The sequence below is a fragment of the Portibacter lacus genome (genome assembly GCF_021533215.1).
In the GTDB taxonomy this organism is placed as follows: domain Bacteria; phylum Bacteroidota; class Bacteroidia; order Chitinophagales; family Saprospiraceae; genus Portibacter; species Portibacter lacus.
In genome coordinates, this window is sequence record NZ_JAJNKA010000011.1 from 115,343 (window position 1) to 173,013 (window position 57,671).

Genomic DNA, 57,671 nt, shown 5'->3' on the forward strand with positions numbered 1-57,671 from the left:
TCCAGTAGGAAATGCGACAAGTAAACTTGAAACTAAGCCTATAACCACTCCTGTTTTCAAGAACAATTTTCCGTATTCTACATCTCTATTATTTAGAATATAAAAAGCACCGATACTGGCGACTACAAAAGATGACGTCACTACGGATGCCGCTTGATTATGCAAGAAGGCAGGGAAGAGCCAAGGATTGCTGAATAAGGCCGAAAAGTTCTCAAGAACAAAAGTCCCATTTTCTAAAATCTCATATCCGACAGGATGCTGCATCCAAGCATTAGTCGCAAGGATTAAATATCCACTCGCCCAAGAACCTAGAAAGACCAGAAATCCTGTTAGAAAGTGGAGCTTCTGGCCCATGAGCTTTTCTCCAAAAATGAATAGTGCGAGAAAGGATGATTCTAGAAAAAAGGAGAAAGTTCCTTCCATTGCCAGTGTCTGTCCTATTATTCCACCAGTTAATTCAGAAAACTTTGCCCAGTTGGTACCGAACTGGAACTCCATCGGTATTCCTGTCACAACACCCATAGTGAAATTGATGGCAAATATTTTCATGAAAAACTTAGCTGCGTCATTGAATTTCTCCACTTTTTTTCTGAGATATTGCCATTTAAAATAGACAATAATCAAGGACAGGCCCATGGTGAGTTGGGGGAATAGATAATGGAAAGTGATAGTGAAAGCGAATTGCAGCCTATCATAAAAAATCATGTCTTCCATGCTCTTGCGTTTGAATTAAGAATGAATTCAAGAAGTTTGCAAAATACGGATTTATGATGTTTTTTTATGTAACCTAGGTTTACTATAAAGATATGTGGAATGAGTATAAATTAGAATATTTTTCAAGTATTACACCTGAGCATTTAACTCTTAACAATCTTATAGAATTCATCTGCATATGTTGCACTAACTGGAATGTATTCATCACCAATTACAACTCTGCTTTTTTCTACATATTCAATCTTAGGAATGGATACGATATAAGATTTGTGAACCCGAATAAATTGGTCTGATGGGAGATCAGCCTCAAAATGTTTCATTTTCTGAAGGGTAAGTATTTTGCCATTGGTAGTTTGGATCGCAACATAATCTCCATACCCTTTCAAAAACAATATATCTTCGTAGTTGATTTTTTGATGTCGATTTTCTGTTTTAACAAAGATATAATTTTGTGTTTTAGCAGGTGGCGCAGATTCTTCTGCCATCACTCGATTGACTGCTTTAATAAATCGTTCTAATGTGATTGGTTTCATTAGATAGTCTACCGCATTCAGTTCAAATCCTTCTATCGCATAGTTAGGATATGCGGTAGTGAATATGATTCTTGTCTTATCACCGATGATTTTAGCGAACTGGATTCCGGAAAGTTCAGGCATCTGAATATCTAAGAAAATGAGATCTACGGAATTGCTTTGAAGAAAACCTAAAGCCTCTAGCGGGTTTGTGAAAATCTGAACCAATTCTAATTGATCAATCTTTTCAGTGTATGCTTCTAAAAGTTTAGTCGCTAATGGTTCATCGTCTATAATTATACATCTAGTCATTTCTTCTAATTCTAATAATGGCTGAAAAATGTTCATTTTGATCTTTAATATCCAATTTTTGATCTGAACCGTAAATGAGCTCTAATCTTTTTTGGACGTTCTGCAACCCTATTCCACCGACTTCATCTTTTTCTTGTTTCTTAATTTTGTTTCTAACTTTGAAAACGGCCCATCCCTTTTCTTGATAACATGTAATAGTAACTGGCTCGTCCACATCTTGTAATTCACCGTGCTTGAATGCATTTTCAATTAATGGAAGCAACAAGAATTGCGGGATTTTCATTTCGAGTAAATTAGGGTCAATTTCTTGTGTTACATTCAGATCTTTGGCAAACCTCATTTTCTGAAGGGAAAGGTAGTTTTCCAGGTGTTCAAGTTCTTGTTTCAACGTCACCTTTTCCTTGTTTTCGTAAAGCGTATATTTTAAGATTTCTGACAGCTTATCTACTGCTTGCAAGGCTTGGTCACTCTTGAGAAATACAAGGGAATATATGGTGTTCATGGCGTTTAATAGGAAGTGTGGATTAATCTGACTTCGGAGTAAACTTAATTCCATCTGCTGATTAGCCTTTATTAATTCTAATTCTCGATGTTCACTGAAGCGTGAGTAAGTTACGAAGTAGAAGACTGCACCAAGAATTCCATACATGATGAAGAAGTAAAAATTATCAAGGTAGTAATATTGTAAGGTTACGCCTGATCCATAATTGACAAATCCGAAAAGGATCCGAGCAACATGCTGATCTAGTAAGTATCTTAATGTTACCGGAATAAAGAAGGCAACAGCACAACCTAGAACCAAGTAAAGCCATTTTCTCGAAGGGGAAAATCGATAAAAGCTTAAGTAAACGATTAAAGCAATTAAGAAAAATGAACCTCCACCTGACAGTGCAAAGAATGTTTGCTTTAGATTGAAACTTAAAAATCCACCATTTATTTGCCCATTGAGGAACAATTCTCTTAAAGGATCTACAAGTAAATAGAAACATAGATGGACGATAAATAAACCTTTTATATTACTCTTCATATGTTGCAAATCTGCGAATATTCAAGGTAAGAAAAGGTATCAATCTGTGAAATGGTATTAATCATCGGTATAATTTAAATCTATGCACTTACAGAGTAATTCTTCAGCTTCACCGATTCCTTTTTAATCAAACAAGGAATCGCTTTAATATTGACCTAAATAAAAAATTAAACTTATGAAAGTCTTATTAAAAATTCTAGCGTTAATCTTAATTGTAAATATTTCTACTGCATCTGCTCAATCAAAAGAAGTGGTCATAGTGGGTACAATGCACCAAGTTCCTGATATAATTAAGAATGCCTACAAACCGATGTTTAAGAAGGTTAAAAAATATGAACCCCAAGCAATCTATGTAGAATATGTACCTGGAAGTGATCTAGAAAGTGTAGCATTTGACACGCCAGAATTCTTGCAGCTTTCTGATTCGATCGCTGAAAATTACAAACTCGATCAATGCGTAATCGATGAATTAAATAAGAAACCTCTGGATCAATTTTCAACAGCAGACTTCACAGCGATGAAGACTTACTACACTGCAAAAAGAGATTACGCCAATACTAGATACTTTACCTTTCTGGAAAAATATGGCATCGATGGCCCGAAAAAACCTAAAGGCAATGAAAATGGGGATATTAGCTTTAAACTAGCGAGTCACCAAGGAATGAAATATCTTCATTCGATGGATTATCAGGCAAGCAATCAATATTATTATAAATATTGGAGAGCATGTGATTCAACTTATATCGTAAGCGGGAAGATGCAGGACATTGCAAAGCAGAACAAAAAGCGATATAGAATGGAAGTTGTGGGCACGTTGCTTCGAGGAAATGCAAGAAATACGAACCGATTAAAGACTTTAGAGCAATATCACAAGAGTAATACGCTACATTATGTTGAATCTCCGGAGGAAGTATGTGTAGAAGGAGGCAAATGGTGGGATTTCAGAAATGAGAAAATGGCTAAGAATATTGGTGATCAAGTTCTAAGATCAGACAACGAAAGGAATTTGGTTGTTGTGGGAGCTGGGCATGTGGTGGGCATTAAAGCGGAGTTAGAGAAAAACTATCCTAATCTCATAGTTAGAACATTGTATAAATAAGATCAACATTTATTTCTTATCAATTCGGAGTGCTAGTAAGAATGAATGATTTTGAATTCCCATTTGATAAGATCTGGTTTAATTGACGCCTACTGAACAGTTCTAATGATGTGGCACAGCTTTTGGTTTAAATCATTCTTATGAGAAAGATAATTTTTATTGCTCTTTTGGGTTTTGTTACGAGCGCATCAGGTCAATACAGTTTTGACAAGAATGATTTTTTTGAAATCGGCTTTGCTTTTAAGACGATGTCCAATAGTGATTATTTAGCGAAGTCGACTTATTCTACATCATTGTTTGAATGGGCTGATTCAGATATAAAGAGTAAAGAACTTGGCGGGATTGCTGTGGGGATGAAGTATGGAAAAGCATTTGCATCATTTGCACATATTGTTTTTGATATTGAATATGCTCAGTATAAAATAGAGGCACAAAGTCCAGTAGAATATAGAGAAACCGCATTAGAAACTGGTGATGTGTTATCACTTAAAGCACTAAACATAGGTTTTGGGCCTCGATTTAAATTAATAGGAACGGAAGGTTTTGAACTATCCGTAGAAGGAGGTGGAAAGGCTTTTCACACCTTAAATGCTGGCGATGATTTAGTGGGTGGGTATTATGGACGCGTCATTGCTGGCGTTAACTTAAATAGAAGAGTTCAGGTCAATGCCAAGTATGGTTATGAAAGCACGGTGGGAAAATATGCTGCGACAGATCTTCCCGCTGAACTTGCACTGCATTTTAAAATATACTAAGAGCGAATTATATTTCGGTGAAATTGAATAGATATAATGTCCAATCATAATCATCGAATGCTAATTCAACATCAGTGCTTGGCGTAATTTCGAATTTTTTCAAAATTTCTTTTGTACCACTTTTCCCTCCGAAATCACCACGGAACCAACTCATTAATGGAGTGGTAATCACCTTATTTTCTGATTCCAAATACTTACTCTTATTATCAAGGTATTGTTTTGATATTTTTTCTAAGTCTTCATTAATGGTTTTGTCATCATAGATAGCTACTGGAGGACAGCTTTTAGCGCCGCAATTCAGTGCAAAGTGAATTCTATAATCCTTTTGGTCTGTATTCAACTTTCGTTCCCACATCGAAGCGAAAAGATTAGGAATGTAGCCCCACGATAGTTTCACAGTTGAACTTCTAATAATTCCATGCTCCAGATCATCGAAACTTACCGCCTTACCAGCAATCATTAATTGTTTTGATTTGAAAAATTCTCCACGATCGCCATATTTTTCAGGGGCATCTTTTAAGACATCCATGATGTAGGCATTGTATATATTGATCCAGAAAGCAAATCTCTTAGGATCAGTGTCTAGTTGTTCAGCAAGATCATTAACGTCTATTTCTGCTAATACCTTTTTATATTCATCTGTAGGTTTTTTATCTTGGAGTGCTTTTAAAAAATCCTGTGATAATTTTATCATATTGTTATTATATTGGGCATTAAGCGGGCTGAATCCGAACAAAACTATAAGAAAGGCACTTATTATTAATTTACTCATGGAAATCTATTTTTTATTACATATACGTAATTGAATTGTATGTTGGATTGTTTGAAACGAAATATTTATAAATGCTAAGTGTCATTGTCCCTACATTTAACGAGGAACAAAATATATGTGAGTTAATTTCTCACATTAAATCTTGTGATCATGGTGAAGATATAGAAATAATAATTTGCGATGCTCCAGTTTCGCGAGATAATGGATATAAGAAGGCTCTCAAGTATGGTGTGAAGGCAATTCGATCACCGAAAGCTTATCGGGCTTTCCAAATGAACTATGGAGCAGATCAGGCGACGAACGAAATTTTGTACTTCCTGCATGCAGATGCTAGACCGCCGAAGAACTTTATTTCTGAGATTATAGAAGCGACCAAAGAAAGTGATTTTGGAATTTTCGCTTATAAATTCAATTCAGATAATTTGATGCTTAGGATGAATTCATTTTTCACTAGATATGATGGTTTATTTGCTGGTGGAGGAGATCAGTCTCTATTCATTAAAAAACATGTGTTTCAGGAATTAGGTAAGTTTAATTCGAACCTCCGAATTATGGAAGATTTTGAATTTTACAAACGGGCTAAACGATCTAAGTTGAAATCGACTATCATCAAGGAACCTTTAGTCGTCTCTGCTAGAAAATATGAGCATAACTCTTGGTTGAAAGTGAACGCTATTAATTTTTCTATCTTCTTTCTTTATTGGGTCAATGGGTCTCAAGAACGAATGATTGCATTGAATAGGAAGCTGAATTAATCTAAACTACATTTGTAACTATTCAAGTTCAATTGCGATTAGACCTATTTTATTAGAGATTTAAAGTATTCGAGGCTTTAGCCTCGTTGTAAAAAAAACGCTACTAAAGTAGCGAAAACTGAACTAGACTATTTATAAATTTCTGTTTTCATTAATCCCAACTTATTGAAAAAGTGAACGAAAGAAACTCTTAACACTCCAAGACCGTATTTTATGCTTCTAGGAATATTAATCGAAGATGCTTCCTCGAAATACTTAGTTGGACAGGTTACTTCCCCAATATCAAAACCCTTGTAAATGATCTGAGATAGCATTTCATTGTCGAAAACGAAATCGTCATCATTGGCATTAAAATTTATCCCTCTTAATACGACGTCACTAAATGCTCTATATCCAGTATGATATTCAGAAAGTTTATAATTAACCAGAATGTTTTGGGTAAAAGTAAGTCCACGATTAGCAACATACTTATACCAAGGCATACCACCTTTTAAAGCGCCTTTTCCAAGAATTCTAGATCCAAGAACAACTGGGTATAAGTCTTCTCCGATGATATTCACCATCGATGGAATTAACTTAGGTGTATATTGATAATCTGGATGAAGCATGATGATAATATTGCCTCCTAATTCCAATGCTTTATTATAGAGCGACTTCTGATTTCCTCCGTATCCCTTGTTCTTCTCATGAGAGATGATATGCTGAATTCCCAGCTCTCTAGCTTTCTCAACTGTATTATCTGTACTGGCATCATCACAAAGAATTACTTCGTCGACGAGGTCCATTGGAATCTCACTGACTGTTTTTTCTAAGGTAGCAGCAGCATTATAAGCAGGAAGAACAACAACAACTTTCTTGTTTTTATACATCTACAGCAAGTTTTTAAAATATTCCACAAAAGCATCAAATTGCATAGATCCTTTGTCTCCTTCTCCTTGAACCCTAACTCCTATACTATTATCTGCAACTTCATTTTCACCGATAATCAATAAAAATGGAATTTTTTGCATTTCGTTATCTCGGATTTTTCTTCCAATAGTTTCATTTCTTTCGTCTATGAATCCACGGATATCATGTACTGCAAGTTTTTCTTTTAACTCCTTACAGTATGGTAGAAATACATCAGAAACTGGAATGATAACGAATTGCTCTGGTGTTAACCAAAGTGGAAATTTTCCTGCGGTATGCTCGATTAATATAGACATAAATCTCTCCATAGAACCGAAAGGAGCTCTATGAATCATTACCGGTCTATGTGGTTTATTATCTGCACCTATGTATTCTAATTCGAATCTCTCAGGTAAGTTATAATCCACTTGTATGGTTCCTAGTTGCCATGATCTGCCTAAGGCATCACGAACCATGAAATCTAGTTTAGGTCCGTAGAATGCAGCCTCTCCCAGAGCGGTAGTTGTTTCCATATCTACTTCTGCAACAGCTTCGATTATCGCCTGTTCTGCAGAATCCCAATTTTCATCAGAACCAATATATTTTTCTGGCTTTTCTGGATCTCTAAGGGAAATCTGAGCGGTGTAACTTTCGAAACCCATCTTCTCTAATACTTGTTTTGTTAATTCAAGTACAGATAGAAATTCACCTTTAACTTGCTCTTTCGTACAAAACAAGTGAGCGTCATCTTGAGTAAATCCTCTTACTCTTGAAAGCCCGTGCAATTCACCACTTTGCTCGTAACGATATACGGTCCCAAATTCGCCAATTCTTAATGGCAATTCTTTGTAAGACCTCGGTCTGTGTGCGAAAATTTCACAGTGGTGAGGGCAGTTCATTGGCTTTAACAAAAACTCTTCACCTTCTTTAGGTGTTTTTATTGGCTGAAAACTATCTTCTCCATATTTATCATAATGACCAGAAGTAACATATAATTCTTTTTGGCCAATGTGGGGAGTGACCACCATTTGATAGCCCGCTTTTTCTTGCTGTTCTCTTAAGTAAGATTGCAATCTTTCTCTAATTTGAGTTCCTTTCGGAAGCCACATGGGAAGTCCTGATCCCACTTTCTGAGAAAACATAAATAATTCTAGTTCTTGGCCTAACTTTCTATGGTCTCGTTTTTTAGCTTCTTCTACTAATTCCAGATATTCCTTCAGTTCCTTTTGCTTAGGAAAAGTCACACCGTAGATTCTAGTCAGTTGTTTTCTATTTTCGTCTCCTCTCCAGTAAGCACCAGCTAGACTAGTTAATTTAACTGCTTTTATCGGTGAGGTAGTCGGGATGTGTGGTCCACGACATAGATCAGTAAATCCTCCTTGAGAGTAAAAAGTGATGGCACCGTCTTCCAGGCCATCTATTAATTCTAGTTTATATTCATCATCCTTTTCTTTAAAATAAGAAATGGCATCAGCTTTAGATATTGATTTTCTGGTAAATTCATTTTTCTCTCTGGCGAGTTCAAGCATTTTCTGCTCTATAGCTGGCAAGTCTTCAGGAGTCAAAGTTCGATCTCCTAAATCTACATCATAGTAGAACCCTGTTTCGATAGCTGGTCCGATTCCAAATTTGGTTCCAGGATACAGAGATTCCAATGCTTCCGCAAATAAATGCGCACTTGAATGCCAGAATGTCGATTTTCCAGCTGGATCATTCCAGGTAAATAACTTAATATTTGCATCATTATCAATAGGTCGCGTCGCATCCCATACTTCTCCATTTACTTCTGCAGATAGTACGTTTCGTGCTAAACCTTCGCTAATAGACTTGGCAATATCCATTGCACTTGTCCCTGCTTCATATTCCCGAATGTTGCCGTCCGGAAAAGTAATATTGATCATCATAAATGTTTATTCTAGAATGAATGTGCAAAATTAGGATTTTTATGGGATAAAAAAAGCCAGACGATCATGAATGTGACCGTCTGGCTATTGAATAAGATTATTATTTATTCGTTAAAATTGCATTGGCATTGCCACTGAGCTATTTGATAACGACAAATTTCTTAATAATTTGATCCACTCCATTGTTTAAATGGATGTAGTAAATTCCTGCATTTAACTCTCCAACTTGAAGTTTTTCAGAATTGGATCCTTTAACAGCTTTTGTATTCTGTGTCATTACTTTTCTTCCTGACATGTCTAATACATTAATCTGAACTTGTGAATCACTATTCGATCTATAATTAACATTTAGTAAATTATAAGTTGGATTAGGGAATATTTTCACTTTCGAAATCTTATCAGACGCTAACTCATTAAGAGTAGTTTCTTCAGTAATTTCTCTTGCAGTATTAACACATCCTGAAATATTGATATCATCTAAATAGATGAAATCACTGTTAGAGGAAGCATCACATCTGAATCTGAATTTAGTAGTACTAGTGAATGTGCCAGTAATCGTTACTGTTTCATATTCTCTAGAATTATTACTGAAATCACTACCTCTAGACCAAGATACTAATGTAGCATAAGAACTACCACCATCTGTACTTGCTTGTAACCAGAAGTCTTCACCGTTCTCCATGCTTCTAGCATAGTAGCTGAAATCAATAACAACCTCAGTATATCCAGCTAAATTTAGATTATCTGTTGTCGTTGTAGAAGAATTAGTATTGTCTCTTAATCTTATAGATCTAGATCCACTACTAGCGAATGTGCTTCCATTATTTAATGAACAATCACTTCCGCCATCATTCCAGATTCCGAATCCACCTTCAAAATCATTGAAGTCAATATTAACCGTTGTGCAACCTGTAGGATTACAAGGTGCACAATCAGGGCCACCGCAATCTACACCAGTTTCTTGGCCGTTTTGGATACCATCAGTACAAGTAGGTTCTACTGGGCAATCAGGGCAATCAGGGCCACCACAATCTACGCCAGTTTCTTGACCATTTTGGATGCCATCATCACAAGTTGGCTCTACTGGACAATCAGGGCAATCAGGACCACCGCAATCTACACCAGTTTCTTGACCGTTTTGGATGCCATCAGTACAAGTAGGTTCTACTGGACAATCAGGGCAATCAGGACCACCACAATCTACACCAGTTTCTTGACCATTCTGGATGCCATCATCACAAGTTGGACCATTTCCTCCTCCTAAGCAGAAGTTTGTGGTTTCTGAGCTGCCGAAGCTACCTCCACTTGCTACAGAATTTCCTCCAGCAGTAACACTATAAGATCCGTTTCCATATGTGCAACAGATTCCATCGCCATAAGCATCATTTATAATAAAGTCATAACAGCCATCTTCTAAGCACAAGTCAATAGACACCGTCGATCCATCTGCTTGATTTCCATAAGTTCCTCCTTGAGCAACTGTTACACCATTGCCATCAGTAATGCTCCAACTAGTTTCTTCAGGATAGTTATCTAAAGTTATGGAAACATTTACATCAGTTCCTGCACATGGGCAAGTTGGACATTCAGAACCACCACAATCTACGCCTGTTTCGTCACCATTTTGGATGCCATCATCACAAGTTGGATCTGGTGGACAATCAGGACAATCAGGACCACCGCAATCGACACCTGTTTCTTGACCGTTTTGGATACCATCGGTACATGTTGGGTCTGCAGGAGTTCCACAAGCAGTTGAAGACAAGAGACTTTCACGGAAACCTCCCGTATCAAAAATAGCTCTCATTCTAACTTTCTGTCCATTTGTAAATAGATTCATACAGGCATCGTCAGAGTAGTCCATGTAATTTTGTACCATATCAACAGTACCACAAGAAACATGTCCTTCATTACATCCTCCATTAGATGCATCTGATAAAGGCGTATCAGCTACAAAGTCATCAACTCCGCAGCCACCATCTCCCCAGATATGTCTAAGGTTAAGGTAGTGTCCTACTTCATGAGTTAGAGTTCTTCCTAAGTCAAAAGGAGCTGTAGCTTGTCCTGGGCCACCTGTATATAGGTAATCATTAACAACACCATCAGTTGCAGCAGGGCCTCCTGGAAATTGTGCATACCCAAGGATTCCTCCTGTAATGTCACACACCCAGATATTAAGATAGTCTGCAGCTGGCCATGCGTCTTTACCTCCAGAAGAAGAGAATTTTACTTGATCATTTGTACCAAATGAAGTTTGTGATGTCGAAGTTCTAGTTATACCAGAAGTAGCTGCTCCTTGAGGATCAACTGAGGCTAGACAAAATTCAATTTCAGCGTCATCAGCTTGCGACCAAGTATTATCAGCATCAGCATTAAGTCTACGGAAATCTTCGTTCAAAATGGCTAGTTGTGTCATTATTTGTGCATCAGGGATGTTTTCAGCAGCGTTGTTGTATACAACGTGAAACACAACTGGAATAGTAATTATTCCATCAACCCTTGCGCCTTCATTTTTTTGCATGTAAGCTCTGGTGGCTTTTTCGATTCTTTCCATTTTATGCTCTAGCTTAGGATCATTTTCCATTTGCATTTGCAAAACATCCATAGACCCACAATTTCTTTGGGCTTGAATGTTAGTAAGAAGATAAAGTGAAAACAGTGAGAGTAAAAGAATTCTTTTCATATCAAAGTTTGGTTTAAATTGTTAGTTAATTGCTTTCTCCAGAAGCTAAAATTCGTTATAAAAGATAAGGGCAAGAGTGTAGTTTGCCCAAGTTAAAAAAATAATTTCTTTTTTATTTTACTTTTGGGCAAATAATTAATCGAATAAATTAACTTTTCGCATTTTAATTGCACCATGTGCTAATGAAGACAAACGAAATTAGATGTGATTCATTAAGTTATTTTATGCATTAATTAATATTATACTATTTTAGATTTATTTTGGGTTGTTAAAAAAATAACTGTAGTCATATGTTAAACATTGGGTTTCTAAAAGGGAAGGTTGATCTGAAATGCCCTATTTCACCGGATTTGATTAAAAAATATCAATCCATATCATTAAATATTCTAGCAGAAAAAGGAATTAATGAAGCTGCTTTTTTTGCAACTGGAAGATATGAAGGGGTGGAAATGGTAGATAGAATGGAGGTTGTTAAGAAATCAGATATTTTATTCTGCTCCGAGAACATAAGTAACGAGGAATTGTCGAATATTAAAGAAACGGCACATTTTATTTCGTTGCTCGAGCCTTATAATAATAAGGAGGTAGAAGGGCAAATGCAAGCTTATCCATTTAAGACCTTTAGTATGGATATGATTCCTAGAACCTCTCTGGCTCAATCGATGGACGTCTTATCATCGATGGCTTCTGTTGCTGGATACAAGGCAGTACTAAAAGCTGCTGATTTACTTCCGAGGTACTTACCGATGATGATAACTGCTGCAGGAAGTATAAAACCATCTAAAGTTTTGGTAATAGGAGCAGGAGTTGCAGGACTTCAAGCCATCGCTACAGCCAGAAGGCTTGGTGCAATGGTGGAGGCTTTCGATGTTAGAAGTGCTTCTAAAGAAGAGGTAGAAAGTTTGGGCGCAAAATTCGTAGAAGTCGAAGGAGCAGCCGATGACAAAGGAGCTGGCGGTTATGCTGTGCAGCAATCAGAAGATTTTCTTAAAAGACAACAGGCAGAAGTTCAGAAAAGAGCTTCTAATGCTGATATCATCATCACAACCGCACAATTGAGAGGAAGACCTGCACCGAAGTTGATTCTTAAGGAAACGGTTAATAATATGAAGCCAGGTTCAGTTATCATTGACTTAGCGTCCTCTACTGGAGGTAATTGTGAAGTAACTGAAGATCAAAAAACCATTCAAGTAAATGGGGTAACCATCGTAGGGAATTCAGCACTAGCTAATGAAATGATTCAGGATGCTAGTAACTTATTAAGTAATAATATTTTCAATTTTGTCAATATTATGGTGAAGGATGGAGCCCTTCATTATGATTCAGAAAATGAAATCTTAGTTAAAAGTAAACTTTAAAAGACATGGAACAAATTACGCAATTCGTTGCGGCGAATCTTATTTATATATACCTCATAGCATTCACGGTTTTGCTTGGTTTCGAGGTAATTTCTAAAGTTCCCACCGTTCTTCATACACCACTAATGTCAGGTGCTAATGCGATCAGTGGGGTGGTTATTATAGGTGCTATTATTCTAATAAGAAGTTCTGAATCAGATGACTATGTTAGTCTGATTTTTGGTACACTAGGGATTGTTTTGGCGATGATCAATGTTGTCGGAGGATTTGCAGTGACTGATAGAATGTTAGAAATGTTTAAGAAAAAGAAAAAGGCACAATCATGATAAAGACAATTTTAGATATAGGATTTTTGATTGCGGCCATTTCATTTATAAACGGATTGAGGAGACTGAGTACTCCAGCGACTGCACGAAAAGGAAATTTGATAGCTGGCGCAGGTATGATTCTAGCCATAATCATTGCGATCATCTATCCATTAGGAGATGAAGGAAGTGGGAATTATCCATGGATCATAGGAGGAATTGCTATTGGTTCACTCATAGGGTGGGTTGCGGCTAAGAAAGTACAAATGACGGCCATGCCTCAGTTGGTTTCTATTTTCAATGGACTCGGTGGAGCGTGTGCGGTATTGCTCGCTGTCCTAGAAATGCTTAAGTCCTCAGCAGATAATAAAATAGGCATCGCGATATCTGTATTTACGTTGCTCGTAGGTGCAATTTCATTTACGGGAAGTATTCTAGCATACTTGAAACTAGACGGTAAAGTGAAGGATAAGCATGTAATTCTTCCTGGTCATACTTATGTAAATATTGCCTTCCTAATTGCAAGTATAGTGATTGCAGTACTGTATGTCTTGAATCCATCATCTACCATGCTTATCGTTTTAATTGTAATAAGTTTGGTGTACGGATTTTCATTTGTGGCGCCGATCGGAGGTGCGGATATGCCAGTAGTGATCTCCTTGTTGAATTCACTTACAGGAATTTCAGCAGCAACAGCAGGATTTATCTACAATAATCAAATCATGATAATCGGTGGAATATTAGTTGGAGCTTCTGGGACCATTCTTACCGTCTTAATGTGTAATGCTATGAATCGTTCATTGCTGAATGTGATTATCGGTGGATTCGGAAGTTCAGGTGGTTCCTCTTCTGGAGCGGACCTAGATGGAAAGACAGCGAAAGAAGTTTCTTCTTATGATGCAGCAGTAATGCTTAATTATTCTAGTTCAGTTATGATTGTTCCAGGATATGGTCTTGCCGTAGCTCAAGCACAAAAAGTTTGTAAAGAACTAGATGAATTACTCTCAGAAAATGGTGTAGATGTTAATTATGCCATCCATCCTGTCGCTGGAAGGATGCCAGGTCATATGAATGTTTTACTTGCTGAAGCGGATGTTCCTTACGCTAAATTGAAAGATTTAGATGAAGCGAATGCAATGCTACCCTCTACGGATGTGGTTGTGATTGTCGGTGCGAATGATGTGGTGAACCCATCTGCTTTAGATGATCCAGGAAGTCCTGTTTACGGTATGCCAGTTCTAAAAGTTTGGGAGGCTAAGAATGTCATTATCATGAAAAGAAGTATGAGCCCAGGATATGCCGGTATTCAGAACCCTTTATTTTTCAATGACAATTCATCGATGTTTTTTGGAGATGCGAAAGACAGCATAAATAAATTAGTGACGGAAATAAAATCTTTAGGATAGAAGAATGATCAAAACCATCATATTTGATTTCGGAAATGTATTATATGATCTAAACCTGCCTTTATTTTACTCGAATATGTCGACACTTCTGCAGGAAGACGTGACAGATGGATTGCCAGAGGAATTAAGCAGGGCAATAGTGGATTATGATGCAAGTTTAATCAATACAGAAACATTCATATGGAAGTTTCAGCATTATAAAAATGGTGATTTAGATCCACTTGCTATTATCAATTGCTGGAATAGTATGCTTGATAAATTTCCTGCTCATCGTTGGGACTTTTTAGAAAAATTGAACGAAAAATATAACCTTTACCTTCTTAGTAATATCAATGAATTGCACTTATCTACGGTATATAAACACATCACAAAAGTTCACGGTAGAATAGATTTCGAAACAAAATATTTTAAAGCGGTGTTCTATTCTCATCTCATTCATTTAACGAAGCCGAATAAGGAAATTTATGAATATGTCCAAGATGGACTCCATCTTAAAGGCAGTGAATTGTTGTTCATTGATGATAGAAAAGAAAATGTAGAAGCAGCAAAAGCTTATGGCTGGAACGCAATACAACATAACCCAGAAGTTGATATCGTTAATGTTTTTGATGTTTATGTAGGTCAATTTTAAAGTATGATTACAGAGTTTGATATCAAGGTGGAGAAAATGAGAAAATACTGTCTGTTTGCAGATAGATGCCACAGAGATGTTCGGACGAAGTTGATTAAGGATAAGATTTACGGAGATGAGTTAGAGCAAATAATGGCGGTACTGATCGAAGAGAATTTTCTAAACGAAGAAAGATTTGCTAAAGCTTTTGTAAAAGGTAAATTCAAACAAAATAAGTGGGGTAAGAAGCGGATAATGATGGAATTAAAACAGCGTGGAATTTCTCCTTACTGCATTAGAAAAGGCTTCGAAGAGATAAGTGATGAGGAATATTGGGAAATGGCACGTAAATTATATGAAAAGAAATTCGATCTTGTGAGAGAAACAGATCTGTATAAGAAAAGGCAAAAAGTGCTGAATTACATGATAAGCAAAGGGTATGAATACGAAGTGGTGAAAGAATTCATGGGCTAGTTGCTCATTGAAAACCATTGCTCGATCGATATCCTAGAATTGAAAATACAAAACCTGGACAATATGGCTTTTAATCTTACTTCTAAATACGAACCTACAGGAGATCAACCAGCTGCAATTAAGCAATTGGTAAGAGGCATTCAGAATAATGATGATGCTCAAGTATTATTAGGAGTAACAGGTTCTGGAAAAACATTTACTATTGCTAATGTTATACAAGAGCTTAATAAACCTACATTGGTCCTTACCCATAATAAGACTTTAACGGCTCAGTTGTATGGGGAATTCACAGAGTTTTTCCCCGATAATGCTGTTGAATATTTTGTTTCTTACTATGATTACTACCAGCCTGAAGCGTATATGTCAGTTTCAGACACCTATATAGAGAAGGATCTTTCTATCAATGAACAGATCGATAAACTAAGGTTGAGAGCAACATCTTCGCTGCTTTCTGGACGTAGAGATGTGATCATAGTAGCTTCAGTTTCTTGTATCTATGGTATGGGGAATCCAGAAGATTATGCAGGCTCTATTATCCGAATAAAAAAAGGAGAAGTGATTTCGAGAAATGCATTTCTTTATAAATTAGTTAGTAGTCTTTATTCACGATCTGATATCGAATTCAAAAGAGGGACATTTCGGGTGAAAGGGGACACGGTAGATATAAATCTACCTTATCTGGATTATGGATATCGAATTACTTTTTTCGGAGATGAAATAGAAACAATCGATCGCTTAGAGTTAGAGACGGGGAAGCGAATAGAAGGCATGGATGATGCAGCAATCTTTCCAGCAAACTTATATGTGGCACCGAAAGATAAACTAACAGAAATTATTAGAGATATAGAAGATGAACTCTATCGACATGAAAAGTTTTTCGAAGCAGAAGGGCGCTTCTTAGAAGCTAAGCGGATTAAGGAGCGGGTCAATTTTGACTTAGAGATGATAAGGGAACTTGGATATTGTAATGGAATAGAAAATTATTCACGATTTTTCGATGGGCGGAAGCCAGGAACTCGGCCATTCTGCCTGCTTGATTATTTTCCAGAAGACTTCTTAATGGTTATTGATGAAAGTCACCAAACAATACCTCAAGTTCGAGGAATGTGGGGCGGAGATAGAGCGCGAAAATTAAACCTAGTCAATTATGGGTTTAGACTACCTTCAGCGATGGATAATAGACCACTAGCTTTCGAGGAATTCGAAAGGATTGTTCCACAGGTGATTTACGTAAGTGCAACCCCTGGAGATCACGAACTTGAACAAACAGAAGGTGTAGTGGTAGAGCAAGTTGTTCGGCCAACAGGTCTGCTAGATCCGCCGATAGAAGTTCGTCCAAGTATTAACCAGATTGATGACTTACTGGATGAAATTAGCAAAAGAATTGCGGTTGATGAACGTGTCCTTGTCACAACTTTGACAAAAAGAATGTCGGAGGAACTAACTAAATACCTTATCAAATTAGAAGTAAAAACAAGATATATCCACTCAGAAATAGACACGATGGATCGAGTAGAAATCCTGCGAGACCTTCGATTAGGAGAGTATGATGTTTTAGTTGGGGTCAACTTGTTAAGAGAAGGACTGGATCTTCCTGAAGTTTCTTTAGTAGCGATCATTGATGCTGATAAAGAGGGTTTCTTGAGAAATGAGAGATCGTTAACACAGACTGCTGGGCGTGCGGCGAGAAATTCTAATGGATTGGTTATATTTTATGCGGATAAGGTTACAGATTCGATGCAGAAAACGATAGATGAAACGAATCGACGTAGAATAAAACAGATCGAATACAATGAAGAGCACGGAATTACACCTACGACCATTTTCAAATCTAAAGAAGATATATTAGCACAGAAGTCGATACTTGATATTAAAGGGAAAGTATCGAAAGCTTATGTGGAACCAACAGGTTCATCTATTGCTGCTGATCCGGTAGTAGGATATATGAGTAAGGATCAACTCGGTTCATTAATTGATGCAACGGAGGCTAAAATGAAGAAAGCAGCTAAAGAACTAGATTTTATTTCTGCTGCACAATATAGAGATGAGCTGAATGCACTTAAAAAGAAGCGGAAGGCTAGTGTATAAATAAAATGATCATTTAAATTTTTGTTATGAGCTGGATTAAAAAAATATTCGGAGGGTCAACTAGTAAGCCTATTAAAGATGACAAGCCGAAAAAGTCAAATAATAAATCAAGTTTCATAACAAATAGTGCGGAGTTTCCGATTGGGGAAATAGAACTAACAAATACCAATACACTTCGGATTGATGCGATTATAGCGATGTCGAAACTTTCCGAAATCGCAAAGGAAAGAGGGCTAGAAAGCAAGGAGGAAGTGATGTACACTACACTCATAGAGAAAGGAGCGATGACTATTCCTCTGATCAGCAAAATGGGAGATGAGCAGTATGCTTTTTATTTCATTTATAATGAGGATGATTTAGCCAAGTATCAAGATCTAAGAAGAAATATAGGAGAAACAGCATTTAAGCATTTAGTGCATTTCAGCGCACTACCTGTTGATACAGTCGTTCCAGAAAAGAAAATAGTAGAGCCATTACAACTTGCTGATATTCGGTATGACAAAGATATTTCTTGTCAAGGTGATTTTGCCGTATGGTGGGCGACAGAGTCGGATGAGGTTTTTCATAATTCTTTGTCGTATAATTACTTAGAAAAGATTAATCAGATTCTCGAAAAGTATGGAACATTTCTTCATGGGTATGTGCTTAGGCAAACAAGGATTAATGCAGACGAACAAATAAAGAGAACCCTATTTCCATCAGACCGAAACCAATATGGGTTGCAAGGGCCAGATGGCACAGATATAGTCTTAGAAATTTCGCATGATTTAGGAATTAGGTTTTATTTTCCAAGTCCATCGACGACTAGAAAATACAGAGAACAATTCCTTAAGTCAATGCTGGTTGATTTTATGGCTAATTTTGTTGAGTTGACACAAATGAAATTTGATCATGACCAGCCAGAACATGTGAAATTTTCTCAGTTAATAAATAATGGTCTTCTGAATGCAAAGCAATTAGAATTAAAAGGGGAAGCGATTTCGCAATATGGTGTATTGAATGATGACCAATATGAGTATGTTTCTTATTCGCTAATACCATCTTGGTCTGGATTTAATAATAAGGAGAATTTTGGCGTTTTCATGAAACTAGTAAGAGACTACTTCGAAAAACATAATGTGTCCATAGCAATAAATGACGGGGTGGTGAAAGTGCTGGATGAGGGATTTGGGTTGAGCAATCTAGGGTTGCAGAATTTAGCGCAACACTGCAGTGGTTTGAATGTGGAAGATTACGAAGGTCAGATTTCTGTACATTTTAATCAGATGATCGAAGCGCAGAAGAATCAAGCGGCTTTCGACAAGCATAAAGGTAATTTCGATTTTGCTCAGGAGTTTGTAAGCATTAGGATTCAGCATGAATCATTTGCGAAAGTTCCTGTTAATGCTGAAAAGGTAACGAAGCTCATTGCAGGAGATATTTATGCTGTTTTGTGTTTTGATCTTCCTACGACAGTTGTAAGTATTTCAGGGAACGACATAGAAAGTTGGGACAAGAGTTTTGATGAATTGTATGAATTAGGCTTAGAGAATATGTTTAATAAATACGAGTTTCCGATTTCGGAAGTCGAAGTTAGTGGTGTCAATTTTCACGTTTCAGAAGCTCAACATTTTTATATTCCTAACACCATTTTGGATCTATCTAATCGTCCAGACTTACTTGGGAGATATGGTGCTTTAGTTGCTGCACCTACTCGGTCATTGCTTTTTATTTATAAGATTGACTCCCTCGAAGTTGTCTCGGCGATTAATGTTCTCATTCCGATCGTAGATCAAGTTTGTCAGAAAGGCCCAGGATCTATAAGTTCTAATATACTATGGTATCATGAAGGGGAATTTCAGAATTTTGAGTATCGTATCGAAGAAGGTAAAATTGCTATTACGCCTTCTTCTGAGTTCATTAAAGTCTTAGAAGAAATAGGTAAGTAGGCATTCGATAAGTTTTGCTTTTTAGGAGGTAGGTAAATGTATTATTTTGTCTTAATTAAGTAGTCTTGATTCATGGATGTCTAAGTAATTTCTATATTTGATGATTCATTATAAATAATATAGAGCATGCATATTCACACAAAGTTTTTTTTATTGATCACACTATTATCACTTGCAAGTTGTATCGGTACTAAGCAAAATACGAACGAGACTGAAGGTATCGAAAGAACAACAAAACCACTCAGTGAATTTTCGGCTGAAAATATAAATGCTGCTCAATCATTAGAAGAAACAACTGAAATCATTTCAGCATTGGCGTCAGATGAATTCGGAGGGAGAAAACCTCTGACAGATGGATTCAAAAAGGCAGGCGAATATGTGGAATTGTATTTAAAGAATAACAAAATATCACCTTATAGGAATCAATCATACAAGGACAGTGTAGACTTAGATGGAAGTATTACGAATAATGTAGTAGGTGTCATTAGAAATGATTCGGAAAGCAATGACTATGTAATGATTTGCGCACACCTAGATCATTTAGGTGCTGCTAAAGGGGATGATAAGGTGTACAATGGAGCGAATGATAATGCAAGTGGTGTTACAGCTGTTCTTCAAGTTGCTAAGGTACTTGCTCAATATGATTTTAACCAAAACATTATCGTCGCATTGTTTACAGCAGAAGAATCAGGTCTCGTCGGTTCAAAGCAATTAGCCACAAAATTAAAAGCTGAAAATAACAACTTGACTCATGTTTTTAATTTTGAGATGATCGGTAAGACGCTGACTACAGGAAGTAATCAAGTCTATATTACAGGTTTTAATAAGTCTAATCTAGCAGAAGAAATGAATAAAGCGGTCGGTTTCGAATTTGTAAAATTCCTCCCTACGGCAGTGAAATACCAACTATTCTCAAGATCAGATAACTTTCCGTTTTATGCGGAGTTTAATATCCCAAGTCAGACGATTTCAACGTTTGATTTTGAAAATTACAATTACTATCATAAAGCAGGAGATGAAGTTGAATTGATGGATCTTGAGAATATGAATGATATCATTCATACTTCCACTTTAGCTATTGGCAAAATCCTTCAAGATAATCAAGTGAAGCTGAATGAGAAATAGTCATTATGGTAGGTTGATATTCCTTTAGAATTATAGCTTGATCGATTTAAAATGATAACCCTTATTCGAGTATTCTTCTAGCACTTTAGGCAGCGTATATTGTAATTTCTCTATAGCTTTTATGTTATCGTGAAATACAACGATAGATCCCTTCTTCGTATGGGTGATGACATTATTGTAGCATTGTTCTTTCGTTATCGATTTGTCAAAATCTCCACTCAAAACATCCCACATGATTATTTTATAATGTCTCTGTAAGAATTGCGCTTGGGTAGGTTTTATTCTACCGTATGGAGGTCTGAAGAAAGTAGAATCCATCATACTTGCACAGTATCGAATATTGTGGAAGTATGATAAATTATCTGTTGCCCATCCGGAAAGGTGATTGAAACTATGATTACCTACTTGATGTCCTTCGTCCAATAATCTTTGGAAAATTTCAGGATGCTTTTTAATATTATCACCTACGCAAAAGAAGGTGGCTTTAGCATTGTATTTTTTTAGCTCGTCTAATACCCACGGAGTTACTTCAGGAATAGGCCCATCATCAAAAGTCAGATGAATATGTTTCTCTTCTGTAGGAATTCTCCATACAAAGTTAGGGAAGAGGGATTGGAAAAACTGGGGTGTTTTAGCCAAGTACATAGACATAATGGTCTGAGTTCAGAAGATTAAAAATAATTTGCATAATAAAAATAGATAAAATATGCCAATAATGCTCAGAAGTGGTCGTAAACTAAACGTTAAAGTCCTAGAAAAGAAGTGTTTGTCAAATCAAGCATATTTTTCTATCTTCTTTTGAAATAATTTGGAAACCAATAAAATCTTAGGATTTTATTAAAATGATGACTGGAGGACAGACTAAGATCGCCTACATTTTTGTAATATATATTTATCTGATTTCATTGTATATATAAATTAAGCTATACAGCGATTTGTAGGGTATTAGATAAGTCAGGGAGTCTATATTTTATGGTAAAATTGACAATAAGCAGAATTTGTCCATAGAAGTGGCACAATCTTTACAGTAGAGTAAGAAGACTATTTTGACTAAAAAATAATATTTGACATGGATAATGTAAGAGTAAGATTTGCACCGAGCCCCACTGGCCCATTGCATATTGGCGGAGTACGGACGGCACTTTATACCTACTTGATAGCTAAGAAATATAAAGGTGATTTCATCTTAAGAATAGAAGACACAGATCAGAATAGGTATGTAGAAGGAGCGGAAGATTATATAATTAGATCTTTAGAATGGTGTGGCATTACTCCAGATGAAGGACCAGGTTTCGGTGGAGATTATGGGCCGTATCGACAGTCTGAGCGGAAAGATATTTATGGAAAATATGCTAAACAACTGGTCGAAGCTGGGAAAGCATATTATGCTTTCGATAGTGCAGAAGAAATATCTGAGATGAGAACTAGATTAGAAGCAGAAGGCAATCGTGCTCCGAAATATGATCATAGTTCTAGACTTTCGATGAAGAATAGTCTGACATTGACAGAAAAAGAAACTGCTGATCTCCTTGCTAGTTCAGATGACGTTATTGTCAGATTAAAAATAGAACCAGGAGAAGAAATTGTAGTAAATGATATCATTCGAGGTGAAGTGAAATTTAATTCTTCAGAATTAGATGACAAGGTTTTGCTGAAAGCAGATGGAATGCCTACCTATCACATGGCGAATATTGTCGATGATAAATTGATGAAAATTAGTCACGTTATTAGAGGAGAGGAATGGTTGCCAAGTACAGCACATCATGTCCTTTTGTATAGAGCGCTAGGCTGGGAAGAAACGATGCCTAAGTTTGCACACCTATCACTACTCTTGAAACCTAATGGTAAGGGAAAACTAAGTAAAAGAGATGGAGCTAAGTTTGGATTTCCAGTATTTCCTTTAGAATGGAAGGCTGAAACAGAAGAAGATTCCTTTACTGGATTTAGAGAGTTTGGTTTTGATCCTAAGGCAACGGTCAATTTTCTAGCCTTTCTAGGTTGGAATCCAGGTACTGAGCAAGAAATATTTACCATCGAAGAACTAGCGGAAGCATTTAATTTAGACCAAATTGTAAAATCTGGTGCGAGATTTGATATAGATAAAGCTAAGTGGTACAATCAACAATATATTATCAATAGTGATAATAAAGATATTGCAGCTTACTTGAAGGTGTTTGATGCAGAAACTTATGAAAAGGTATCCGATGAATATCTTGAAGAGTTTGTTGGATTAATGAAAGAAAGGGTCGAGTTGTATGGAGATTTTTACGATTCAGGATATTATTTTTTCGAGGATATTAAGAGTTATGAAGAAAAGATGATTCGGAAGAAATGGAAAGATCATAGGCCTGAGAAATTTGCTAAGTTTTCTGAACAACTTTCAACGAACAAATTTTCTAGCGAAAGTCTAAAAGGTGAACTGGAAGCATTTATAAAAGAAGAAGAAATAGGTTATGGTGATATCATGCCATTTCTAAGACTAGCGACAACAGGGACGATGCAGGGGCCTGATTTATTTCAGACCATGGAGTTGTTAGGCAAAGAGAAGTCATTAAAACGTCTTGGTGAGGGCTTAAACCACTTTAATCAAGTAGTTTCTTAAAAGTGAGCACAATTTTTGATCATATTAGAATTAAATATTAAGTAAATTATATTTCATGCCTAAAAAAATGAAGAAGAAGGGGAAACCCATCGTTCATGAGGAATTAGAAGGTTTCGATATCAAAGTCAATGAATTTGGACAAATTCAAGGCAACTTTGAAATTGAAGAATTGAATGATTTTTTAGATAAAAATGTAGCTGATAAAAAGCTCAATAAATCTGAAGAAGAATGAGATTAGTATCTAACATTAGGTGGGAAATATCATGAATTATTTTTCATGAAGACAAAATTAAGACTAAGCTTTTTTTGGATTACTACACTTCTTTTCATTAACTCGATTAATGGACAGATAACCTTTGTGAATCCCCCTGAAGACATCACTGTAACTTGTGATACCTATAACCCGTTTCCGTCAGAAATCGAAACCACAGATGATTGTGATGGGGATATTTTTGTATTTACTACTAATTTTTCTGATAGAGGTAATGATGTAGATACGTGTAACTTCTATGTATACACTGTATCTAGAACTTTTACGGCAACTAATAATTGTGCTGATACCGCTCGATATACTCAGATCATTTCTGTTGTTGATACAGTCGGTCCAACATTTACACCACCTCCAGCAGTCACGATCAATTGTTCTGATCTAAATAATTTACCAGTTGCTGGAAATATCACACCATTTGCTGACGAATGTGGGGGACCTATTTTTTCCACTTATGAAGATGAAGACATCGAAATGATGTGTGATAGCACCATAGAAAGAACATGGACAGTGTACGATGTTTGCGGGAATTCCAATTCAGCAATTCAATTAATTACAGTCATAGACAATACACCACCGATTTTTGTAAATGAACCGCGAGATATTAGTGTCATGTGTGGCATGGTCGATAATCCGTATCCAATATTTAATGATTGGGTGGATAAACTTGGTTATGCAACTTATAGAGATGCTTGTAATCAAGTTGATTACGTTTTTGCGGCAGTTCCAGGATCATACGATATTAATGATATCGCTACTTTTCCAGGTACTCACCCAAGTGGCTTGAATGCACCTGAATGCGGTGTTGTTCCAGGTGCTATACAGTATGAAACGGTTGATTTTATTATTGTAGATGACTGCGGAAATGCAATGGCTCAATCGGCTACTTTTTACTATGTAGATGAAGTGCTTCCTATTATAGGAGATTGTGCTCCGAATATTACTGTCAATCTTACTGGCGGTGATTGTACTACGAATCTAACATTTGATATTCCGGAAACATCGGATTCTTGTGTCATAGAAAATATAGAATACGCCTTTTCTGATATGAAATCGGTATCATCGGAAACTCCGGGTGCTGAAAATATTATTGTCGATACTTTAAAAGTTAGACTTGGAGAATACACTCCAGAAATTGAATTCAAAGAAGAGAATTTCTTCACGGTTACTTTAACCAATATTGATGGAGAAGGTGAAGGAGAATTTTTTCACATAGAAGATGAAAACAATATAGAAATAGGAGTAACACCATTGTTAAGCGAAGAATGTGGTAGCTTATCTTTCGAGTTAGGTCCTTTCACAAAAGGTGAGATGCAAACATGGGCAAGTGATGGATATATTTCCTTTTACTTTATTGCTGATGTAGATGAAGCAACTCCTGCTAATAGTATTAATGATGTTTGTGACGATGGATCGATAACCGTTAGCCAAACTATAACGATAGAACGTGAGACTGGGAATATAACAACCTATTTCCAATTAGATGAGCAGGCGGCTATAGAAGTGGAAGGGTTAGAAGTTTCTACAGACATCAATGCAGGATTTCATGTGGTTAAGTTTATTGCAGAAGATTGCGCAGGAAATACATCGGCATGCGTGCAAAATGTTACGGTATTTGATGATTCACCCGCTCAATTGATATGCGGAGTAAATATGCAACTGAATTCTCCAGCAGATGGATGTGAAGCCTCAATGCTTATTTCTGAAATTGCGATCATAAACAATCCGTGTGATGAAGAGATTAAATTGGAAATAACAATAGACGGAGCGATGGATATGGTTATTTCAGGATTGTACGATGAGATAAAAGACAGTTTAATCTATTATCCTATTGGAACATCAACGATTAGAGTTGTAGCTTCTGATTTTTCTAATAATCAGTCTCAATGTTCATTTACGATTCAAGTTGAAGATGATCAGTTCCCTATTGCAATATGTGACAATATCGATGTGCCAGTAGTTGCTGTTCAATTAGAATCATTTACATTGTCACCGTTTATGCTAGCTGGAAATTCTACAGATAATTGCGGTATCCGAAATATTGTCATAGAAAATAATAGATACAGCTGTTTTGATTTGAATCAGGTGATTACAAGAAATGTTTTAATCATAGATAATTCAGATAATACTTCCACTTGTACAGGAACTTTTAATATATCAGATGGGCCAGTACCTTTAAGTTTTAGTGCGGGAATTTGTCCTGAAGATTCATTAAAATTATTCCTTAATATACCAGCAAAGGATGAATATACATATGATTGGGATGGACCAGGAGGGTTTTCAAGTGTTTTGGCTGAGCCATACATTCCTGAAGTACAAACTATTCATGAGGGACGATATTTTGTAACGATAACAAATAGCATAACTGGATGTACTAGTCAAGGCTTTATAGATGTAGAAATAGATGATGTAAAACAACCTCTCTTTACAACTGAGGAGATTGGATGTACTGCGATACCGCATAGGCTTTCTTCGAATGAAATTTCAGGAGAAGTGAGATACAATTGGTACCAGTATATTAATAATGTAAGGTTTTTATTAGGTACGAGTGAAGTTCCATTTATAGATATAGAATTTGAACCAGGTGAATATATTCTTGGTATGAACGTATCTAATAGTAAGTGCGAATCACTTTCTTCGGAAAGAATAGCAGTAGAAATAAGAGGGCAGCCTGAGGGAGCAATATGTACAGCACTTATCCCTGGATGTATAGGATCTCCTCTAACACTTTGCGTAGATGATCCGAAAGATGATTATTTGATTTCTTGGTATGGTCCGAATGGATTTGAATCTGATCTTCCGATGCCAGTAGTAACAGATTCATTCACATCTGCTTTTTCAGGTGTGTATAAATTAGTTATTGAAAATAATAAATGTATAACCGATACATTAACCACAACAGTTACGAGTAATGTAACACCACCAGCTCCTGAAATATTGGGAGATCGCAGACTTTGTGCTGGTGATACTTTATCCTTAGAGAGCTCCGTAAAAGGAAGTGGGTATGTATATGTGTGGGCAAGTCCATCAGGAACAATTAGGAATAATCAACCATTTCTTAATATCCCGAATGTTACTCCTAATTTTACTGGAATATGGACATTAACTGTAGAAAATGGTGCTTGTGAATCACCACCAAGTTCCCCTATTGCAGTTGATATAGAAAAAGTATTAGCCTTTCAGATCACTCCTGTAGCGACTCAATGTGAGGGCGCTGAAATTGAATTATCAACAAATGCTGAACCTGAATCACAATTCTTCTGGTCTGGGCCTAATGACTTCCAGTCTAATGCTTTCACCCCAGATATTATAGCAGAAACAGGATTGTACCAAGCCTCTATTACAACGATTAATGGTTGTGAATATAAAGATGAAATATTTATAAACACAGTAGTACTCCCTAGAATTATAGGTGTTACTGTGAGTGAAGAGGGTGAATGCATCGATCAAGAAACGACATTGACCATTGTACCTAAATTTAGTATGGCAGCAGATGTTCAATTCGAGTGGACGGGCCCTAATATCACTTCTCAATCTTCATCACTAAGTATAGAGAATTATACTTTTGCTGATAACGGAATTTATACAGTAAAACTATTAAGTGGTGATTGTGAATCAGAATCGTTCGATTTTGTGTTGAATTTTATAGTAAGTCCCGTTAAACCCACATTAAACTTGAACCCAATTGCGTGTATCGGAGATTCTCTGATCATAAAAACAAATCAATACAATTCTAGCGCGATCTATCAATGGAACACTCCCCAAGGAATGTTAGAGACTACCGTAAATCAAATAGTTATCCCGAAGGTAGATTCGGAAATAGCTGGTGATTATTCGGTACAAGTCATGATTGGCCAGTGTACGTCGCCTGAAAGTGATATTGTGAACTTAGTTGTTAATGAAAATACATTTGTACCTAATATAAGTACAGCAGGGGAGGAATGCACAGAAAATGAATTCAAATTATTCGCTGACTTGAGCGGAGAATATCCGGTTGAGTGGCAACTACCATCTGGTGAAATTATCAATGCTGATACTTTAAGACTAACTTTGAAAACAGAAGATGCCGGTGACTATAGAGCCCGATCTTTTGCTAATGGCTGTCCATCAGACTGGTCTTCACCGATTAATTTAGATCTTATAGATCCGCGTATAGGAGTGACCCTTGCTGCAGATTTCATCTACAGTTGTAATAATGATGATTCTGGACTTGAATTTTGTATTGAAACAACGGAACCTACTAGCGGAATCAGTTTCCAATGGTTTTATAACGATTTACTTTTGGGTGAAACCAGTTCGAATTGTTATCAAGTAGAAGACATGAGTGTTTTTGCATTTGGATTAAATGAAATCTCCCTAAAGTTCAATTACAATGGATGCATCATACCATTTGATGAACCGTTATTCTTAGAAATTGAGAATGTAAGAAATATTGATGTTTCTGCAGGAGATCGACAGCTTTTCTGTGTAGGAGATGGACTGATCATGAATGCGGATGAAGTAAATACGACTAAGTTATCTGCATTTTGGACTGTTTCTGAAGGAGTTCTTGTGGACGATATCACAGATCCGATGGCTGAGATTATGGTCACTGTAGATGTGGATAGCACATTCGCTGTCTGGAACGTAGAACATATCGAATGCGGAATTGTATATCGAGACTCTGTAGTGCTTAAGCAAAAAACGAAACCGCTGCCATTCTCTGATACCCTTTCTATGAGTGAGGCACAGTTGACCTTTAATCCACTTGAAAATGATATTTTAATTACTGGTAATACTTATCGTATTGCAGAAGTTTCATCGCCTAGATGGGGAAGTGCCTCTGTTTCTGGCGAAGCTATCATCTACAAGTCAGATCCAAAATTTATCGGTGGTCCTATAAAATTCACATATAAGGTCTGCGATGATGCATGTGCAGAATTATGTAATGAGGGAGAGATTGTCATTCTATATAACGCGGGTTCTTGCAAGGGAAGTAATGTCCTTACACCCAATAATGACGGTGCGAATGATCGATTTGTAATACCATGTATAGAGGAATCCGAACTTGCTGATAATTCGCTGGTGATTCTAAACGAGCTAGGGAATACGATTTTTGAGCAATCACCATATGATAATACTTGGGATGGCACTTTTAATGGAGAACCACTTCCGGAAGGCACCTATTATTACATATTTAGGAAAGACAGCAAAGCAAGTGTTGTTCAAGGTTTCATTTCAATAGAACGCTAATATGAAAAATCTATCCATTATTATTCTTCTTATTATTAGTTGTCAATGTTTGAGCGGCCAACTCGAATTGCCATATACCTCATCGATTGTTCACGGGAACTTTGTGAATCCAGCGCACATCGACCAAGAGGATGTAACGCAATTTGTATTTTTGAATAGAGAACAATGGAACGGGGCAATCGGTGCGCCAAGTTCTCAAGTAGTAGGCGCACTTGTGCCTTTAGATGATAACAGTAAAATCGGAGCTAATATTTTCAGAAACACATCAGGCGTTTCTAGTCGATTCACCTTCGATGTTAATTATAGTTACTTATTAAAAATAGAGGAAGCCAAAATTCGGTTCGGAATTCTAGCTTCTTTCCAGCAAGGAAAAAAAGATTTCACAAAGCCGAATGTATTGTTAAGCGATCCACTTTCAGATGATCCCGTTATCTCAGATGGAGTTTATAATTATTCAAGTTTTAATACGGGAATAGGAATGCATTACCAGAACGGAATTTTCGATTTTGGAATCAGTCTTCCGAGGTTGTTAGCAAACCGTATAGGATTGTTCGGCAGTGAGAAAGTTAGTAATAATACGCCACTTTTTACTTATGTCAATGTTGCAGCACCATTGGGTGGAGGATCTAAGTTGAATAATAGATTGAACTTACAATTTGACAGTGGGCAGTATTCACTTTTGCAATACTTCATAGGTTATAATTACAAAAGCCAAATGGACGCTGGTGTCCAATTAAATTCACAAATTACCAATGGTTTCGGATTACAATCTCTTGACTTTTTAGTAGTCATTGCGATCCATAAAGATTTTTCTTTAGGATTATCTTACGGAGTTCCTTTAAGCACAATCAATCAGGTTACGCCAGGTAGCTTTGAAGTATTTATCAGTTACTTACTAAGAAAAGAATAATCTGTTATTGGTCTTTAAAAGAAAATAAGGGCGTTGCCTGAATAATAGGTTGTCGTTAATTTCTCACATAGAAGTCTATTGACTTAGAATCCATTTACATTCCTTAATACATTTATACTGAGCCTAGAGAGCTAGCTAGTGCTAGAGGAATACTGTCATTTAGTTAGTTTCCATTGACCTTTTATATTTCGTATAACTTTCTTGATTTAGAAACTCAATGATTTACTAGATAAAAAAATTGACCTAAAAAAAAGAAAGCATGCAACCCTTCATTTTCTATCTTGTCTTTAATATGTGGCAATTGGTATAAAAACCATTGACATAAAACAAAACCCAAACTTTAAGTGAATAATACTTCTATACATGCTGATTTAGTCAGAATGTGTATTAAAGGAGATAGAAATTCGCAGCAAAAGCTTTATCAGCAATATTCTAAAGCAATGTACAATATCTGCTTAAGAATGATGGGAAATAAAATGGATGCTGAGGATGTGCTGCAAGGATCGTTTATCGATGTTTTTCGCAATCTGAAAAAATTTCGAGGAGATGCTTCAGTTGGATCGTGGATAAAGCGAATCGTCATCAATAATTGCTTGAATCAAATCAAGAAAAATAAGATGAGTTTCGCAGATATGCCAGATCATGCTTCAGAGATCACAGAAGAGACTAACGAAAAGATGCAATATGACATTGCAGCTGTACACAAGGCTATCCAGCAACTTCCGGATGGATACAGAACTATATTGAATCTGTATTTACTAGAAGGCTATAGCCATGAAGAGATTAGTGAGATACTTGATATCAGTACCTCCACATCGAAATCACAATTTAGCAGAGCTAAATCGAAATTGAGAGAAATTATTAAATCTAGAGACCATTTAAAAATAGAATTATGAGCGATTCTTTAGAAGATTTTATCAGAAATAATAGGGCAGAGTTAGACGTAGATGAACCATCTATTAATCTTTGGCAAGGTATAGAAGATAAGATCCCAAGTCAGAAGAAAAGAAAACTATGGAGCTCTATGGCTGTTGCTGCATCTGTAATGGTTCTAGTTGTAGCTGCTTATTTTATGGGCGTTCAGCATTCAGGGAGCGACATTAATAAGAATCTTTTCGCAAATGAACAAGACTTCCAAGAATTTCAGGAAACGAATGATTATTACACCACCACGATAGACTATAAAATGTCACAAGCGAAAGACGCTGGTATCGATAGTGAAGTCCTTAATGATTTGAAACAATTGGATGAGGTGTATAATGAATTAAAAGAAGAAATGTTGACCAGTGATCATCAGAATAAAGAATTTCTGATTAACCTGATGATTAAAAATTATAAAACAAAAATCGATATTCTGGAAAGAATAATCAATAAAAAAAATAGCAATGAACTTAAAATTACAGATGATGAGACCATTAATATATAGCATAGTATTGCTTGTTGTTGGAGTAGTCCAAGGCTATGCTGCTAGTCCAGCGGTGGACATTGAAAAGGTGATAGAGAAATCATTTGATATTACTTCAGATGGAACGCTAGATATAAGAAATAAATATGGTAACGTTACCATTTCTGATTGGGATAAGAATTCGATCGATATTAAGGTAACGATTACTGTGAAGACGGGATCGCAGTCTAAGGCAGATGAAATCTTCGATAGAATTGATATCCAGTTCAATGGATCTAGTGATTATGTTTCTGCTTTCACGGAGATAGAAAGTAAAAGCAACTCTTGGTTTAGCTGGGGCTCATGGAGTAGTGGTAATGACTACGAGATAGATTATGAAGTGAAAATGCCGAAAACGCTGTATCTGAAATTAGAAAATAAATATGGGAACGCATACCTACCAGATCTAGATAATGGCGCGTCAGTTATAATGAAATATGGAAATGTGGTCATGCGATCTATAGAAGGTAAAGTTGCTCTAGACTTGGGATATGGGAATGCAGACTTTGGTGATTTAGGAAATTTAACTGCGGATATAAAATACAGCAATATTAAAGGTAGCTCTACTCAAAATTTAAACATTAATTCTAAGTATTCTTCTATCAAAATAGGTGACGTAGTGAACGTGAAATCGGAAACGAAGTATGATAACTATGTTATAGAAAGAGCTGGAAAAATAACAAACTTTGGGAAGTACGATTCTTGGGATTTAGGTGAAATAGAAAGCTTATCTTCTGAAACGAAATACACAGACTTTGTGATAGATTACCTGAAGAAAGATTTGGATATAGATCAGAAATATGGTGCGATCAGAGTTCGAAAATTAGATTGTAATTCTGATGCTGAAGTTGATCTAGAAGTAGGATTTACAGAAATTGATTTTGATATGGATGGATGTAATGATTATGAAATAGAATATGAGGGAAGATATACAGATCTATCTTTAACCAGAGCGCTAGATGACTCAGTAATAGAGTCTGGAAATGATACTTCTCTAAACGAGAGAATCGGAAGTGGGAAAAGGAAGTTTGATATTGAAATGGAATATGGAAGGCTTAAGATGAAGTAAGCAATATTTTCGCAGCATATAATAGAAATAAAAAACGCCATCTATTCTTAATTGAATAGATGGCTATTGTCATTTTTGTGAATGCGATAGTAATGTTTTTTTACTTATAGATTTATTCACGTTAACCCATTCACAATTTCGGTCAATACGTTTTAAAATTTACGATAAGGAGAATCTAAATATTGATTAGCTTCTGCTTCTGCAAATTGTGCTTTTTTAGCATCCCAGTGTAATTTCTTTCCTGGGAATCTGTTCGCAATAACACCTAACAGTATGGTCTCAGTTAATCTAGATGCATAGGAGAATGGTGCAGATGTTTCTGCTTTCCCTAGACATGCATCCACGAACTGATGATAATGTAACGCTCCTTGAGTTCCGTAATCTCTTACAGGTTCTCCTAATGCTTTCGCTGCAGGAATACTATCTAAGTCAAGGTCAACATACTTGCCATCTACGATATGACTTGGTAATTTCATAAAGTGTGGAAGTAGTAATCTACCTTTTTCACCGATAAACATAGCACCTTGATCTGGTAGAGCATCATTGTTCGGTAATTTCAAGTCCTCATGCATGTCAGGAGCTCCTGGGCCATCATACCATATCCACTTGAAGTTTTCAGTGGTATATTTAGTTCCTGGGAATTCATAAGTTACAATGTTATTGTTCGGATGACTGAATCCATTTGGTTCTCTGCACTCGTTTACGATGGTCTTAGGTACATCTAATGCTAATGCATTATAAGGAGTATCAAATATGTGAACACCCATATCACCTAACGTTCCACATCCGTAGTCTAGCAGTTTACGCCAGTTTCCTGGATGATAGAATCCATCTTTGTATGGTCTTTCTGCTGAGGTTCCTAACCATAAGTTCCAGTCTAAATTTTCAGGGATAGCATCTGAACCTGTAGGAACAGGACCGTCATATCCCCAGTTTTTAGGAGACCATGCACGAACCGTGTGTACCTTCCCGATAATGCCTCCTTGGATTAATTTAGTAGCAAGAATATAATCGTAAAATGAGTGCACTTGGATACCCATCTGAGTAACTAAATTTTTCTTTTTAGCTAACTTATCCATTGCTCTTGCCTCAGTAACATGATGCGTCAAAGGCTTCTGACAATATACATTTTTGCCTAACTCCATTGCTGCCATTGATGCAGGTGCATGTGTGTGATCTGGAGTAGAAACGATGACTGCATCTATTTCATCTCCGATCTCTACTAGAAGTTGTCTATAATCTGCATAGGTTTTAGCATTAGGAAACATTTTCTTTGCTTCAGCTAATGCATTAGAGTCTACATCACAAAGAGCAGTAACTACAACAGAGCTGTGTGAAGAAATATCCTTAAGATCTGCCATTCCCATATTTGATACACCGATATGTGCTGTCCTTAGTTTTCCATTTTTAGGTATTTTCATTGCGCAAGATGGCAATGCAGCGGCACCTACCGTATAAATCGTTGCTCTCTTTAAAAACTCTCTTTTTTTCATCAGATTTTTATTTAGTATTCCATTTTATGTTAACGTTAACTTTTTTCTTGCCCTAATATACAATCGTATTTTAAAAGTTCAATTTTTTAGGAAAGGAATGTTTTATTATCCGACGATAACTTTGATAAAAATGTAAGTAAGATTATATCTTTCATATAATATGCTTAAATTCCTTTTATAATTTTCACAATAGAATGGAATACAAAAGTATATACGTTGCGGCCTCTGGTCAGCATGTGGGGAAAACCACGACAACACTTGGTTTGGTAGCCTCTTTCCTTAAGAAAGGATTGAATGTCGGATATTGCAAACCCGTAGGACAGAAATTTCTCGATATTGAAAAACTTAGAGTAGATAAGGATACACTCTTGTTTGCGGATCTTATCAATTTCAATATGATTCCTGAAGTTCACAGTCCGATTATATTAGGAAAGGGAGCAACTGAGAAAATCATAGACGATCCATCACTAAAAGATAAAATTCTTGAAGATCTTTTAGAAGCTAAAGAAAAGTTAGAGAATAATCACGAATTAGTAGTATATGAAGGAACAGGACATCCCGGCGTTGGCTCTATCGGTGGGGTTTCTAATGCAAAAGTTGCCAAAATGGTGAATGCTCATGTCATCATGGTCATAGAAGGTGGAATAGGATCGACGATAGATAAACTGAACATGTGCCTTGCCCTTTTCAGAGAAGAAGATGTACCGATATTAGGTGTTATCGTTAATAAAGTACTGCCAGATAAAATTCCTAAGATCCAACACTACTTGGGAAAGTGGTTCGAAAGTAATGAGTTGAAATTGCTAGGAATCATTCCTTATGATAAGCATTTGGCGCACCCAATTATGAAAACGATCTGTATCGCAATTAATGGAACCGTCATGGCGAATGCTGAAAACCTTAACAATGAAGTGGAAGATATTATCGCAGGATCTTTGATTCGAATGGATGAACTCAAAGAATCTGAAAACTTATTATTGGTAGTAGGAGCGGAGAACCTACATAATGCCATTGCGAAAATTCAAGTGCTTTCTAAGGCTGCTGGCCAAGAAAAAACCCCATTGTCGGGAATTGTCGTAACGGGAAAAGGAGAGATCGAAGAAAGTGCCTTCCCCTATATTGACAAAAATAAAATTCCAATGGTTAGAACATTGTTAGACACTTATGGATCAGTATTGAAAATCAGTAGGATCGAAGTAAAAATTAATAGAAATACACCTTGGAAGGTGAAACGGGCAATTCAATTAATAGAGGAAAATGTGGACTTAGATAATATGCTGAAAAAGTAAAAGGCAGCTCTTCAAAAAAAATGAATAGTGAGAGTTTCGAATGAGCTGCCTCTCAAGATATCTTTTTAAGTAGTATTAAAACGATAGCCTTTCGAAATGTGCTGCCTAAATCTTAATTATTTCTTAAATAAATATTATTACACAATAAGATATTTCGTAAAACTTGATCTGTAAAAAAGTGGCAAGCCCCATAAGACGGGGAGAAATGCAAACTAACTTGCGCTTTATCTGAAAAGAAAATTAAATTTTTTCTAAACAGCAATATTTAAATACAAAACCAAGTTTCATATAGGAATCAAATCATAGACTATATAAAAATTTATACACTCAATTTTAATATCATTAAATCTTTAGAATGAACAGAGTGTATTTAATATTAGCGATCACTTCGCTATGTGCCATTAGTCTTTCAGCTCAATGTATCAAGGGGAATTGCAGTAACGGGAAGGGAACCTATATTTTTAATAGTGGTTCTAAGTTTACGGGCAATTTCAAAAATGGTCGGATACACGAATACGGAACTTTGTATTTCAGCGATGGTCGTATTTATAAAGGTCAATGGTCTAGTCAGAGACGTCACGGAAAAGGCGTAATGAAATATAAAGATGGTTCTATTTACGCTGGAGATTTCGAATTAAATAACCGTCAAGGGAAGGGAAAGTTAACTTTAGCAAGCGGAGATGTGTATGATGGCCATTGGAAAAATGATCAGCTAGAAGGACAAGGATTTGTGGAATATGCAAGTGGCGAAAAGAAAATGGTGAATTGGGTCAATGGAAAAATTCAAGGTAGCAATGAAAGTAATGTTGTTTTAGCGAGCTCGAAACCAGTTATTAAAAAGGAGAAAGTGCAATATGCAAAGGAGAAAGTAGAGTCGGGGAGTAGGGTATATACGAATTGTAATCGAGTAAATTGCGGTGATGGAGAAGGCAAGTATACTTATAAGGATGGATCTTATTTTGTAGGTCAATTTTATGGCGGACTACCACAAGGAGAAGGAATCTGTTATTATGCGAATGGTGATCGATACGAAGGTGGGTGGAAAAATAATGCACCAGATGGAGAAGGTGTGATGTATTTCGCAAGTGGAACGGTGTATGGTGCGTTATGGAGTGCGGGTTATCCTTTAAAGAAAATACATGCATCTGAAAAGCCACGGTTTAAGCCAGAAAACAAGATCAAATTAGTAGAGCAAACTAAAGAAGTTAAGATTTATGCAGTTATTGTTGGTATTGCAAGTTACAACCACATGCCTACACTTAAGTATACTGATGACGATGCTTATCAAGTATATGCATTCTTGAAAAGTCCAGAAGGCGGTGCGATTCCAGATGAACGTATTTCTTTATTGATAGATGAATCGGCATCTAGAAAAAGGATATTAGCAGAAATGGAGAATACCTTTTCTATGGCAGATGAGAATGATGTGATCATGTTATACTATTCTGGGCATGGATTGCCAGGTTCATTTCTGCCTATAGATTTCGATGGATATAATAATATACTTCAGCACTCAGAGATCAAGGAAATCTTAGATAAATCTAAAGCAAAGCACAAAATTTGTTTTGCAGACGCGTGCCATTCGGGTTCTTTGTTAGCAATGAAGAGTCCTTTCGATGCTACGAGAATGCAATCTTTCTTTGATGGTTTTGAAAATGCTTCAGCTGGAACGGCTTTGTTTACGTCTTCGAAAAGTGAAGAGATCTCTATGGAAACGAGCGGGCTTCGACAAGGAATCTATAGTCATTATCTGATCAGAGGACTAAGAGGAGAGGCGGATGCTAATCGAAATAAGATCGTTACGATTTCTGAGTTGTTTGATTATGTGAATAAGAATGTGAGGACGTATACTTCTAATCGTCAGACTCCAGTGATAGCAGGAAATTATGATAACGATATGCCCGTGAGTGTTCTTCGATAGATGATAATAGATAATGAATAGTTTATAAATCGGACAGGTAAGCTCGCAGTGAAACGAAGAGACTGCTTAGCCGATTTTTAGTAATTGGTGAAGGGTTGAGGTTGGAGTTTAGTTTTCAGTCGTTTGTTTTTAGTTTTTTGGTTAAAATTCGGGATCAGATTGTCGAAGCTATGCGGTGTGTAGGGATTAAAAAGTTCTTATAACTGTTCTCTCTGAGGCATAATGTTTTGAAATTGCAAGCTACAAAGTCGGTGCGCTGCACCTCTGTCATTTGAGAGTACTAATATTACAAACAAACATGGTCCTCTGCACCTGATTTACTAACCATGACTTGCTGAATGGATTAAATGTACCTTGATCAAAGTTGAGATTCGGGATCAGATCTTCGAAGCGAAACGGAGAGCAGGGATCGTCGAGCTCTCGCAAGATCTGTGGTTTTCCAAATCTAAAACCTTCACTTTATGATCGTATTTCACTATAGCTTTGCCATTTATCAATTAAAAATTAACTTTGCGGCTTAATTAGAAAATAAGAACAAAATGTATAGAACTCATCATTGTGGAGCGCTTAGAATCTCAGACGTAGGAAGTGAAGTAACTTTAAGTGGATGGAATCAAGCGAGTAGGGATTTTGGTGGATTGACTTTCGTCGATTTAAGAGATAGATATGGCATAACTCAATTGGTCTTTAATATTGAAGATGATAAAGTTCTAGCTGAGCAAGCAGGAAAATTGGGTCGTGAGTTCGTATTAAAAGTAACGGGTGTAGTTCGGGAGCGTAGTAACAAGAATCCTAATAGACCTACGGGAGATATTGAAATAGAAGTGAAAACACTTGAAATTCTTAACGGATCTAAAACGCCTCCGTTTACCATCGAGGATGAAACAGATGGTGGTGATGACCTAAGAATGAAATATAGATACCTGGATATGAGAAGAGCTCCAGTGAGAGATAATCTTATTTTCAGAAGTAAACTAGCAATAGAAACGAGAAAATATCTTTCTGATTCAGAATTTGTAGAAGTGGAAACGCCATTTTTAATCAAAAGTACGCCAGAAGGAGCGCGAGATTTCGTAGTGCCGAGTCGAATGAATCCAGGTCAATTTTATGCACTGCCTCAATCACCGCAGACCTTTAAGCAATTGCTTATGGTTGCAGGAATGGATAGATACTTTCAGATTGTTAAATGTTTCAGAGATGAAGATTTAAGAGCAGACCGTCAACCAGAGTTTACACAGATAGACTGCGAAATGGCATTCGTTACTAGAGATGAAATTCTAGATACATTCGAAGGCTTAACAAAGCACTTATTTAAGCAAACACTTTCTATTGATCTTCCTGACTTTCCTAAAATGTCATATGATGACGCTATGAGTCGCTACGGTTCAGATAAACCAGATACTCGATTCGGGATGGAATTTGTAGAAATGAATGAATTCACTCAGAATCAAGGTTTCAATGTTTTCGATTCAGCTGAGTTGGTTGTTGGAATTGTTGCTAAAGGAATTGCAGCTGATTATTCAAATAAAGACCTGAATAAATTAACAGACTGGATGAAACGCCCACAGATCGGCGCTAAAGGACTTGTATATGTAAAATGCAATGAAGATGGCTCGTTCAAGTCTACAGTTGGAAAGTTCTTCGATGATGCTGCATTGCAAAATTGGGCAGATAAGATGGGTGCTGAAAAAGGTGATATCATTTTTGCACTTTCAGGTGAAAAAGATAAGACAAGAAAGCAACTGAATGAATTGAGACTAGAGATGGGAAGAAAGATGGGGCTGATGGATCCAAAACAATTCAACCCACTATGGGTAGTTGACTTCCCACTATTAGAATGGGATGAGGACAGTAACAGATTTCATGCGATGCACCACCCATTCACCGCTCCGAAAAAAGAAGACGAACAAAGAATGCTTACAGGAGATCATGAAACAATGAAGTCCTTAAGAGCAGATGCCTATGATTTAGTAATCAATGGTGTAGAAATCGGTGGTGGATCTATAAGGATTCATGACAGAGATCTTCAGTCTAAGAATTTTGATTTACTTGGATTTTCTAAAGAAGAAGCTGAAGAACAGTTTGGGTTTTTACTTGGAGCATTCGAATATGGTGCGCCTCCACATGGTGGAATTGCATTCGGTTTCGATCGATTGTGTGCAGTATTAAATGGTGTTAATTCTATTCGAGATTTTATTGCATTCCCGAAAAATAATCAAGGACGAGACATGATGATTGATACACCTTCACGTATTGATGATGAGCAATTAAAAGAGTTAAATCTGGATGTGACTGTAGCAGAGAAAGAATAAATGATGGTTAGAAAATGATCTAACTTATAGAGAAAAATAGAGCCCATAAATAACAATATTCATGGGCTCTTTTTATTTATCTATATCGTATCAATTAATAGTCGCTATAAAATTGACCATTAAAAAAATCCTTCATTCTAACTTACGATACCAAGTTCCGCTGTTTCCTTCCACTTTCCTCTTGTGAAATCTGGGAACTTTTGTGGCGCACCTTCTAAAGCAACACTTGCTTCACTTAATGGCGCAACGGCACTCCAGAAACATCCTTCATAAACATTCTGATCTAGGGGCTGTCCTTGTTGGAGACATTCTACTATTCGATACATCATCATTCCATCCATTCCACCATGCCCTGTATCTTTCGTCTTCTCGTTCAATCTAGTATACAATGGGTGGTCATATTTCTGGTACAAAACTTCTAGATCGTCACCTTGAGCCCATGAATGATGATTTTTCGTAACGCCTTCTACACCGCCTTCCAGTGCAACTCGGGTTGGGAATCCAGCAAGTGTTCCTTTTGTTCCTTGAATCAGATTTAATCTAGAATATGGTCTTGGACTTGTTTCATCCCACTGCACCATTACCGTTCTGCCTAGGTTCGTTTTAATAATAGAAGTATTAAGATCGCCTCCTTTATAATCTAATTTGTTCCATTTGTGATCTGCTGGATAGTTTTTCTCAGCATAGATAGATCGACCTCTGGAAGGTGTAGAAAAGGAAACTAAGCTTTTGAAATTATCTTCTCCTCTTCCTAGATTCATATATTGAGCAACGGGTCCAAGTCCGTGAGTAGGGTACAAGTTTCCGTCTCTATGTGCATAATGAGGTGTTCTCCATGATCCGGTACCTCTCTCTACTGAATTCATTTGTCCTCTAAGTTCGTGGATATACGCCGCTTCACCATGTAATACTTCTCCGATAACACCTTGGCGAACCATATTTAGGAACATTAACTCATCTCTGCTGTAATTAACATTTTCCATCATCATACAGTGTTTCTGAGTTTCTTCAGAGGTCTGTACGATATCCCACATCTCCCCAAGTGTCAGTGCGATTGGTACTTCCACAAAGGCATGCGCACCTTTCTTCATCGCTTCGATTGCCATCGGAGCATGATTCTTCCAGTTCGTGCAGATGAATACCACATCAGGTTTTACTTCGTCTAACATCGTTTTCCACTTATCCTCGCCACCATAGTATAACTTAATATTCCTATGGCGCCCTTCTCCTCCTTGTTCTTGAGCTAATTTTTTCGCATTTTCGGCCTTATCTTGATATAGGTCACTGATCGCAACAACTTCTGTTCCAGGAAGACTAGAGAAAAACTTAACATGTCCAGGGCCTCTTGCTCCTACACCAATGAACGCCGCTTTGACATTTTTTAATTTAGGAGCTTTGAATCCGCCCATGTATTGTCCAGCAGTAAAATCTGTGAAATCATTCGCTTTTACTAAAGGAGCTAATGATATGGCTGCTCCAGTTAATGAAGTTTTTATAAGGAAATTTCTTCTACTAATATTTTTCATAAGTTATTGTTTCTAATCGATTCGTATTAATGGGTGTAAAATGACGTAATTCATGAAGTAGAAATATCCTCTTGGTGCGATAATTTATAAAGTATCATAAACTGGTTCATTTAAAAATGTCTTTAAAATGGTTGGTTTGTAACCAATTCGACTGTCAATTTAACTTTATTTAGGGAATCTGAAAAAAAAATCAGCTCTTTCCAATAAATTATGGCAGTTAAAAGTTGTCAATTTTATTTCTGTTTTGAATTAAAGTTTTTGAACGATGAGTTGCCACTCATTTTTTAAAATACTATAATACACGGTATCTCTCCTATGACCATCTTGCATTAGGGTATGACTTCTTAATGTTCCTTCATAAGTCGCTCCGATTTTTTCCATGGCCCGTCTGGATTGGATATTCCGAGCATCGGCTTTTAATTCTACCCTTTGAAAATCTAAGGTGTCGAATGCGTATGTCAACATTAAATGCTTTACGTATTTGTTCAGGCCTGTCCCATGAACGATAGGATCTAACCATGTCCATCCTATTTCTATTCGTTTATTTTCTGACGATATATTTCCAAAACTTGAACTTCCTACAAAAGCATTTCTCTGTTTATCGAAAATCACGAATGGATATCGATTGCCAGAGTTTCGTTGATTGATAGCACTCTGAATATAGGCGGATAGTGATTCTTTAGTCCCAAAGGCCGAAGGGGAATATTTTAGTAATTTCGGATGATTGAGGGCAATAGGTAGTAAGTCATCTAAGTGCGTTATGGATAATGGGCTCATTCGAACTCGACTGTTTTCTAGAATGACCTCTTCTTTTGTATTCATATTTCTTCTATAATAGATGTTCCCTTAGAAAAATTTCCTGAAGTCCACTGCCATGTTTCGTGCAATCTGATCCGTCCATCCTCCAATACTTCTGGCTTGGAAAAGCAAATTCCTGTTTGGATCACACTTGAATGAAGAATCTGATGATACCTCATGTCTATATTCCCTTCCTTATCTACCAGTCCGATGAGTTGTCCTTTAGCAATAGAACCTCCAGCGTAGGAACTGGTAACGATTTGCCCTTCTTGAAAATATTCAAAAATTACCTCCTGAGATACTTCCCCATTATCAGAAACGGTGGCAGGCCTGAATTTTCTTTGATTGTAATTTACCATCAGATTTCCTATCGATTGCTTTATTTTTTGCCTTCTGAAATAATGCTTTCTAGTTCTTTAACTCTTTTATTCATTTCGATGAGATGCAAGGTTAATTCTTCTATTTTTTCAAGTAGAATGGCATTAGTCGCACCCAGATCACTTCCGTTTTCTAAAACTTCTTTTTCAGTAGGTACTCCTGGGAGATGAGCATTTTTATCAATGTATTTTTCTAATTCTTCCAGGCTTTTCAGATTGTAATCTTCAGAAAATACATAATCTGGCCAGACACTTGGACGTGCGATAACACCTTTAGCAATGATATCACCTTCTACACCTACATTTCCTACAACGGATAATTTCATCTGAGCGTCTGAAGTTCCGATACCGATATTTTTCGTGAAGTTAGGAAATACGGTGGTGTTATTAGAATACCACTTAGAAGCTGGAGAACATGAGGTTGTATAATTTTTATCTAAGATTAAATTGTCTATTTGGCCTGTTAACCCTCTGAGATAATCACCAGCTGCAGAAGCACAGTGTTGAATGAAATTTAAAGGCGCTATTTCACACAAATTACTTGTAACAGTTTGATTATTCAAAAGTATTGTTCGGTCTTCATCCACATAAACACTAAGTGACAAAACAACACCTACTTTCTCGAAATCAAAATACAGTTTTTGATTTAGGTTGTAAAAGAATATAAAATCAGATGTAAAAAAGGTTTCATTTATCTTTGAATTAATACTAAATCTGTTATTCCCACCCTCTAAATCGTTTCCATAATATACACTTATATAATCTGTATCTGATATAGGTTGTCCAGTACAAGCTATATCTGGACATAATCTACCATTTTCTTTATTATCTTCAGTTAATACAATAAGATTATGGCCGACACTTGGTCCACTTCTAAATCCTAATTCGCTATAAACAAAATCAAAAGAAAATTTCCAGTCATCTGTAGTTAATAATGGTTCAGCTAGCTGTCTATAAACCCTTCTTTGTTGACCAGCATAACTCAAATTCTTAAAATTAACAACACCCTCTGAAATTTCTACATTAGTACCCACTTGCGTCCACAGACTAGGGTCGTCATAATGGTCTACGAGATAATTCTGTTGAGCATTGCCCACATTAACAATGAAATAAAAACAAAGGAGCAAGAAGAAGGGTCTTAAGTTCATGGATTAAAGTGTTTTATGAATCCATAAAGATAAAATTAATTGACAATCTTGGACCTACAAATTTCCTAGCATTTCCATCACCTCCGCTTTCTTCCTCACCGATACGGGAACCTCATCTCCATTATTCATCTTTAGATATCCGCCATCCTTCTTGATAAACGCATGAATATAATCCTCATTAATTAAATGAGATTGATGAACCCTAGAAAATCCATGTGGCTGAAGGATCTTATCGAAAAACTTAAGCGTCTTTGTTACGAAAACTTTAGGGCGATCCTTCAGATAAAAGATGGTATTATTTGCTTCAGCTTGGCAGTGAATAATATCCTTGATTTCTACCACGATAATCTTCTCCAACGTATGCAATGAAATTCGCCGAGGCAGTTCATCTGGTTTTGCGATGGTCTCATTTAATAAATCTAGACTTTCTGAAGAATGGCCCATTTGCGCTTCTGCCCTTTCTACCGCTTGTACGAGTTCTTCTGGATTAATGGGTTTTAATAGATAATCTACCGCAGCATACTTGAATGCCCGAATGGCATATTCGTCTGAGGCCGTGACGAAGATCAATTTGAAATTCATTTCTGGTAGAATTTGTAACAGATCAAATCCCGTTCCATCGCCCAACATAATATCAAGAAAGACAATATCAGGTTTCTTCGCCTTTAATAATTTAGCTGCTGAAATTACACTTTCTGCATGACCTATAATCTCCACATTTGGGCAGTACTCTTCTAAATCTTTTCTTAAAAGCTCAGCCGCCGCAGGCATATCTTCTATAATTATTCCTTTCATTTCCTAAAAATTGTATTCAACAGGTATTCTAATAACGACTTCAGTCCCTCCCTCCTTGCTGATTTGATTAATCTTAATAACGGGGTGGTACTTTATTGGTAACAATGTCTCTAATCTTTCTTTAGTAACATCAATAGCAATGGATTTATGTTTTTTTCGGACACTTTTTTTCTTACTTGTCTCGTATCCGATTCCATTGTCGATGATACGAACTTCCATAATGTCTTCGAGCAGTAATTTAAAATTTAGCTGTAGTTTACCAGCTTGTGAATGCTGAATGCCATGGACGATTGCATTTTCTACGAATGGTTGGATGAGCATCGGAGGAATTAATGCTTCAGCGACATCTATCTTATCTTGGATGTCTATCTCATATTCGAAATCTAATGTTCTACACTTTTTTTCTATGTCAATGTATTTTTTTAACAACTGCAACTCATCTTGTAAGGTAATAACCCGCTCCTTCGAATTTGATAAAATAGACCGCATGAGCGTTGCGAAATCTGTAATTTCTCTTCTTGCATCCTTGTAATCTTCCTTCGCAACCGTCGCTTGAATACTATTTAATGCATTGAAAATAAAATGCGGATTCATCTGTAGCTGATTTGCTTTTTGCTCTAACTCTAGCAACTTATTTTTCAATTCTAATTGCGCTTTTTCTTCCTCATTCTTTTTCTTGATATTTCGAATTCTTCGCCTGAAAAGCGCAAACACCAACAGCCCTATAACAATTGCGATGGAAGGGAAGAACCACCACTTCTTCCATATGGGCCCATTGATGACAAAAGTATAAGAAATCGGAGCACTAATCGCGTCGTCATCGGATTTTGCTCGAACTTTAAAAGCGTAGCTCCCTGCACTTAAGTTACTGAAACTTGGATTGTCATTCTTTGTCCATGGAGACCAGTCTTTATCTCGACCTTCTAGAATGTAACTATAATTCAGATCTTTCGTGGAATGAATATCGACACCTTCATATTCGAAACTGATTTGATTTTCATTATAATCTATACTCGCTGCATTGCGATCGCTTCCGCGACTGATAGGAATCGGATTATAATTGGCTTGCACATCTTTAAAGTGAATTAGTGGGACTCGTTCGTTTCGAGCGGATGCTAGATCGCCAATACTGATGATGCCATTAGGAGACGCAATCCATATTCGATCTTGGTATTCGACCATGCCTCCTGCAATAATTTTATTGCTTGGAAATCCATCTCCTGTTGTAAACGAAAGACTATCCTTATAAACTCCTTTATCATTAGCTGCCCAGACTTCGTTCCCTTTTAACGCTAGTGCTTTTACAGATTCAGGAAAGTGCTCAATTTTACTTAGACCTCCTTTTTTTTCGTTTTGCTTCAGTTCGAAAACACCGTTGTTCAAGGACGCAAAAAAGATCTCGTTATTTGGCCCTTGGATAATATCGGTAATTGTAGACGAGATGATTCCTTCTGAAGGAATTCTTTGATGCACTTTTCCATAAAAAGCACCAATGCTACCACTTTGTGTTCCGTAGTACACAACACCAGAAGAACTAGCTAGAATTGCAGATATGTTCAGATCTTGAAGGCCTTCTTCCTTACCGAATTTTCGGACAACTATGGTAGAACTATCGCGCTGAATCAAATTTGCGATGCCATTAGAGAAGGTAGAAATCCAGATGTTTTCTTCTTGATCTTTAACGATATGATTAATCCATTCGCTCGGAATTCCCGCCGCCTTTCTATAAGTTGTTGTTTCGTTGTTACTAAGTCTAAGGATTCCATTGCCATTAGTCCCGACCCAAAGATTTAGTGAATCAGCATAGATACTTTCACATTTCACATCTAAGTCAATTAAAGTGGTGATTTTCCTGTTTTGATACGCATAAACACCCTTGTTGCCAGCTGAAAATAACAAACGATCTTCCTGAGCATAAATCGCAGAAACATCATCACTTACTAGGCCATCATAGACATTGAACAATTCATAATCCCGATCTATAAACTTTGCAAGCATTTGGTCTGCCGTTGCAATCCACACCATTCCCCAGTGATCTACGATGATCTCCGTGATGCGATTATCTGAAAGGCCACTTCTCTGGTCTATCGTTTTCCAAGATTGCTTCCGCAGATCATGTCTTAATATGCCTTTGTTTGTCGTCCCGATCCAGACTCGATCACTAGAATCGATCGCTAGATTATTAATCTGGAAGCCTTCATTATAATAAGGAGTATAGGTTTTATTTTTTAGGTCAATGTTAAATACCGTACCATTTAGATCATAACTCCACATCGATTCATATTGATCTATTTTAATCTTTTGCAGGTCTAGCTTTTCTGTGAGGTTATAATTTTCAAGTTTTTCGTTTTCAATATCATATTTGTAAAAACCTTTTTCGGAAGCGATGTATAAAAAATGGTCTGAAATGACTAGGTCATTAATTTTGATGTTTTCCAATTTTAAAAGAGGGATGGGTCGGTCAATGTAATTGCCATCACGATCGTAAAACTTTACACCATTATCCGTTCCGTAAAAGATTTTGTTTCGGTACAGTGCATAAGCATTTATGGTTTCATCTACAATAGGACTTTCTTGGCCATAGAGAATGAGTTTGCCATTGGTCATAAGGAACAAGGAATCCCTTCCCACTTCTACCAAGTTGTCAATTTCAGAGAAAGGAAGGTTGAAATCCTGAAAAATGGGATCTGAATTTTTTCCATCGAATCGATATACGGTTTCAGGCCCTCCTATATATAGGTAACCATCCTTACTATTAGCCATAGTGGTAATAGAAGAAATATCCAGGTCGTTTTCTGAATCGTAGAATTTGAAATTATACTTTTGCCCGAAACCTTGAAGCCCTAGCAGAATCGCTAAGGAGAAGAAAATTATCTTGATATAGAACGTGTTTTTTTTCAGATTTTAAGTGTTAAGTACATTAAACAATGTAAATATAAACGATCGTATTTAAAGTTTTTGTTCAATTGAGGAAAACCAAATGATGGTCTCACCTCCAGCTGAGGCTATCAATTGGTTTTCTTATTAAAGTTCAGATCACCGAGCCGGAGGAACGACAGGATCGTTGAGCTGATTGGGAAAACGACTTGGAAAAATGCAACGGTTTCTTGCCACCCTCGTTGCTCGGCTTAAAAACCATCACATTAAGCCGTGAATTCACCTCATAATATAGATAAGCTGAATGCAGGTCAGACTATCAAAATATTCGATTTTTTCTCTTTGACTAAACTTTCATCTCTTCCAAAACACACAAAACCGTTACCTTTCCATAGACCTTCACGCTATCTCTTGTTTTCTTTACAATCCAGCGAAAATTATCAAATGGTATTTCTGTTTTCTCAACGATATTCATTAGTTCATCTTGATTCATCAACCATTCCATTTTGTCAACATCATCAGCTAGCTCTGGGACATCGTATTCAGGGTATTGTATTTCCCATTCTACTGGAATGTTATATTGATATGAATAGTGCTCCATTGCTTTCATCCAATCTTTATCTGTATTCGGATATCTTTTTGCTAATTGACGAGCTAAATGTAAGTCCGCAGGTTTGTAAGCTGTAGGAAAAAACGCGTAGTAAACTTCCATTTCTGACTTAATATATCTTTCATTTTCCGCTTTAAAATTGACATAGCCATCGCTAGCAACAATATTTAAACCATTCATTGACCTTCTTAATGCATCTAATAATGCTCTATTCTGTCCAAGACCACAAGCATGGATATGAACTTGGGTGTTCTCATCAGCCAATTGAGGATTCAAATCTGTCACTTGCAGATTAGCGATAGCATCATTAAGTCGGTCAGCATTTAGACGTTCTTCGCCTTCATTTAATGGAAGACTTATTCCGGCCCAAGGATTGCTGTGTACAACTACATGGATGTCATTGTATGGTGTGGCAGATTTTAGAAAATTTTCATTTAATAAAGCGATCATCTCATTTAATGACCGCGCATCAGTGATGATTTCATCTGAACGCTCGTTTGGATTGTACTTGAAATAAGCTTCCGCATTTTGGTAGAAATTGTTTTCATTACCGTGATCTTCACCAAGAATAAAGGTGATGCTTTGGCGATTATCGATTCTTGATTCTACTGTCGTTTCTTGCTCCACTGTAGGAGTTTCAATTTTGACGCCATTGATAAATATTAGGACGACAAAGACTAGAAACAGTACACTGAAAAGGAGCATTAATCTATCTTTATTTTTCATTTTTTCTATTTTAAAATTTAAACAACTATTTAATTTATTCGAATTTAACTTCGCAGTTTTTGTATATGGACAAGTAAGCTTGAAGTGCAACGGAAAGACTGCTGAGCCATGACTCGCTATTAATATTTAGCTCCGCAGTCCTTGCCTTACACTATTTCTATGCTCGGGCTTCCCGCTAAAGCAGAACAGGTCCGAGTATAAATTCTTTGATTAACTTATGGTCAGAGGAACCAATACATCTGAAAGCGCTTCAATATTAAGTGTAGAGAAATCCCAACTAATAATCTGTTCTCTCAAGCATTCTTTAGCTTCTTTCGATAATTCGCCACTAAAATCAATTCCACCTAACATCCCTTCTTCATTGAATTTCAAAGTCAACAGTATTTCTGTAAGTTCTTGGTCAGCGAAACACTTCTTAAGCGCGCTGATTTTCATCACAAACTTTAATCTGATACTTGCCAATAAAACTTCATCTTCGATTCCTGATGGATTGCCAATTTTTAAGAATTGACCTGTTTTTGCTACACTCACTTTCTTAATTGACATTTCTGCACCGATCGCATTATTACTTACACCTAGAGGAAGAGGCAAAGCTTGTTTCACAGTCTTAATTGGTTCACCTCCCTCATGAGCGACTTCGTAATCCACTGCCACAAAAGAAGTGTAAGCAGAAAGCAAATTATATTTCAAGCTCAAGTCCGTCATCTCTTGCTTATGTGTTTCGTCATATAATACTTTTCGATAATCATCCATTAATCTTATTTTCTCTCTTGCCCAAAGTAATCTTAGTGCTTTGTTCTTGCTGTCAGGTGTATAATCACTGATATTAATTACTTGAGAATATTTATTTCCCGCGAAATAACCATCGATAATAATCTTGCCGTTAGGGTTTCCTTTCCATTTTCCAATGATGTTAATCGGACGTTCTCCCAGCAAGTCTGGAATAGATTTCGGTTCTACATCGTAGGCATCGAAACCCTCGTAACGGATCTTGATATTACTTAAGCTAGGAGTGGAAATATAGTTGACGAAGTCGTTAGCGATGTCACAGGCCACTTCTTCATTTTCAATGATAAATGGAAGCCCTTGACCTACATTCGCAAGTCCTTCTATTAAAAATCTATTCGTGCTTGATCCTATTCCGAATGCGAATACATTAGCTTTATCCAGGTTGTTTCTTACCAATTCAAATGTTTCTTTTTCAATGCTGATGTACCCATCCGTTACCACAACAAGTGATCTGGACAAACCACCGTCTACTCTCGGAAGGTTAATGGCTTTCTGCAATGCTGGAAGTAATTGTGTACTTCCGCCACCTTGTTTTTCTTCTAAGCTATTAATGACATTGTTAATGGTTTCTTCTTCGGCATACATACTGGTATCTGAAAACATGTACGAAGTTCCAGCGAAAAGCATCACATTAAACTTGTCAGATGGTTTCAAACCTTTCAGTAAGTCTTTCATTACTTTTTTAGAAACCTCTAATGGGAAACCGTACATAGAACCAGAAATATCTACGATGAAAATGTACTCTTTAGCAGGCACTTGAGCGTCTGTTAAGATATTCGGTGGTTGAATATTAGCAAGGAAGAAGTTCTCAGCTTCATGCTCATACAGCATTAGTCCAGAGCTGATGTTGTTTTCAGCAAGTCTATAGTTTAAGACGAAATCTTTATTTCCTGCAAATAATTCAGAATCATGTATTCCTATGTGGGCAATCTTATCATTGAACTTAGTGATATTTACTTGGTGTGAATGAGAAGAAATTTTCTGAATGGTCTGTCCTGCCTGAAGGTAGATATCAATATCGTATGAGTATTCAGGTTTTTTATTTTCTTTCGAATAAGGCATATTTACGAAAGTCGCAGGGTTGTCTTTACTAGGTTCATGGTATCTTGGTCCGACAACAGTTGGCAATGTAAACTGGTAATCTCCATGAGTAGGAATGATTTTTTCCGTGTATTTAATTCGAACGTCTATGCGTTCTCCTGGAAGGATATTGGCAACATTCATCTGAAAGACATTAGGACGGTGTTGTTCTAGAAGACTTGTTCGTTTTCCTTCACTTTTCGCTTTTTCGTAAGTTTTGCGTGCTTCTTCTTTTTCTTTTAATTCAGCTTTAATGATGCGGTTGCCAATCTGCATTTCCATGTCATAAACTGCAGATTGAGCAGAGCCTGGAAAAACATATACTGCTTCGATAATAGAATCACTATTGTTTCTGTAGGTCTGTGTTAAGGTAACATCTGCAATGATTCCAGAAATATACACTTCTGCTTTATTGGCTTCTAGTGGCATTGCACCTGGCTTCGCATTTTCGATCACGAAATAAGGAGATTCTCCTTGCTGAGCATAGATATTGAACATGCTCATCATGGCGAGGATAAAGACTGGTAATTTTAATTTTGGATTGTACATAAGGCTCTATTTTATTAATTCGATACTAAGATATGGGGATAAAAGCCTTGTTTCTGGGGAGACTACTGATGGGGGAGGGTGGGGAATTATTCGTAGGAAAGGGATTAGAATTCGTTTTATGGGATCTGTAAGCCCGAACTTATGGATCTGTACGCCCGAACTTAATATTTAATGAGAATGGAGGTTTTACTTTTAGGAAGGTATTAATATTGGAGAAATAAATGAAAATGATGAAGGGATTGCAGAGCCTCTGGTTTCTGATTCACATTCAGCTCTGCAATCCTAGCCTACGCTCCATTCTTTGCTCGGCTTACAGATCTAACAGTAATTGATAACATCACTAAAAAAGTGCTGTCATCAAGAAAAGAATCTTTTAAACATCTAACTCATGCACAAACCTCGGTGCCAATTTCTCATCTGGCAACATACAAGCCTCCGATTTCCCAAACCAAGAATATCGATTATTAGAAACCTTCATGTATAACTTGTCTCGCCATTTCTTAGGCAGAATGTATCCGATCTTAAATATCATCCAAGGAAAACCGATGGTCGAAAACAATTCAATGACAGCCGAAGAATAGAAATACAATTCTCCATCTTTTAGAAAAGCTACAGATTTGTAATTAGCTGCTTCAACAAACTCAGAAGGCAACATTGACCTAGAAAATTCCGATTGCAAACTGGCAAATCTTAACTTTTCATTCCGATCAATCTTTAATAGTAGTTTCAGTAGATTACCACAAAGCACACATTGACTATCAAAAAAAACAACATTGTTATCCGAAGAGATCATTAAATAAGGTTTCGATTTTACTGATCATAACAACTTCTATACTGAAGCGGTTCAAGTCTAAACCTTTAGCATTAGATTTTGGAATGTATATTTTAGTAAAACCTAGCCGAGCGGCTTCTTGAATTCTCAATTCAATTCCTCGAACTGCCCGAATTTCACCCGAAAGACCGACCTCTCCAGCAAATGCATATTCTCTCGAGATACTGATATCTTGCATCGATGAAATCAAGGAACTAACAATGGCGAGATCAGTTGCCGGATCGATAACTTTAATACCACCAGCTATATTTAAGAAAACATCATACTGGCCTATCGGAAAGCCAACCCTTTTTTCAAGAACAGCAAGTAACATGTGGAGTCTCCGCAGATCATATCCAGTTACACTTCGCTGCGGTGTGCCATATACGGCGGTACTCACTAATGCTTGAATCTCGATCAACATTGTTCGACGACCTTCCATGGTTGCTGCAACTGAACTACCACTGAGCAGTTCTTCGCTCTGGGATAATAAAATTTCAGAAGGGTTAGAAACTTCACGTAGACCTTCGGCAGTCATTTCGTAAATGGCAAGCTCATCTGTAGATCCGAATCTGTTTTTCTGAGTTCTAATAATCCGATAAGAATAATTCTGGTCGCCCTCGAAAAGCAATACGGTATCGACCATGTGCTCAAGCAACTTTGGTCCAGCGATTGCACCTTCTTTATTAATATGGCCAATAATAAAAACCGGAATCTGTGAGGTCTTTGCAAATTTCATTATTTCATTCGTAGACTCCCGAACCTGAGTAATACTTCCTGGAGAAGAATCTAGTTCTGGAACGCGCAAGGTCTGAATGGAATCTATAATAACCAAGTCTGGTTGTTGTTTCATGGCTTCTTTCAGCAAAACTGGGATAGAAGTCTCTGTATATATAATACATTGCTTATTTGTTATCCCGATTCGATCCGCCCGCATTTTAATTTGTTCTTCACTCTCTTCACCAGAGACATAAAGAATTTTCATGCTAGACCTAATAGCGAGCTGTAATAAAAGCGTCGATTTACCAATTCCTGGTTGTCCACCAAGTAAAACAATGCCTCCTCTTACGATGCCTCCACCTAAAACTCGATCCAGTTCTGCATCTCCTGATGACTTGCGAATGATATTACCTTGTTGAACATCACTTAGTGGAATAGGAATTACTTTTGTATCTCCTGAGAAGCTATATTTTACGCGGGTTTCGGCTTTTGGATCTTTGTGGATAATTTCCTCTTGATAGGTATTCCATTCGTTACATGAAGGACAATTTCCAATCCATTTTGCGGAATGAGCACCGCAGTTAGAGCAGATATAAACAGTTTTTGCTTTAGCCATAAAAACAAAATTAAAGTAAATATGTTAAAAGAGTCATGTTTCCGTAAACAAACACGTTAAAGTTTTTGGAATTACACAGGAGATTATATATTTACACCTAGAGAAATGAAAAGCTTGACCTATATCAACTAATTAATTTTTTTGGAAACATATTCGAACTAAACTACTGTTAGAGTGGTTTCATAGTCACAACAAAAGGATGAAGATCTTTTTAAAAGAAATAAAGCTCGTTAATTAGCGGGTAAAGAATTGTTTTCAATTGGTTTTTTGGGGTTATGCAGGGTGTCATGTTCTTATACTGGCGCCCTGTTCTTTTATAATGAAGGGAAGATTGAGCAGGAAAATAAAGACGATTTAAAAATATTTTAAAATAATTTATTTTTAAATGTGACTTTTTGAAAGTGTACCGTCTTAAAGGTGTAATTAGATAATAAGATAAAGATCTTATAAAAAAAATAAAGCTCGCTTACTAGCGGGCAAAGAATTGTTTTCAATTGGTTTTTTGGGGTTATGCAGGGTGTCACGTTCTTACGTCGGCGCCCTGTTCTTATTCTAGGAAGTATGAACTCACAGAACATGTGTTTTTTAGAAGGTAGCAATAGTTCGATTCACGTCATTTCGGACTTCAAAAATTGAGGTCACATAAAAAAATGAAAATAACTCAACTTTTTTTTATTGCACTGAAAGGACCATTATCAAAGGGTTTCGGAGACATTTAGGTTTGAATTTGAAAATTTATTTTACTTTTTTTTGAAAAGATTGTGACCTTTTGAAAAGTGTGCGTCTTAAAGATGTAATTAAGTAATAAGATAAAGATTTTATAAAAAATAAAGCTCGCTAGTTCGCGGGCAAAGAATTGTTTTCAATTGGTTTTTTGGGGTTATGCAGGGATCGTCGAACCGTCGAGGATACCCTGTTTTTTTTTGCCCAATTTCTTTTTTGAGGCGTAGATTTACTAATCCAGTCTCATTTTCTTATTTAGTGTCTAGCTGCACACCTCACACATTGGTCACTTTCTGGCATATACATAAGTCTCTTCGGTTGGATTTCATTTTTGCAATAAGTACAAATCCCGAAATTTTCATTATCAATATTAGATAGCGCAGTTTTTAATTTAGCAAGTTTTTTTCTTGTATTGCGCAATGATGCTTCCATAACGCTCTTGTTATTAATTGCATCCATTCGGCTAATTCGGCCGAGCGAGTTCTCTGGTTTTACAGGCTGGGTATTGTTTTCCATGTTAATAATATCAAGCTGAGCCTTTTCGACCATAGCAATAATTTTGCTTTTGAGCAATAATTTCTCTTTTTGTTCCATAAAACAGCAAGTATTTGACATAAATTAAACAATTTTTTTTCGTTATAAGAATAATAAGCTAAATTTAGAGAGCTTACTTACACTAATTACTAAATACTACACCTATGAGTCAACTAGATTGGACTTACGTCGATGACTATGGGGAAAAGTACAATGTTGGAATCGTTCATGTTGCTCCAAATGGCCACGTTGTGGTTAATTGTAACAACAAAATAATGATTATCGATTTTAATGTACTCCGAACTAAAACATACTCCTTCTTTTTAGGGCCAGAACTCTGCGAGCTTAATGTTAAGCGAGAGAAAGAAAACTTTTCTTATGGATTAACCATTAATGAGGAAGCAGATACGCCGTTAAACGAATTACGAAGGAAGTATCGGAAGAGAGATCTGATGTACACATTGTTGATTTTTTCCTTACTATTAGCCTCTGTTTTCGTGTTTAGCTATACCTTTTTAACCATTATGTGATATTGAATTTATAACTTTGATAGTTATAAAGCATAAGAATTGGATAGGTTAGATTTACATGTTGAGAGTTTAATATTTGCGACTGATGTACCCATCAGCGCCGAAATGATAAAGAAATGCCTGGATCGATTATTGGTCCAGGATTTTGATATTGGGGAAATCCACCAAGCTATTTTTCGATTAACTGAGAAATATAATGCAGATTCATTTGCGTTCGGTATCGATGAAATAGATGGTGCATTCGCATTTATGAGCAAACCTGCATATCATGCAACAGTAGGATCGTTACTGAAAGAGAAATCTAATTCTAAGTTAACTAAGGTGGCCATGGAAACTTTAAGCATTATAGCTTATAAGCAACCGGTAACGAAGACTTTTATAGAAAGTATCAGAGGTGTAAATAGTGACTACACCGTTCAGAAATTATTAGAAAAAGAATTAATAGAGTTGGCAGGTAGAGCTGAAGGGCCAGGAAAGCCACTACTATATAGAACGAGCGCTAAGTTCATGGATTACTTTGGGCTTAAGTCAGCTAAAGATCTACCGACTTTAAAAGAATTTAATCAATCAGAGGAGACGATCGGTCAACCATCCTCGATAGAAATTGTTGAAGAAGAATGACAGAAGATAAACCATTAATAAATCGAGTAGCTAATTCAGGGCTTATTAACTTTAATTTGGAGGATCATTATCCAGCGAATGAGTTTTATGTATTTGATCTGAAAGATTATCTATTCATGGAATTGATCTTGAAGGAAAAAGATTTCAGAACATCACTGATGGAATTTGATTGGTCAGTGGTTCAGGACAAGATTGTATTGGTGTTATGCTCTACGGATGCAATCATTCCTGTGTGGGCTTACATGCTGGTGAGTGCTTATGCTGAAGAATACGGAGCGCAAATATTTCAGGGAACCCAAACTGAGTATTTAAAATATTATTATCAAAAATTAATTGATAGTATAAATGGCGAAGAATATAAAGATCAACGCGTCGTTATAAAGGGATGTAGTAATAAAGAAGTGCCACCTTCAGCTTACGCGGCAATTACTAGAAAGCTAAAACCCTTTGCTCAAAGTATCATGTACGGTGAACCATGTAGCACAGTTCCGATCTTTAAGCGGCCTAGGGTTTTAAAGAAAGCATAATTTTCTTTAACTTAGACTAAATTTAACAAGGCTATGAATCGATTATTCACATTACTATCCGTTGTTTCTGGATTGGTTTTCACTTCTATGATATTTATTTCCTATACTTCTACGTCTGATGAGGCGGATAATAAGCCGTCGAAAGTAGTAGAAGCAAGTTCAAGCGAAAGTGTAGCTCCAGAAGGTCTGCCTCAAGTAATCAAGGCTGCTGATTTAACAAAGACTTATACATTTGCTGGTGAAGTTCTGCCGCTTGATAATTTTGATGCGGTTGAACGATTCGATAGAGAATTAATGGTGAATTCTTACTGGCAATCTAATACTTTGTTAAATATTAAGCGAGCTAATCGTTTTTTTCCAACGATGGAAAGAATTTTAGCAGAAAATGGAGTCCCAGATGATTTCAAATACCTAGCAGTTGCTGAAAGTAATTTGATGAATGCGGTTTCTCCATCCGGTGCGAGAGGTTTTTGGCAATTCATGAAGCTTTCGGGAAAAGAGTATGGTTTAGAAATAAATGATGAAGTAGATGAAAGATACCATTTAGAGAAAAGTACCCAGGCGGCATGTGAATATATCAAATGGTTGAAAAGTAAATTTGGAACATGGTTTGACGCTGCAGCTGCTTATAATGTGGGACCTACACGTTACAAATCATTACTCGCATCACAAGATCAAGAGCATTACTTTGATCTGAATCTGAATTCAGAAACGAGCAGATATGTTTTCCGATTAATGGCCATTAAAGAAATTATGTCTAATCCAAGCATGTATGGCTTCTATCTTGAACCGTCGGATATGTACAAGCCATTCGAAAATGTTTATCAAGTTGAAATTTCTAAATCTGTTCCGAGCTGGTCTAAATTTGCAGAAGAGCATGGTATTTCTTATCGTATTCTAAAGGTTTATAATCCTTGGTTGAGAGATAAGAAATTAACGGTTATGAAGAACAAATACTTGGTAACAATTCCGAAAGAGTCGTAGAAGATGGATTAGTATAGTTTAGAGTTTATAGGTCAATGTTTAAAGTGATAAATGGACTTGTAAGCTTGAAATAAAATGGAGAGGCTGCTAAGCCATTTTCTAGTTTAAAGTTTATAGGTCAATGTTTAAAGTTTTTTCAATAACAAATGGACTAGTAAGCTCGAAATGTAATGAAGAGAGTGCTAAGCCATGTTCTAGTTTAGAGTTTTTTAGGTCAATGTTTAGTGATAAATGGACTTGTAAGCTTGAAATTAAATGGAGAGAGTGCTAAGCCATGTTCTAGTTTAAAGTTTTATAGGTCAAAGTTTAAAGATTTTTAAATAATGTAGAGAAGCCTCGACATTTATACCGAACTCTATCTAATGCTCATCCTAATGGGACGAGGCCCTATATTGATTATAAAATTAAAAACGCCTTGTAAATCAATGATTTACAAGGCGTTTAAGTGGACCCACAGGGACTTGAACCCCGGGCCACCTGATTATGAGTCAGGTGCTCTAACCAGCTGAGCTATAGGTCCGAGTTATGCCTTCACAAGCAAAAGTTGCTTATAAAGCGGTGCAAATTTAATAATTTGAAGGAATAATAAGGAAATAATTAGTTTTTTTTTATTTGAGGTAATCGAATTCCAGTTAATTTTGAGTTTTGAAAGGAAAATTGAATTTATAATTATATTGCTGAAATAAGCGATGTTACATAAAGATAATTTTAGTACCTCTGTTTACCTATCTAATAAAGATTAAAATAGAAATGCTGTAATTAAGACTTTCGCATTTGTTTATAAATAAAATTTGCTTCATAAATCTGGTCGGTAATCTAGTTAAAAATTGACATAAAAATTAAAAAATGATCGAACTGTCAAGTACTTTTCATATCACGTCAATTCAAATATTCAGCATAGGGTAGAGGAGTCAGTACTTGTCTTCTTTTTAGATCAAACACCTTTATACCATGGATCTATTGAAAAAATACCTACCTATCCTAGGGGCAGTAGTAGCTACCCTTAGTATGAATGCTCAGTATTCCTATATTCCGAACGATCTGGAACTTTTAGAGCGGATGAATGTGAAGCAAG

The 57,671-nt window shown here is 36.5% G+C and carries 46 protein-coding genes and 1 tRNA gene (2 of these 47 running past the window's edge); 26 read left to right on the forward strand and 21 right to left on the reverse strand.

What is annotated here, in order from left to right; genetic code table 11:
* The 3 genes from L2586_RS17680 to L2586_RS17690 all read right to left on the reverse strand — a co-directional run.
* A protein-coding gene (locus L2586_RS17680) for a cytochrome ubiquinol oxidase subunit I (RefSeq protein WP_235294268.1) crosses the window boundary here: on the reverse strand, positions 1-714 show its 5' portion. The gene continues 618 nt to the left of window position 1, outside the view; only the first 714 of its 1,332 coding nucleotides appear in the window; its start codon is at positions 712-714; the stop codon falls past the left edge of the window.
* A gap of 143 nt (positions 715-857) precedes the next feature.
* Positions 858-1,538, reverse strand: coding sequence for a LytR/AlgR family response regulator transcription factor (locus tag L2586_RS17685; RefSeq protein WP_235294269.1), 681 nt, complete (start codon positions 1,536-1,538; stop codon positions 858-860).
* Positions 1,531-2,565: a sensor histidine kinase gene (locus L2586_RS17690; RefSeq protein ID WP_235294270.1), complete on the reverse strand. Its 1,035-nt coding sequence runs from the start codon at positions 2,563-2,565 to the stop codon at positions 1,531-1,533. Before L2586_RS17690 ends, L2586_RS17685 begins: the two co-directional genes overlap by 8 nt.
* A 175-nt stretch (positions 2,566-2,740) precedes the next feature.
* Here L2586_RS17690 and L2586_RS17695 point away from each other — a divergent pair, with 175 nt between their 5' ends.
* Positions 2,741-3,664 (forward strand): DUF5694 domain-containing protein, encoded by a 924-nt coding sequence (locus L2586_RS17695; protein ID WP_235294271.1) that lies wholly within the window; start codon positions 2,741-2,743, stop codon positions 3,662-3,664.
* Between the two features lie 140 nt (positions 3,665-3,804).
* On the forward strand, positions 3,805-4,419 hold the full coding sequence (locus L2586_RS17700; RefSeq protein ID WP_235294272.1) for a hypothetical protein: 615 nt from the start codon (positions 3,805-3,807) through the stop codon (positions 4,417-4,419).
* A 7-nt stretch (positions 4,420-4,426) separates the two neighbouring features.
* On the opposite strand, the gene L2586_RS17705 is transcribed toward L2586_RS17700, so the two are convergent.
* Positions 4,427-5,191 (reverse strand): DUF547 domain-containing protein, encoded by a 765-nt coding sequence (locus tag L2586_RS17705; RefSeq protein ID WP_235294273.1) that lies wholly within the window; start codon positions 5,189-5,191, stop codon positions 4,427-4,429.
* A gap of 71 nt (positions 5,192-5,262) precedes the next feature.
* Here L2586_RS17705 and L2586_RS17710 point away from each other — a divergent pair, with 71 nt between their 5' ends.
* Positions 5,263-5,946 (forward strand): TIGR04283 family arsenosugar biosynthesis glycosyltransferase, encoded by a 684-nt coding sequence (locus L2586_RS17710; RefSeq protein ID WP_235294274.1) that lies wholly within the window; start codon positions 5,263-5,265, stop codon positions 5,944-5,946.
* Between the two features lie 128 nt (positions 5,947-6,074).
* Here the strand turns inward: L2586_RS17710 and L2586_RS17715 are convergent, their stop codons facing one another.
* The 3 genes from L2586_RS17715 to L2586_RS17725 all read right to left on the reverse strand — a co-directional run bounded on the left by L2586_RS17715 (position 6,075) and on the right by L2586_RS17725 (position 11,421).
* A complete protein-coding gene (locus L2586_RS17715; RefSeq protein WP_235294275.1) occupies positions 6,075-6,815 on the reverse strand; it encodes a glycosyltransferase family 2 protein in 741 nt (246 codons plus the stop codon).
* Positions 6,816-8,735, reverse strand: a complete 1,920-nt coding sequence (thrS, locus tag L2586_RS17720) for a threonine--tRNA ligase (protein ID WP_348535570.1) — start codon at positions 8,733-8,735, stop codon at positions 6,816-6,818.
* Between the two features lie 142 nt (positions 8,736-8,877).
* Positions 8,878-11,421 carry a M43 family zinc metalloprotease gene (locus L2586_RS17725; RefSeq protein WP_235294277.1) on the reverse strand — a complete coding sequence of 848 codons (2,544 nt, stop codon included), beginning with the start codon at positions 11,419-11,421 and terminating at the stop codon, positions 8,878-8,880.
* A gap of 290 nt (positions 11,422-11,711) precedes the next feature.
* Here L2586_RS17725 and L2586_RS17730 point away from each other — a divergent pair, with 290 nt between their 5' ends.
* From L2586_RS17730 to L2586_RS17765, 8 genes are all read left to right on the forward strand, one after another.
* Entirely contained in the window at positions 11,712-12,779 is a 1,068-nt protein-coding gene (locus L2586_RS17730) for an NAD(P) transhydrogenase subunit alpha (protein ID WP_235294278.1), read from the forward strand.
* Between the two features lie 5 nt (positions 12,780-12,784).
* Positions 12,785-13,105: an NAD(P) transhydrogenase subunit alpha gene (locus L2586_RS17735; RefSeq protein ID WP_235294279.1), complete on the forward strand. Its 321-nt coding sequence runs from the start codon at positions 12,785-12,787 to the stop codon at positions 13,103-13,105.
* The gene (locus tag L2586_RS17740) at positions 13,102-14,490 is read left to right on the forward strand and encodes an NAD(P)(+) transhydrogenase (Re/Si-specific) subunit beta (RefSeq protein ID WP_235294280.1); all 1,389 of its coding nucleotides are present in this window, start codon (positions 13,102-13,104) and stop codon (positions 14,488-14,490) included. The genes L2586_RS17735 and L2586_RS17740 overlap by 4 nt, the downstream gene beginning before the upstream one ends.
* A gap of 4 nt (positions 14,491-14,494) precedes the next feature.
* Positions 14,495-15,121, forward strand: coding sequence for an HAD-IA family hydrolase (locus L2586_RS17745; RefSeq protein ID WP_235294281.1), 627 nt, complete (start codon positions 14,495-14,497; stop codon positions 15,119-15,121).
* 3 nt (positions 15,122-15,124) lie between these two features.
* A complete protein-coding gene (locus L2586_RS17750; RefSeq protein ID WP_235294282.1) occupies positions 15,125-15,574 on the forward strand; it encodes a regulatory protein RecX in 450 nt (149 codons plus the stop codon).
* A gap of 63 nt (positions 15,575-15,637) precedes the next feature.
* A complete protein-coding gene (gene uvrB / locus L2586_RS17755) occupies positions 15,638-17,662 on the forward strand; it encodes an excinuclease ABC subunit UvrB (RefSeq protein ID WP_235294283.1) in 2,025 nt (674 codons plus the stop codon).
* 26 nt (positions 17,663-17,688) lie between these two features.
* Positions 17,689-19,590 carry a hypothetical protein gene (locus L2586_RS17760; protein ID WP_235294284.1) on the forward strand — a complete coding sequence of 634 codons (1,902 nt, stop codon included), beginning with the start codon at positions 17,689-17,691 and terminating at the stop codon, positions 19,588-19,590.
* A gap of 153 nt (positions 19,591-19,743) precedes the next feature.
* The gene (locus L2586_RS17765) at positions 19,744-20,715 is read left to right on the forward strand and encodes a M28 family peptidase (RefSeq protein WP_235294285.1); all 972 of its coding nucleotides are present in this window, start codon (positions 19,744-19,746) and stop codon (positions 20,713-20,715) included.
* 30 nt (positions 20,716-20,745) lie between these two features.
* Here L2586_RS17765 and L2586_RS17770 read toward each other — a convergent pair whose 3' ends face one another.
* Entirely contained in the window at positions 20,746-21,366 is a 621-nt protein-coding gene (locus L2586_RS17770; protein ID WP_235294286.1) for a polysaccharide deacetylase family protein, read from the reverse strand.
* Positions 21,367-21,784: 418 nt separating this feature from the next.
* On the opposite strand from L2586_RS17770, the gene gltX reads away from it, so the two are divergent.
* The 7 genes from gltX to L2586_RS17805 all read left to right on the forward strand — a co-directional run bounded on the left by gltX (position 21,785) and on the right by L2586_RS17805 (position 32,240).
* Entirely contained in the window at positions 21,785-23,317 is a 1,533-nt protein-coding gene (gene gltX / locus L2586_RS17775) for a glutamate--tRNA ligase (RefSeq protein WP_235294287.1), read from the forward strand.
* A 55-nt stretch (positions 23,318-23,372) separates the two neighbouring features.
* Entirely contained in the window at positions 23,373-23,549 is a 177-nt protein-coding gene (locus tag L2586_RS17780) for a hypothetical protein (protein ID WP_235294288.1), read from the forward strand.
* Between the two features lie 45 nt (positions 23,550-23,594).
* The gene (locus L2586_RS17785; protein ID WP_235294289.1) at positions 23,595-28,817 is read left to right on the forward strand and encodes a gliding motility-associated C-terminal domain-containing protein; all 5,223 of its coding nucleotides are present in this window, start codon (positions 23,595-23,597) and stop codon (positions 28,815-28,817) included.
* 1 nt (position 28,818) lies between these two features.
* On the forward strand, positions 28,819-29,727 hold the full coding sequence (locus L2586_RS17790) for a PorP/SprF family type IX secretion system membrane protein (protein WP_235294290.1): 909 nt from the start codon (positions 28,819-28,821) through the stop codon (positions 29,725-29,727).
* A gap of 344 nt (positions 29,728-30,071) precedes the next feature.
* Positions 30,072-30,623, forward strand: a complete 552-nt coding sequence (locus tag L2586_RS17795) for an RNA polymerase sigma factor (protein ID WP_235294291.1) — start codon at positions 30,072-30,074, stop codon at positions 30,621-30,623.
* Positions 30,620-31,153 (forward strand): hypothetical protein, encoded by a 534-nt coding sequence (locus L2586_RS17800; RefSeq protein WP_235294292.1) that lies wholly within the window; start codon positions 30,620-30,622, stop codon positions 31,151-31,153. The genes L2586_RS17795 and L2586_RS17800 overlap by 4 nt, the downstream gene beginning before the upstream one ends.
* On the forward strand, positions 31,113-32,240 hold the full coding sequence (locus L2586_RS17805; RefSeq protein ID WP_235294293.1) for a hypothetical protein: 1,128 nt from the start codon (positions 31,113-31,115) through the stop codon (positions 32,238-32,240). Before L2586_RS17800 ends, L2586_RS17805 begins: the two co-directional genes overlap by 41 nt.
* 152 nt (positions 32,241-32,392) lie before the next feature.
* Here L2586_RS17805 and L2586_RS17810 read toward each other — a convergent pair whose 3' ends face one another.
* Positions 32,393-33,733, reverse strand: a complete 1,341-nt coding sequence (locus L2586_RS17810) for a Gfo/Idh/MocA family protein (protein WP_235294294.1) — start codon at positions 33,731-33,733, stop codon at positions 32,393-32,395.
* Between the two features lie 194 nt (positions 33,734-33,927).
* Here L2586_RS17810 and L2586_RS17815 point away from each other — a divergent pair, with 194 nt between their 5' ends.
* From L2586_RS17815 to aspS, 3 genes are all read left to right on the forward strand, one after another.
* Positions 33,928-35,022: an AAA family ATPase gene (locus tag L2586_RS17815; RefSeq protein WP_235294295.1), complete on the forward strand. Its 1,095-nt coding sequence runs from the start codon at positions 33,928-33,930 to the stop codon at positions 35,020-35,022.
* 355 nt (positions 35,023-35,377) lie between these two features.
* Complete coding sequence (locus tag L2586_RS17820) at positions 35,378-36,943, forward strand: caspase family protein (protein WP_235294296.1); 1,566 nt, start codon at positions 35,378-35,380, stop codon at positions 36,941-36,943.
* Positions 36,944-37,482: 539 nt separating this feature from the next.
* The gene (gene aspS, locus L2586_RS17825) at positions 37,483-39,255 is read left to right on the forward strand and encodes an aspartate--tRNA ligase (RefSeq protein ID WP_235294297.1); all 1,773 of its coding nucleotides are present in this window, start codon (positions 37,483-37,485) and stop codon (positions 39,253-39,255) included.
* A gap of 137 nt (positions 39,256-39,392) precedes the next feature.
* On the opposite strand, the gene L2586_RS17830 is transcribed toward aspS, so the two are convergent.
* The 11 genes from L2586_RS17830 to L2586_RS17880 form a co-directional block, all read right to left on the reverse strand.
* Positions 39,393-40,781 (reverse strand): Gfo/Idh/MocA family protein, encoded by a 1,389-nt coding sequence (locus tag L2586_RS17830; RefSeq protein ID WP_235294298.1) that lies wholly within the window; start codon positions 40,779-40,781, stop codon positions 39,393-39,395.
* Positions 40,782-41,030: 249 nt separating this feature from the next.
* Positions 41,031-41,603, reverse strand: coding sequence for a GNAT family N-acetyltransferase (locus L2586_RS17835; protein ID WP_235294299.1), 573 nt, complete (start codon positions 41,601-41,603; stop codon positions 41,031-41,033).
* The gene (locus tag L2586_RS17840; RefSeq protein ID WP_235294300.1) at positions 41,600-41,938 is read right to left on the reverse strand and encodes a hypothetical protein; all 339 of its coding nucleotides are present in this window, start codon (positions 41,936-41,938) and stop codon (positions 41,600-41,602) included. The genes L2586_RS17835 and L2586_RS17840 overlap by 4 nt, the downstream gene beginning before the upstream one ends.
* Positions 41,939-41,958: 20 nt before the next feature.
* Positions 41,959-43,104: a hypothetical protein gene (locus L2586_RS17845; protein ID WP_235294301.1), complete on the reverse strand. Its 1,146-nt coding sequence runs from the start codon at positions 43,102-43,104 to the stop codon at positions 41,959-41,961.
* 54 nt (positions 43,105-43,158) lie between these two features.
* Complete coding sequence (locus L2586_RS17850) at positions 43,159-43,899, reverse strand: LytR/AlgR family response regulator transcription factor (protein WP_235294302.1); 741 nt, start codon at positions 43,897-43,899, stop codon at positions 43,159-43,161.
* Positions 43,900-43,902: 3 nt separating this feature from the next.
* Complete coding sequence (locus L2586_RS17855) at positions 43,903-46,662, reverse strand: sensor histidine kinase (protein WP_235294303.1); 2,760 nt, start codon at positions 46,660-46,662, stop codon at positions 43,903-43,905.
* Between the two features lie 460 nt (positions 46,663-47,122).
* On the reverse strand, positions 47,123-48,112 hold the full coding sequence (locus L2586_RS17860) for a hypothetical protein (protein WP_235294304.1): 990 nt from the start codon (positions 48,110-48,112) through the stop codon (positions 47,123-47,125).
* A 210-nt stretch (positions 48,113-48,322) separates the two neighbouring features.
* Complete coding sequence (locus L2586_RS17865; protein WP_235294305.1) at positions 48,323-50,530, reverse strand: VIT and vWA domain-containing protein; 2,208 nt, start codon at positions 50,528-50,530, stop codon at positions 48,323-48,325.
* Between the two features lie 373 nt (positions 50,531-50,903).
* Positions 50,904-51,323, reverse strand: coding sequence for a thiol-disulfide oxidoreductase DCC family protein (locus L2586_RS17870; protein WP_235294306.1), 420 nt, complete (start codon positions 51,321-51,323; stop codon positions 50,904-50,906).
* Entirely contained in the window at positions 51,307-52,677 is a 1,371-nt protein-coding gene (radA, locus tag L2586_RS17875; protein ID WP_235294307.1) for a DNA repair protein RadA, read from the reverse strand. Before radA ends, L2586_RS17870 begins: the two co-directional genes overlap by 17 nt.
* 978 nt (positions 52,678-53,655) lie before the next feature.
* On the reverse strand, positions 53,656-53,994 hold the full coding sequence (locus tag L2586_RS17880; RefSeq protein WP_235294308.1) for a TraR/DksA family transcriptional regulator: 339 nt from the start codon (positions 53,992-53,994) through the stop codon (positions 53,656-53,658).
* Between the two features lie 104 nt (positions 53,995-54,098).
* Between L2586_RS17880 and L2586_RS17885 the strand changes: the two genes are divergently transcribed.
* The 4 genes from L2586_RS17885 to L2586_RS17900 are packed head-to-tail and all read left to right on the forward strand — an operon-like array spanning position 54,099 to position 56,596.
* Entirely contained in the window at positions 54,099-54,464 is a 366-nt protein-coding gene (locus L2586_RS17885; protein ID WP_235294309.1) for a hypothetical protein, read from the forward strand.
* Between the two features lie 39 nt (positions 54,465-54,503).
* Positions 54,504-55,085 carry an SMC-Scp complex subunit ScpB gene (gene scpB, locus L2586_RS17890; protein WP_235294310.1) on the forward strand — a complete coding sequence of 194 codons (582 nt, stop codon included), beginning with the start codon at positions 54,504-54,506 and terminating at the stop codon, positions 55,083-55,085.
* On the forward strand, positions 55,082-55,612 hold the full coding sequence (locus L2586_RS17895; protein ID WP_235294311.1) for a DUF2480 family protein: 531 nt from the start codon (positions 55,082-55,084) through the stop codon (positions 55,610-55,612). The genes scpB and L2586_RS17895 overlap by 4 nt, the downstream gene beginning before the upstream one ends.
* A 33-nt stretch (positions 55,613-55,645) precedes the next feature.
* Positions 55,646-56,596, forward strand: a complete 951-nt coding sequence (locus tag L2586_RS17900; RefSeq protein WP_235294312.1) for a lytic transglycosylase domain-containing protein — start codon at positions 55,646-55,648, stop codon at positions 56,594-56,596.
* Positions 56,597-57,042: 446 nt separating this feature from the next.
* Here the strand turns inward: L2586_RS17900 and L2586_RS17905 are convergent.
* Positions 57,043-57,116, reverse strand: a tRNA-Ile gene (locus L2586_RS17905).
* Between the two features lie 431 nt (positions 57,117-57,547).
* Between L2586_RS17905 and L2586_RS17910 the strand changes: the two genes are divergently transcribed.
* Positions 57,548-57,671: the start of a hypothetical protein gene (locus tag L2586_RS17910; protein WP_235294313.1), read on the forward strand. The gene runs 770 nt beyond the window's last position; 124 of the gene's 894 nt are visible here — the first part of the coding sequence; it begins with the start codon at positions 57,548-57,550; the stop codon falls past the right edge of the window.

Excerpts from the sequence above, each read along its gene's own strand:
- L2586_RS17685 (WP_235294269.1), bottom strand. The coding sequence starts at position 1,538 with ATGACTAGATGTATAATTATAGACGATGAACCATTAGCGACTAAACTT.
- L2586_RS17690 (WP_235294270.1), bottom strand. The coding sequence starts at position 2,565 with ATGAAGAGTAATATAAAAGGTTTATTTATCGTCCATCTATGTTTCTAT.
- L2586_RS17695 (WP_235294271.1), top strand. The coding sequence starts at position 2,741 with ATGAAAGTCTTATTAAAAATTCTAGCGTTAATCTTAATTGTAAATATT.
- L2586_RS17700 (WP_235294272.1), top strand. The coding sequence starts at position 3,805 with ATGAGAAAGATAATTTTTATTGCTCTTTTGGGTTTTGTTACGAGCGCA.
- L2586_RS17705 (WP_235294273.1), bottom strand. The coding sequence starts at position 5,191 with ATGAGTAAATTAATAATAAGTGCCTTTCTTATAGTTTTGTTCGGATTC.
- L2586_RS17710 (WP_235294274.1), top strand. The coding sequence starts at position 5,263 with ATGCTAAGTGTCATTGTCCCTACATTTAACGAGGAACAAAATATATGT.
- L2586_RS17715 (WP_235294275.1), bottom strand. The coding sequence starts at position 6,815 with ATGTATAAAAACAAGAAAGTTGTTGTTGTTCTTCCTGCTTATAATGCT.
- thrS (WP_348535570.1), bottom strand. The coding sequence starts at position 8,735 with ATGATCAATATTACTTTTCCGGACGGCAACATTCGGGAATATGAAGCA.
- L2586_RS17725 (WP_235294277.1), bottom strand. The coding sequence starts at position 11,421 with ATGAAAAGAATTCTTTTACTCTCACTGTTTTCACTTTATCTTCTTACT.
- L2586_RS17730 (WP_235294278.1), top strand. The coding sequence starts at position 11,712 with ATGTTAAACATTGGGTTTCTAAAAGGGAAGGTTGATCTGAAATGCCCT.
- L2586_RS17735 (WP_235294279.1), top strand. The coding sequence starts at position 12,785 with ATGGAACAAATTACGCAATTCGTTGCGGCGAATCTTATTTATATATAC.
- L2586_RS17740 (WP_235294280.1), top strand. The coding sequence starts at position 13,102 with ATGATAAAGACAATTTTAGATATAGGATTTTTGATTGCGGCCATTTCA.
- L2586_RS17745 (WP_235294281.1), top strand. The coding sequence starts at position 14,495 with ATGATCAAAACCATCATATTTGATTTCGGAAATGTATTATATGATCTA.
- L2586_RS17750 (WP_235294282.1), top strand. The coding sequence starts at position 15,125 with ATGATTACAGAGTTTGATATCAAGGTGGAGAAAATGAGAAAATACTGT.
- uvrB (WP_235294283.1), top strand. The coding sequence starts at position 15,638 with ATGGCTTTTAATCTTACTTCTAAATACGAACCTACAGGAGATCAACCA.
- L2586_RS17760 (WP_235294284.1), top strand. The coding sequence starts at position 17,689 with ATGAGCTGGATTAAAAAAATATTCGGAGGGTCAACTAGTAAGCCTATT.
- L2586_RS17770 (WP_235294286.1), bottom strand. The coding sequence starts at position 21,366 with ATGTCTATGTACTTGGCTAAAACACCCCAGTTTTTCCAATCCCTCTTC.
- gltX (WP_235294287.1), top strand. The coding sequence starts at position 21,785 with ATGGATAATGTAAGAGTAAGATTTGCACCGAGCCCCACTGGCCCATTG.
- L2586_RS17780 (WP_235294288.1), top strand. The coding sequence starts at position 23,373 with ATGCCTAAAAAAATGAAGAAGAAGGGGAAACCCATCGTTCATGAGGAA.
- L2586_RS17785 (WP_235294289.1), top strand. The coding sequence starts at position 23,595 with ATGAAGACAAAATTAAGACTAAGCTTTTTTTGGATTACTACACTTCTT.
- L2586_RS17790 (WP_235294290.1), top strand. The coding sequence starts at position 28,819 with ATGAAAAATCTATCCATTATTATTCTTCTTATTATTAGTTGTCAATGT.
- L2586_RS17800 (WP_235294292.1), top strand. The coding sequence starts at position 30,620 with ATGAGCGATTCTTTAGAAGATTTTATCAGAAATAATAGGGCAGAGTTA.
- L2586_RS17805 (WP_235294293.1), top strand. The coding sequence starts at position 31,113 with ATGAACTTAAAATTACAGATGATGAGACCATTAATATATAGCATAGTA.
- L2586_RS17810 (WP_235294294.1), bottom strand. The coding sequence starts at position 33,733 with ATGAAAAAAAGAGAGTTTTTAAAGAGAGCAACGATTTATACGGTAGGT.
- L2586_RS17815 (WP_235294295.1), top strand. The coding sequence starts at position 33,928 with ATGGAATACAAAAGTATATACGTTGCGGCCTCTGGTCAGCATGTGGGG.
- L2586_RS17820 (WP_235294296.1), top strand. The coding sequence starts at position 35,378 with ATGAACAGAGTGTATTTAATATTAGCGATCACTTCGCTATGTGCCATT.
- aspS (WP_235294297.1), top strand. The coding sequence starts at position 37,483 with ATGTATAGAACTCATCATTGTGGAGCGCTTAGAATCTCAGACGTAGGA.
- L2586_RS17830 (WP_235294298.1), bottom strand. The coding sequence starts at position 40,781 with ATGAAAAATATTAGTAGAAGAAATTTCCTTATAAAAACTTCATTAACT.
- L2586_RS17835 (WP_235294299.1), bottom strand. The coding sequence starts at position 41,603 with ATGAATACAAAAGAAGAGGTCATTCTAGAAAACAGTCGAGTTCGAATG.
- L2586_RS17840 (WP_235294300.1), bottom strand. The coding sequence starts at position 41,938 with ATGGTAAATTACAATCAAAGAAAATTCAGGCCTGCCACCGTTTCTGAT.
- L2586_RS17845 (WP_235294301.1), bottom strand. The coding sequence starts at position 43,104 with ATGAACTTAAGACCCTTCTTCTTGCTCCTTTGTTTTTATTTCATTGTT.
- L2586_RS17850 (WP_235294302.1), bottom strand. The coding sequence starts at position 43,899 with ATGAAAGGAATAATTATAGAAGATATGCCTGCGGCGGCTGAGCTTTTA.
- L2586_RS17855 (WP_235294303.1), bottom strand. The coding sequence starts at position 46,662 with ATGGCTAATAGTAAGGATGGTTACCTATATATAGGAGGGCCTGAAACC.
- L2586_RS17860 (WP_235294304.1), bottom strand. The coding sequence starts at position 48,112 with ATGAAAAATAAAGATAGATTAATGCTCCTTTTCAGTGTACTGTTTCTA.
- L2586_RS17865 (WP_235294305.1), bottom strand. The coding sequence starts at position 50,530 with ATGTACAATCCAAAATTAAAATTACCAGTCTTTATCCTCGCCATGATG.
- L2586_RS17870 (WP_235294306.1), bottom strand. The coding sequence starts at position 51,323 with ATGATCTCTTCGGATAACAATGTTGTTTTTTTTGATAGTCAATGTGTG.
- radA (WP_235294307.1), bottom strand. The coding sequence starts at position 52,677 with ATGGCTAAAGCAAAAACTGTTTATATCTGCTCTAACTGCGGTGCTCAT.
- L2586_RS17880 (WP_235294308.1), bottom strand. The coding sequence starts at position 53,994 with ATGGAACAAAAAGAGAAATTATTGCTCAAAAGCAAAATTATTGCTATG.
- L2586_RS17885 (WP_235294309.1), top strand. The coding sequence starts at position 54,099 with ATGAGTCAACTAGATTGGACTTACGTCGATGACTATGGGGAAAAGTAC.
- L2586_RS17895 (WP_235294311.1), top strand. The coding sequence starts at position 55,082 with ATGACAGAAGATAAACCATTAATAAATCGAGTAGCTAATTCAGGGCTT.
- L2586_RS17900 (WP_235294312.1), top strand. The coding sequence starts at position 55,646 with ATGAATCGATTATTCACATTACTATCCGTTGTTTCTGGATTGGTTTTC.